The following is a 57671-nucleotide window of genomic DNA, read 5'->3' on the forward strand; positions in this document are numbered from 1 at the left end:
AATGGGCACTAAGCTTGAAAATACTCGTGGCAAGAACCTCTATGAGTTTTGGGGCACAGTGATCGCTGAAAAAATCAATGAGGCGTTAGCGGCTGAAGGTACGACGCAATTAGTGAACCTTGCTTCAAACGAGTATTTTAAAGCTGTTAATAAAAAAGCGCTTAAAGCAGATATCATCACCCCTGTATTTAAAGACTGCAAAAATGGTCAATATAAGGTGATCAGCTTCTATGCGAAGAAAGCCCGCGGCATGATGGCGCGCTACATTATGGAAAACCAAGTGACATCGCTTGAAGCGTTAAAAGCATTTGACGTTGCGGGTTACTATTTTAGTGCAGAAGCAACTCAAAAAGAAAATGAGCCGGTTTTCTTACGCGCTGAACAAAACTAACTTAAAACTCATAATGCACTGAGCTGTGCGGGCTTCACGCTGCTCGCACTATTATCCTTTTTTACAGACCCACCTTTTACACAATGTAGAGCAATAATGAATAGAAACGTCCTTTTCTTGGCTATTTGTCAGGGCTTAATGACCACAGGTAATATCTTATTAGTGACGATTTCTGCGCTTGTGGGTCAAGCATTAAGCCCATCGAGTGCACTCACAACTTTACCGGTCGCAACACAAATGCTGGGATTATTACTGACAACGGTTCCTGCCTCATTACTCATGGAGAAAATAGGCCGTAAAAAAGGCTTTAGTTTGGGAAACCTAATCGGTATCAGCGGTACAGTTTTAGGGTTTTATTCATTATTGAATAGTCAGTTTTGGCTATTTTCATTCGCCACTTTCTTAATCGGCGTTGGTATTGGCTTCGCAACTCTGTATCGTTTTGCTGCCATTGAAGCGAGTGACAACCCTGCCACTGCGATTTCAGCGGTAATGGCAAGTGGTGTCGTGGCGGCTGTATTAGGCCCCAATTTAGCGGTTTGGGTGAATAACCATTACCCTGAAATTAATTATGCCAATGCTTTTGTTGCCTTGATGGTGCTTTATATTTTGGCTTTGTGTTTACTACAGCTTGTGAAGTTTAATGAACTCAGCCAAGCAAGCTCAGATAAACCACAACGGCCTTTATCTGAGATTATGACCCAGCCTAAGTTTTTGCTTGCCGTGCTGATTGCGATGATCAGCTACACCACAATGAACTTGCTGATGACCGCCACACCTTTGGCGATGCATCGCCATGGTTATGATCTTGCTGAGTCAGCGCTTGTGATTGAATGGCATGTTTTGGGAATGTTTGTACCTTCATTTTTTACTGGCAAGCTGATTAATCGCTTTGGTCAGAGCAACATCATGCAAGCAGGTGTAGTTATTGTATTGCTATGTTGTTTGGTGAATTTAATGGGCCTGAGTCACTGGCACTTCTTAGTCGCCTTGTGTTTATTAGGGATTGGTTGGAACTTTATGTTTATTGCCGCTACACAAATGGTGAGCGAGAGCTATTTGCCCCATGAGCGGGCTAAGTCACAAGCCAGTAATGAATTCCTCGTTTTTAGTATGGTGACGGTTTCTTCATTGGGCGCAGGCTGGCTTGAAGCTGAAATAGGCTGGCAGTTATTAAATATGCTGACTATCCCTGTGATGCTTTTGGCTGCGGGTATTATCTGGCGACTAAAGCCCAAACTTATAACAACACAAAGCGCAGTATAAACTTTATAGCGAAATTGCATCTGGCAATTTAAAAAATCCAGTCACAATGCTATCGCGTTGCTGTAAGTCTTTCGCTTTAATATTATATTGCTCTATAAACTGCTCTGGCGACCCTGTTTTTTGTAATAGCGGTTCAGTGTCGCATACCGCCAAGGCACGCCATTTATTTATGACATGCTCGGGGCATGAAGGCAGTACAGACAGTATATGTTTACTCTCATTAAATTCACTATTCATAGTAAGCTCCAACATTTCATTGGTTGCAGCCCCAAACCAGCAACTGTTATTTTCGGCAATACATACAATCGGGAAGTAAGGCGCAAGCGCTGGAAAAACATCATTTCTGTAGAGTGTCACTTGCCAATACCTTTTCGCAATAGTACAGAACTGTTCGAAGCTGGTGATGGCAGAGAAGCCTGAATTAGCAACTGGTGTTATCTCAACCCTAGGTTTATTAGGGTTAACGGTATCGTTAGCAACATCAATATATAGATCATCGACTATCATGGCGTTTTGAAAGTATTCGTCTCTTAGGGAGCCCCACACTTGTTTAATTTCATGACCAGCTTGTAGCTTTGTAATTAGCGGTGATAAAGCTTGATGTGGATTTGAGGCCAGTTTTTCTTTTAAAAGCTCAAATACGGCATTACGAATTTCTTTACAGCGCCCAAGTGGGTAAGGTTTGCCTGAAAAGTGTGGATAATCTTTTATCAGATCAATGTCGGCCTTAATGCGAAGGTGTGCTAAATACTCTGTTAACTCAGTATGTTGTTGTTCAGTTAAGGTCATAACAATATCCTTATTAGAAATTAAAAAGGGTCCATTTTTGGACCCTTTTACTATAAGCTAATTATGACGTTACTTCTTCTTTTTAACTTTGGCTTTTGCCTTTTTCTTGGCTTTTATTTTTGCCGGATCTTTTTTCTTCTTAGGCAACTTCGCTGGTTTGTTCTTCGGCTCTAATCCTTTAATAACACGTGATTTTAGTTGTTGTTCGGTATAGCGCTGAACCTTGCCCAAAATTGCCATATCATGGGCTTCAACTAAAGAGATTGCCGTGCCTTTTTTACCTGCGCGACCTGTACGGCCGATACGGTGTACGTAAATGTCTGCTGTGCGCGGCATATCGAAGTTAAATACATGGGTTATGTCTTGAACATCAATACCACGCGCGGCAACGTCAGTCGCTACTAGAATACGTGTACGGCCCGCTTGGAAGTTGGCCATGGCTGTCATACGCTTGTCTTGCGGCATTTCACCACGTAACCAAGTGGTTTTAATATCGTGAGAGTAAAGCTCACCAACTAGCTTTTCTAGTCGTTCACGCGTTTTGACGAAGACAATCGCTTTTTGCACTTCTTCTTCGTTCTTAAGTAATTCAACAAGTAGTTTTAGCTTGTGATTATAGTCATCAGCTAGGTGCACCCATTGATGAATTTTGCCTTTCTCTTTGCGTGATGGCTCTGCTTCAAGTAATGCTGGATCATTAAGAATGCGATCTGCGAATAACTCAACACTGTCACCTTCAAGGGTGGCTGAGAATAAGAAACACTGACGGCGATTTTTTGCTTCATCACAAATACGTAGCATTTCTTTTTTGAAACCCATGTCTAGCATGCGGTCGGCTTCATCAAGAATAAGCAGCTCAACGTTTTCGGCGTGGAAGTTTTCAGTTTCAAGATATTCCATCAAACGACCCGGTGTCGCGATTAAGATATCGTTGTTCTTTTCGAAAATTTCTTTGTGGCTGCCGTAGTTAATCCCGCCGGTTACCACACCAATTTTAAGGTGGGTATTTGCCGCCAGTAACTGACATTGCTCGTGTACTTGGTAAGCAAGCTCACGGGTAGGCGTCATAATTAATACACGCGCAAAGCCTGGATCGCGACGTGGGAAGTCTAACAAGTATTGGATTGCAGGAATTAAAAACGCAGCTGTTTTACCCGTGCCTGTTGGTGCTGAGGCAAGAATATCTCGACCCATCAGACCTTCAGGAATAGAAAGTTGTTGAATGCTGGTGGCGGTTTTGAATCCCATTTTATCAATAGCTGAGAGGACTTTACCGTCTAGATCAAATTCAGAAAATTGCATAGTGCATCATAAATAAAGGACAATGTGCTCAATTATACGCGTGATAGTGAATTTGGAAAAGCGAGATTATGGCAGGCTTTGCGTTTAAGCAGTTTTGTATTGAGCAAGAGAACACCGCAATGAAGGTCTCAACCGATGGAATTTTGCTGGGTGCTTGGGTGAATTTGTCAGGAGTAAGCAGTCTTTTAGATATTGGTGCAGGCACGGGGCTGTTGTCTTTGATGTGCAAGCAACGTGCTGAATGTTTAGCTGTGACAGCCGTTGAGATTGAATCTGGTGCGTTTCAAGATGCTCGTTTGAATATTCAAAACAGCCCTTGGCAGGATGGCATTAGTTTACATCAATCTTCTATTCAAGATTTTCAAACTGAAACTAAATTCGATTTGGTGATCAGTAATCCACCTTATTTTAACGATAGTTTAAAAGGTCCATCGGCAGCTCGAAATTTAGCTCGACATACGGACTCATTGAGCTTCAGTGCGTTACTAAATGAATTTAAGCGTTTATCTCACCCTAGAAGTCGCCTAGCGGTAGTACTACCTTATAAAGAAGGATTAGAGTTTATTGCGCTAGCGCAACAACAAGATTTGCATCTTGTGCGTAAATGCGAGGTGAAAACGACAGAGCGCAAGGCAGCCAGCCGTTTATTGCTCGAGTTTGAGTATGTTACAAATAGTGGTCTGATTGAGCCAGAGAATACGGTGTTATGTATTCATGAAAATGGGCAATACAGCGAAGATTTTATTGCACTTTGTCGTGACTTTTACCTAAAAATGTAAAAGCGTTCCTTAATTGGGTAGTTTGCGCATTTTTAATTTATATGCGCTAGAATACAAGGTTATATCTAGCTGTTTATATGTGCTGGATACCTTTTCTTTTTATAAATATTTCACGGGGTTTGTATGTCAGATAAGTGCTATATCACAGCACAGCAGTTGCTTGAGGATTCTTTTCGTTTAGCCGCGCAAGTTTATGATGATGGTTTCCGTCCTGACTTCATCATTGGTATTTGGCGAGGTGGTGCGCCTATTGGTATCGCTGTGCAAGAGTATTACGATTACAAAGGCATAGAGACTGATCATATTGCTGTGCGTACATCTTCTTACTATGGTATCGGCAAACAATCAAAAGAAATCAAAGTACACGGTCTTCATTACATCATCGAAAATGCCAATGCAGATGACTCGTTACTCATTGTGGACGATGTATTTGATTCAGGCCGCAGTATTTTCGCATTAAAAGAAAAGCTTTCTGAGCTAATGCGATTAAACTTGCCTAAAGACATTCGTACAGCGTGCCCTTACTACAAGCCAAAGAATACCAAAGTACCTATGAAGCCTGATTATTTCATTCATGAATCAGATGAGTGGTTAGTGTTCCCGCATGAGTTATCAGGTTTAACGCCAGATGAAATTGCAGAGGGCAAATCAGATTTAAGTAATATCAGCGAGTTATTTACTAAATAATCTTGCAGAGAAAAATAAAAAACCGCATTGTGAAATGCGGTTTTTTATTTTCAATATTTATTAAGTTGAACTAAGCCCAACCGTCATAGCGCTTTCTGCGCGATAAAAATAGTGTGAGTACGACACCTATTAATAAACCACCCACACCAACACCACCGCCGTAGGTAAGCATTAAATGCTGTTCTGCTTGTTCAGAAGAAAGTGCTTTTTGCTTTTCATCCGTGACCGCTTTTTCCAATCGCTGAATTGTCTGCTGTAAGTTTTGATTCTCAGCTTGTAAATCTTGATTGAGTTGTTGCAAGCGAGGTAAATCTGTTTGTGCATCGTTGAGTGCTTGCTGTGTTTGTTGTAATTGTTGACCTAGTTCATCTAATTGGTGCGCAAGTCCAGGTTCGCTTGAGACAAACTGAGTTTCAATCCACACTTCACGACCTTTATCATCTGTGATTTGCTGAAAACCATTTTCATTACCCGCCATAATTGCTACTTGGCTACCAGCATCTACAGAGCCAACAATACGGTAGTTTTTACCCGGTCCAGAATGTACATAAACGAATAAATTATCTGAGATATAGGCCGTATTTTCGCTGCTATTACTATTTTCTGTTGTTTGAACATCTTCAGCGAGAGAATAGTGTGAGAAAAGTGCGAAAATTGTTGGCACTAAGATACGTTTTAACATCCATGACCCTTATAGAGAGTTGTTTCTTGAGATAGTATGAATTTCAACGAGTAATATCAAGTGAAGCACTAAACTTCCTTGAACTTGCTGCAAAAAGATTGCAAATACACGCTGCTTTGTATATTTTTACCGTTCTACAATTATATAGGTAATCACTTGCCCTAATGGACACTGAAATAGAACTGAAGTTTTTACTTTCAGATAATGAAGTTCCTCTTATTCCAGGACTCATCATGCAGTTTGCAAAAACTGTAAAAAATAAACCCGCCAAGAATCTAAAAAACGCCTACTTTGATACCCCGAATCGAGAGTTAAGAGCATTAGATATAGGTCTAAGAACACGTTGTTGTGATGAGCAATGTGAACAGACCATTAAATTGGCAGGGCAAGTCGTTGGTGGTCTTCATCAACGTCCTGAATATAATTTACCGATAGATACACCTCGTCCAAATATTTTGGCATTTAAGCAAGACATTTGGCCGCATGGCATGCAGATCACAGCCATTAGTGACAACCTATTTCCAATTTTCAGCACTAACTTTATTCGCCGCACTTGGCTCATTGAAACTGAGCAAGGTTCTAAAATTGAAGTGGTGCTTGATAAAGGTGAAATTGTTGCACAGGGTCAGGTTGAAGCTATTTCTGAGTTAGAGATTGAACTCGTTGAAGGTCAACGTAGCGATCTATTTTTACTTGCCGAGCATTTAATTAGCTTAGGCGGTTTGCGTTTAGGCTTATATTCAAAAGCAGCAAGAGGTTATCGCCTTGCTGATGATAAGCCACTTAAACCCAATAAATATATCGGTGTTGTGAAGTTAAATCGTCATGCAACACAAGAGCATGCACTGGTACAGTGTGTGAACTATGGTATTGAGTTCGTGCAAAAGCATGAGCAGTGCTATTTTAATAAACCAAGTTTAAAGACCCTTAAACGTGTTATTGATGGTATTAATCTGATTAAACATGCGTTTAAGTTATTCGAGCCTATTGTTGAAGGCAATGCGACTGAGCGCTTGCTTAGTGAAATGAATTGGTTATTGAGTGAGTTAGATTGGGTTGAAGATGCGATCCATTTGAAAACATACACTTCAAAGCGCCATGCTTATTATAAAAAAATCAACAATGCGGAAAAATTAGCTGCACTTATTGATGACTTAAAAGCAGAGCAGCCTAGCATCACTGATATAGAAGACTTATTTCACAGTCCTCGCTATAACAAACTGTTGTTAGCTTTAACGCGTTGGTTGGTTGACAAAGGCTGGCGTCAGGAGTGGAGTCAGCATGCGGTATCAGCGGCTGAGTTACCTATCAAAGAGGTGGCGACTGCAGCTTTTGAAAAAGACTGGCAAAAGTTACAATCTGATTTACCTGAGGGCAAAGATTTATGCACGCAAGATTACCTTGCGCTTCGCTCTTTGTTAGATTGTGCTTTGCTGAGTGGTAACTGCTTGGGCTCTTTATATGATAAAGAAACGCGACAATCATTCCGAACGCCTTGGATTGACATTGCTTATGGGATCTATGAGCTAGAAACGCTGGCTTATTTAAAAACCCTATGTGAGCAGCAAAACCTGCCAGAGCTTGAAGAAATAGAATTATGGCTTTCTAAAAAAGCAGACTTTCTAGTTCAAGCGATGGAGCAAAGCCGCAGAGCCTCGCTCAATAGCATGCCATATTGGCGTTAATCATGAAAAAGCTCTATAAATATCTTTTATGGAGCTTGCTCGTATTATCTTCTTCACAAACCTATGCCAATTGGCAAAGTTGGTATAGCGAAGACAATCTATCTATTAGTTATCAAAAACAGGCATCTGGATTAATCGAAATTAAAGCGCAAGCCAGTTTTGATAATGTAAATCGTCAAGCCTTCTTAAACCTCTTAAATGACACACAAAGTGCATCTGAGTGGCTCAGTAACGTCAGAAGCGTCAAATCTCTGCCTTGGCATACTATAGGTGAAAATATTGTTGTTACTGTTCTAAATGCGCCTTGGCCTGTGAAAGACAGAGTGATGCTCACACATTCATGTCATAGGCTTGTTTCTGAGGTCACATCTAGGTTGTTGGTCAAATCTATCGATGAATCAAAAAGAGCGGAATTTTTGCCACTTGAGCAATTTAAGAAGTATATCTTCGTTGCACCCATAGAGGGCAGTTGGTTACTTGAAGAAAATTCAAAGACCTTGCTCATAACCCATCAAATTTATGCCGATCCTCAAGGTAAGATCCCCACTTGGTTGAGCAACAAAACCGCACTTAAAGGGGTAAAGAAGACCTTCCAAAATATGGCTAAGCAAATCTATAAAAAAGAGTATCAGGCTGACAATAACTTTATCACTTCTTCTTGTTCGACTTTTGAGTAATCACTTTTCCTCTACTACACTCAGCTAACCAAAAGTGAAAAAGTATCCGGCCTATGATCGACATTGATGACAAGGTGTTGGCAGATCTGAAATCTGGTTTTAGTTTGCCTTCAAAGCCTGAAGTACTACAAAACTTACAAAATGAATTGAACAGTGATGAGCCAGAGCTTGGGAATATTGCAGAAATCATCAGTGAAGATGTGGGCACCGCGGCTGCGGTCTTAAAAGTCATTAACTCTCCAGCATATGGTATGTCTCGAACCATTACAGATATTCGTCAGGCCGTGATGTTTTTAGGTGTAAATTGCATCACACAATTAGTGACGGGTCACTTGCTTAAAAATGCCTTTAAACAAGAAGATTGCTGTATTTCGTTGCAGCGGTTTTGGGACAATGCCACCGATATGTCGCAATTAGCAATGGCGATAGGTAAGCAAATAAAAACCACTGTCCCATTAGAAAACCTACAATTACTAGGGTTATTCCATGACTCAGGGATACCCGCAATGGCGATGCGCTTTGATAATTATAATGACTTGATGACCCGAGCCTATCAGAGAGGTGAGCAGAGCCTGCTTTATTATGAAGAGCAGATATATCCTGTAAATCATACCATTGTTGGTTATTACTTGGCGTCTTCTTGGCATTTACCTAAGCCTATTTGTCAGATGATTTTACGCCATCATGATGAAACCTATTTAAAAGAAGAAACCGATCAAACACTAAAAGCGACTTTTGCAACTATGAAACTGGCAGAGAATTTAGCCTTTGAAGCAAAACACTTTAGACCCTGTGGCGATTGGCATGCATTTAAAGATTTGGTGATGGTTGCACTTGAGCTAAGTGATGACGATTATGTTGATTTAAAAGAAGACGTAGAAGAGTATTTTATTCATTAACTACAGACATTAAAAAAGGCGCTCCTTTTCAGGTAAGCGCCTTTTTAACAGATGACTTAAAATTATAAGCCAGCAGCTGCTCTTAGTGCGTCTGCTTTGTCTGTTTTTTCCCAGCTGAATGCTGTGAATGTGTCATCACCAACCGTCATTTCGAACGGCTCACGACCGAAGTGACCGTACGCTGCAGTCATTTGGTACATTGGGTGAAGTAGGTCTAGCATCTTAGTGATACCGTAAGGACGTAGGTCGAAGTGCTCACGAACTAGCTCAACTAGTTTCTCTTCAGAAACTTTACCAGTACCGAAAGTATCGATAGTGATTGATGTAGGCTCTGCAACACCGATAGCGTAAGAAACTTGGATTTCACACTTATCAGCAAGACCAGCTGCAACAATGTTCTTAGCAACATAACGACCAGCATAAGCTGCGCTACGGTCAACCTTTGATGGATCTTTACCAGAGAAAGCACCACCACCGTGACGTGCCATACCGCCGTATGTGTCTACGATGATTTTACGGCCCGTAAGACCACAGTCACCTACTGGCCCACCGATAACGAAACGACCAGTTGGGTTGATGAAGTATTTAGTATCTTCAGTTAATAACTCTGCAGGTAGCGTGTGCTTGATGATGTTTTCCATAACAGCATCAACCAGTGCATCTTGCTCGATATCTGGGTTGTGCTGAGTTGAAAGTACAACAGCATCGATAGCAACAGGTTTACCATCTTCATATACGAAAGTTACCTGAGACTTAGCATCTGGGCGTAACCAAGGTAGGATACCTGATTTACGTGCTTCAGCTTGACGCTCTACTAGCAAATGAGAGTAGTATAGTGGCGCAGGCATAAGCGTTGGTGTTTCGTTCGTTGCATAACCAAACATTAGACCTTGGTCACCAGCGCCTTGCTCTTCAGGCTTAGTGCGGTCTACACCTTGAGCGATTTCAGGAGACTGTTGACCGATTAGGTTCATGATGCCACATGTGTCGCCGTCAAAACCTACATCAGAAGACGTGTAACCGATATCAGTGATTACTTTACGCGTAATTGACTCTAGGTCTACCCAAGCATCTGTTGAAATTTCACCAGAGATGATCGCAACGCCTGTTTTAACCATAGTTTCACAAGCAACACGTGCGTGTTTGTCTTGCGTAATGATTGCATCTAGTACCGCGTCAGAGATCTGATCAGCGATTTTATCCGGATGACCTTCAGAAACAGACTCAGAAGTAAATAAGTGTTTTGCCATTGTATCTATGCTCACAAATATTGCGCTTCACGAACATCGGGGATAGCGCGAAAAAATAAGGGGCGTATTCTATCTAAAACAAATTAACTTGCCTAGTTTTTTTACGCCTAGACGTCTGAATTAGATTTTTTCAATTGCAGATCCCGAAATATGCAGGTTTAGCCCTCGTTTTCTCAGGTATTTACGTTGCAGTAAGTACCATAAATGAGTCAGAATGAAGGCACTGACATTTCAGCGCAACACAATTAAAGGTAGGAGAATTCATGCCGTCACGCAAAGAACTTGCAAATGCCATTCGCGTTCTGTCTATGGACGCAGTACAAAAAGCTAAGTCTGGTCACCCGGGAGCACCTATGGGTATGGCTGATATCGCAGAAGTACTATGGCGCGATTATTTAAAGCACAACCCAAGCAACCCAGAGTGGGCTGACAGAGACCGCTTTATTCTGTCAAACGGCCACGGCTCTATGCTTATTTATTCTTTGTTGCACCTGAGCGGTTATGATCTTTCTATTGATGATCTGAAAAACTTCCGTCAAATGCATTCTAAAACACCGGGCCACCCAGAGTACGGCTATGCACCAGGTGTAGAAACAACAACTGGCCCACTTGGTCAGGGTATTACTAATGCGGTAGGTATGGCGATTGCTGAAAAAGCACTTGCAGCGCAATTCAACCGTGACGAATTTGATATTGTAAACCACTATACTTATACCTTCTTAGGCGATGGCTGTTTAATGGAAGGTATTTCACATGAAGCTTGTTCATTAGCAGGTACGCTAGGTCTTGGTAAGCTTATCGCATTCTGGGATGACAACGGCATTTCAATCGATGGTGAAGTAGAAGGCTGGTTTAGCGATGATACACCTAAGCGTTTTGAATCTTACGGCTGGCATGTAATTGCTGACGTAGACGGTCACGATAGCGATGCAATTAAAGCAGCAATCGAAGCGGCACGTGCAGAAACTGACAAGCCAACGCTTATTTGTTGTAAGACAGTCATTGGTTACGGTTCACCAAACAAATCAGGTAGCCATGATTGTCACGGCGCACCATTAGGTGATGAAGAAATTAAAGCAGCACGTGAATTCCTAGGCTGGGATCATGATGCGTTTGAAATCCCTGAAGACATTTACGCGAAGTGGGATGCCTCTTCTCGTGGTCAGCAAGCACAAAGCCACTGGTTAGTGAAATTCACAGAGTACCAAATGGCGTATCCAGAGCTTGCGGCTGAGTTTGAGCGTCGTATGAAAGGCGAGTTACCTGCAAACTGGCAAGCTGAAACTGAAAAGTACATTGCAGAACTACAAGCAAACCCAGCGAATCCTGCGACACGTAAAGCGTCACAAAATGCACTGAATGCATTTGGTCCAATTCTTCCTGAATTTATGGGTGGCTCAGCTGACCTTGCAGGTTCTAACCTGACTCTGTGGGAAGGCTCAAAGGGCTTAACGGCTGATGATGCATCAGGTAACTACATCTTCTACGGTGTACGTGAATTTGGTATGTCTGCAATTATGAATGGTATTGCACTACACAAAGGCTTCGTACCTTACGGCGCAACTTTCTTAATGTTCATGGAGTACGCGCGTAACGCGGTACGTATGGCGGCATTAATGAAGCAGCCAAGCATCTTTGTTTATACTCACGATTCAATTGGTCTGGGTGAAGATGGTCCTACGCACCAACCGGTTGAGCAAATTGCCAGCATGCGTTTAACACCTAACCTAGTAAACTGGCGTCCATGTGACCAAGTTGAGTCAGCCGTTGCTTGGCAGCAAGCGATTGAACGTAAAGATGGTCCAACGTCACTTATCTTTACTCGTCAAGGTTTAGAGCAACAAGCACGTGATGAAGCACAAGTTGCTGCAATCAAACAAGGTGGTTATGTACTTAGCTGTGACGGTAACCCTGAGCTTATCTTCATTGCTACGGGTTCTGAAGTACAACTAGCCGTTGATGCAGCAAAAGCGCTTCGTTTGCAAGGCAAAAAGGTACGTGTTGTGTCTATGCCTTCTACTGATGTATTTGATGCACAGTCAGCTGAATATAAAGAAAGCGTTTTACCTGCAGCAGTAACACGTCGTGTTGCCGTTGAAGCGGGTATTGCTGACTACTGGTTCAAGTATGTTGGCTTAAACGGTGCTGTCGTGGGTATGTCAACATTTGGTGAGTCAGCACCAGCAGGTGAGCTATTTGAGCACTTCGGCTTCACTGTTGATAATGTGGTAGCGCAAGCTAACCGTTTATTTGCTTAGTCTATAAAGCATATTAAGTAATTTAAAACCCGCACTTGTTGCGGGTTTTTTATTTAGGAAAAATGATGTCACAGCTGAATATAAAGTTGTCTGCTACTCATGAAGCGCATTTAGATGATTTGGTGGCGTGGGAGCAGCAGTCTGACGTGGGTGAATTTATCCTAGCCAACACCAAACAACAGCACTTGGTTAGTATGCAAGATCCTGCAATTCAATACCTGTCAGTTTTTCAAAGTGAACAGTTGGTTGGCTTTATTATTCTCGCTTTAGAGCCCAATAACACTGTTGAGTTTAGGCGCATAGTCATTGGTCATCGAGGTGCTGGAATAGGACAGTTGGCTATTCGAGCGATGGAGCTATATTGCCTTGAGCACTTCGTTTGTCAGCGTATTTGGTTAGATGTGTTTGACTTCAATGAACGAGGGCAACACATCTACCGTAAACTTGGTTATCAAGAATTTAAACGCTGTCAGCATGGTGATCATCAGTTGCTATTCTTCGAAAAATACCTTTAATTCGCTTTGGCATAATCACTCGGTGAGATGCCAAAGTAGCGAGTAAATTCGCGACTAAACTGAGTGGCGCTTTCATAACCTACTTGCGCAGCAGCTTGTTTTACTTTGATCCCTTGATCTTGCAACAAGTCTTTGGCTTTAGATAATCTCAGCTTCTTTACGTATTGAATAGGGGAGGATGCGGTTATTTGTTTAAAATTACGGTGAAACGTCGAGGCGCTCATATTTGCCATACTCGCGAGTTGTTCAACATCAAGTTTATCGTCATAGTGATTATGCAGGTGTTTAAGCGTACGCTCCATTTTAGACATATGCGTATTATGTGAAACTAAATCAAATAAAGGCGACGCTTGTGGGCCTTGTAATACGTGATAAAAAACCTCTCGAACCAAGCCTTTACCAATAATGTCCGATTGTAACTTTGAGCCTAAACAGTCGACTAATCGAGTGAGCGTGCAAGATAAAGCATCTGTATTTTCACTGACAAATAGGCCTTTTGCATTACTCATTTTATCGCTGCTATTTAGCTTACCATGTTCATCAAATACCCTTACTAACTCCCCTAGTACAGACATGTCAAAGTCGATGATTAATGACAATAAAGGATTGTTGTTTGTAAGCTGTGTTTCACATTCTGCAGGTAAAGGCACGGTGAGTACCAAATAATTATCTGGGTTATAGGTATAAATTCGCTCATCGAAAAAGACCCGTTTTTGCCCCTGTAGAACGAAAATAATACCTTGGCTGTAACACAGTGGCGTTCTTTGTGCGCTTTCACTGCTTTTATAGATACCAACGCCGTTAATGAATGTCTGGTTGTAGCCTTCAGAGGGCGCTAATAGTTCGAGTTGTTTAATGAGTGATTGCATCGTTTGTCACCAAATTATGTCATGGAGTAAGTATATCAAGGGTAAAAGCGTTTTTGAGTTGTTTTCTTATTGATGAGAGTTTTAGGCATGAAATTGATGGTTTAAGTCATTTTAATAAAGCTATGAGTTGCTATTCTGTACTTAACAAAACACATAGGGGCACATTATGCAAAACTTTGATTTTTACAATCCGACTCGAATCGTATTTGGTCAAGATAGACTGGGTGAACTAGATAAACTTATCCCTGCATCGGCAAAAGTACTGGTTTTATATGGTGGCGGTAGCGTTAAGCGCTTTGGTACCCTAGAAAAAGTGGTTAGTAACTTAGGTGATCGTGAAGTAATAGAGTTTGGTGGAATTGAGCCAAACCCGCAATTTGAAACCTTAATGAAAGCCGTAAATGTGGTCAAAGAGAACAACATCGACTTTTTACTTGCTGTTGGTGGTGGCTCAGTGATGGATGGTACAAAATTCATCGCCTTGGCTGCGAATGCTGATAAAGATCATCATACTTTATTGTTCCATGGCTTCAATCCTGTACCAGTTGAAAAAGCAGTGCCACTTGGTTGTATAGCGACGTTGCCAGCTACTGGTTCTGAAATGAATGCATTTTCTGTGGTGACCTACAATGAGCAAAAATACCCAATTACGTCGCCACTAGTGTATCCACAGTTTTCAGTGCTAGATCCAGACTTTACTTTCTCTTTACCAAAAGAGCAGGTGGCGAATGGCGTAGCAGATGCGTTTGTGCACGTAGTTGAGCAATACCTGACTCAGCCTGTCGGTGCAAAAGTGCAAGATAGATTCTCTGAGGGGATTCTAAAAACCTTAATTGAAGATGGTCCGGTTACTTATCAAAGTGATGATTTAGCGGCTCGTAAGAACTTTATGTGGTCAGCTACATCTGCTCTAAATGGCATTATCGGTGTTGGTGTACCACAAGATTGGTCAACTCACATGATTGGCCATGAGCTGACTGCGATGTTCGGTATTGCGCACGGTCGTACACTTGCCATTGTTCTCCCTAGCTTATTAAGAGCACGTAAAGCGCAAAAACATGACAAGCTAGTACAATTTGCTGAGCGTGTTTGGGACATTACAGACGGCACTGAAGACGAGAAAATTAATCAGGCGATAGATAAGACAGAAGCGTTCTTCAACTCGTTAGATATTGTGACTGCACTGTCTCACTATGGTATCGATGATGAAGGTATTGATACGGTAGTAGCTAATATGGAAAAAATGGGATTAACTCAATTAAGTGAAACCGGTGACCTAACGTTAGATATCGTTAAAGAGATATTGTTAGCAGCGAAGTAAACTTATTTAATTTAACCTGAGCTTTGGTTAATTTATCTTATAAAAAAGGAGCCGTTTGGCTCCTTTCTCGTTTAAGTATTCACTCTGTACTTTGAATAAAAGACTATGCTAAATCTTCTTTATCGCCTAACCCTTCAGTGAGTTCTTCAAGTAGCTCTTTAATTTCTTCTGTGATTAAGATGAAATCAGCATCTAACTTAATGGCCATATCTTCTTTTGGAATATCGGCATTTTGCTCTTTTAGCGCATCGGCATAGCTTAAGCGTTTTAATGTACCGTCATTTTGTAAAATGAACTTAACACGTTCACGCCAATCGAGTGCAAGTTTAGTAACACGCTTACCATTTTCTAAGTGCGTTTTAATTTCATCGCTGGCTAGATCATGCTGCTTTAATTTAACTTGCGCACCGTTGTCGTCAGGCTCTTGCAGTTCTGCATCTGAGCCAATCGCGAAGCCATCAGGGGCATTAAAGTGAGTTAGCCAGTCAGTTAAGAACACATCTAAATCATAGTTAGCAAATGCAGGTACCACAGGCAGGGTGCCTAATGACTTTCTAAGTAGTGCGAGTAACTCTTCGGCTTTATTAAAGCTTGCACTGTTCACAATAACCCAGCCATTTACTTGATCAATAAAAGCAAATTGTAGGCTCGATTTTTTGAATGCTTGAGGAAGCAATGTGCTTAAGATGTTCTCTTTGAGCTCATCTTTTTCTTTTTTCTTTACTGGGCGGTTTTCTTCACGCTCAATTAATTCAATTTTTTCTGCCAGCATGTCATTGATAACTGAAGCTGGAAGTACCTTTTCTTCACGTTTTGCACACACTAAAATGCTTTTTTCAGAGAAGTGCGATAAAGTTTGCCCGTGTTTACCAAATGCTTTTGTCCAGCCAAAGGTATTCATCTCTTGACTACCACAAGGGCGGAATACGTCTTGCTCTAAGGCTTTTTCAAAGTCTTCTTGATTATATGAAACGTCTTGTTTGAATCTGTAACAGATCAGGTTGCTGAACCACATATTGTTATTATCCACTGATTTTAATGTTGGCTATGATAGCAATATTTATTTTGCTTGGGGGATAAAATTAAGCCCCGAATAATCAGGGCTTAACTTAGTTAAATAAAGCTGTATTTTAATCGAACATATTGGTTGGTTGTTGCAGTGTTTTCGGGAATCTGATCATATAGCTCAAGCCTTTACCTTCTTCGCTGCTTACTTCAATTTCACCATTTAAGGTTTGTTTCACCAAGTTCAATGTGATGTGTGTGCCTAAGCCACTGCCGCCTTGATCGCGTTTAGTGGTAAAGAAAGGGTCGAATAACTTCTCAAGTTGAGTCTGGCTCACGCCTCGACCATTGTCTTTGTAATGAATGACCACATCGTCGTTATCATTTTTAATTTCAATATTAATTTCGCCCTGATCAATACCGTCAAAACCGTGAATAAGCGAATTCATGATCAGGTTAGTAAAAATCTGACTAATTGCACCGGCAGGTAAATTTAATTGTAGATCTTCAGGGCACTCAACATTAATCGCATGCTTGGTTTTCTTTAATTTAGGGTGTAAAGAGCGAATAACCTCAGCAAGATATTGTTTCAGATTGATATTACGCACAGCCTCACTCGCTTGGTCCACGGCAATCTGCTTGAAGCTAGCAACCAGCTCAGAAGCTCTATCTAAATTGGTAGTCAGTAAGCTGGTACTTTGCTTAGCGTCGTTAATAAACTCTTCTAGTGCTTTTGGAGAAAGCGTTTTGTCTTTATAAGCGGCTTCAATTTGTTCTAAACGTTCTTGCAAAAATGAGGTTGCTGTAACACCAATACCAACAGGTGTGTTGATATCGTGCGTTATACCCGCAACTAAACCACCTAAGGCTGCCATTTTTTCAGACCCAACAAGACGTTCTTGGGCCATGTTTAATTCATCTAAATAACGCTCAAGTTCTTTTTGTTTGGTTAGCAACTCTTGTTCAGTTTGACGACGAAGATCTATTTCTTCAGTGAGCGTGAGTTTTTGTTTTTCTAGCTCGTATTTTTGCTGCTGTAAATCCATCATAGCTTGGCTAAGGTTTGATGTTTTTCGAGCAACTTCTTGTTCGAGTTGCAAATTATGTTGATCTAACTTTTCATTACTAATTAAAAGTTCTTTTTGCGTGTCATCAAGTTGATTTCGATAGTCACTGACTTTGTCTATTAATTTATTGAATGCTTCTTCCATGACTTTTAACTCATTGCGCTCCGTTGTACCAATGTCAATGCGCTGGCCATCAAGGTCATCGTTTAATTCAAATGCTTCAATCTGTTCGGTTAAGTCAGTAAGTGGCTCGGTCAGTAATTTTCTAAACGCAATTAAGAATAAAATAATTAAGAAGGTGGTTTTAACGACTGCATTACCAAGTAAGAAGTAAATCGATAACATAATGCGACTAAGCACAACTTCTCGGCTTGAAAAGAGTGTGACATCACCAACTTGTGTGGCTCGTCCAGAAAATTCAAAAATTAATGGAAAAGTATAACCAAACAATCCTGAAGGGGTGTCTTCAATGATGGCTTCTTCTTGAACGAGTTGTTGGCTATATAACTCATGGATATCTAGAGAGCGACCCAGTTGAGAGATAATCTCACCACTGTCATCGCGTACGATAATGCCTTCAATCATAGGGATTGCTAACAGGCCTTCTGCGGTGGTAACAGTTTGCTTGGTGTTTAATTCCCAAATAGCACGCGTTAAACTACGGCTAAAGGTCTTTTGCAACATGGTTAGCTCATTCTGAATATAGTTTTTAGTATTTATATACTCAGTAACAACCTGACCACATGTGACAAGGAAAGTTAACAAAAAGTAAACCGATAGCACATTCGTAAGTAGCTTTTTTGATAGGCTTTTTTGCAGCATGAATGAAGCTAGGCTCCCTGATTTTGTTTAAAGCGATACGTCTGTAGTTAAACTTAGCTAATAAAGGCGTAAAAATAAATATTTATCTGGCATTATTGTTTACAATGCCTTTGTTTGGTTAGATATTATATCGAACTTATTTAGTGCTTTAAGATGAATATGTTATAAGACATCTTAAATAGAGTGCTAGTAGTAGGTTAATTTCGAGTGAATGAGTTTAAAATATGAGCTTTACTATTTTGGTTTGTGATGATTCTGTGGTTGCCCGAAAACAAGTGGTTCGTTGCTTGTCATCAGCGTTTGATGCAACAATCTTGCAAGCGAAAAATGGGGTTGAAGCGTTAGAGGTTTTAAATAATCATCAAATTGATTTACTTTGCCTTGATTTAACCATGCCAGAATTAGATGGTGTAGGTGTATTACAAGCCGTGAAATCTCAAGTTATCGAAACTTTTGTTGTAGTCATATCAGCGGATATTCAACCAGAAATGAAAGCGCGGGTACAGCAACTCGGTGCAATCTCGTTTATTGAAAAGCCCGTTAAGTCTGATGTTTTATTAGGTCTTTTGCATACTTATGGCCTCAGATAACTCGGTTTTTTAGGCTAGCCTTTTTACTTCCTCTTTTTCTCTATTTAACTTCTAATTGTTATACCAAGGTCTAATTTTTCCTTTCTTTAAATCAAACTTGAGTTTTTTGCATAATAATTTCATAAAAAGACGGTTGCATGGTGTCTGATTTTCGGGCAGTCTAATAATTATGAAAACAATGAATTTAATTACGACCATTATTACAACCACCATCCTAACTGGATAGTGGCATAGGTCGTTGCGCATTAGAAAAAGGCCTGTGTTCACTACGAACACAGGCCTTTTTTCGTTTTTGGAATGAGGAAAAATTATGCGAGTTTTAAAATTTGGCGGCTCTTCGCTTGCCGACTTTGATTGTCTCAAACGGGTCAAGCAATTGATCGAGTCTCAAGCAGGCGAGCAAGCTTTGGTTGTTCTTTCAGCCCCAGGAGGCATGACAGACCAACTTGTTGAGTTAGCCAAGCTTGCTGAGCAAGGTGTTAATTACAGTGTTCAGTGGCAGGCTTTGCTAAATCGCGCAGACAGTTTGAAGTGTGAAGTCGAGCAGTTAGGTTCTGTTGTCGCTCATTGGCCAAGCTTTGCCGAACTAAGTGATAAGCTTGCTGGAGTTAAATTACTTAAGCACTGCCCTGAGCAAGTTAATGCTTATGTGATCAGCTTTGGTGAACGAGTGAGTGTTGCGCTTATGGTGGCCATGCTAGGTCAAAGGGCTGCTTATCTCGAGGCGACGCAATGTATTGAGACTCAAGGCGGGTATCTTGATGCAGAGGTCAACTTAGTCGCGAGTGAGCAGCGTTTTGCTGAAGTTTTAAAATCGCAACCAGCCGACTTTTATATTATGCCGGGGTTTACTGGGGTTAATAACCAAGGCGAACTAACTACCCTTGGTCGCAACGGCTCAGATTATTCTGCTGCAGTAGCTGCGGCTTGTTTAAAAGTCGAAGTCTGTCAAATTTGGACAGATGTAGATGGCGTTTATAATGCCGATCCGCGCTTTATCAAAAAAGCCAGCAAGGTAGACAGCCTATCTTATAAAGAGGCGATGGAGCTTTCATACTTTGGCGCTAAAGTTCTTCATCCAAAAACGATTTTGCCGTGTGCGAAAGTTGGCGTGCCATGTGAAATTAAAAATACCCACAATCCCGATGTGCCAGGTTCTGTGATCTCAAATGAATGCCAGAGCGACGAAACTGTCAAGGCTATTTCTTCATTAGAAAACTTAGCCATGCTGACGGTGTCAGGCCCCGGCATGAAAGGCAAAGTCGGTATGGCTGCGCGCGTTTTTAGTGCGCTTGCCAACGACAATGTGTCAATTGTGTTGATCACGCAGTCATCGTGTGAATTCAGTATTAGTTTTTGTGTGCATGAAGAAGATTTAAATTTAGCTTTAAGTGCCCTAGAGCAAGCGTTTGAACTAGAGTCGCAAGCTGGGTTGATTGAACCTGTACAAGTGCAGCGTGAACTTGCCATCGTGACTTTGGTAGGCGATAACATGAAAGCACATAAAGGTCTTGCGGCTAAGTTCTTTGATTCACTGGCACAAGCGCAAGTTAATATCGTGGCTATTGCTCAAGACTCTACTGAAAGTGCGATTTCTGCGGTGGTAGATGGTGCACTGTGCAATGACGCAGTGAAAGTCTGTCACGAAAATTTCTTCACTCATGTGCCTTCAATTGATGTGTTTTTATTAGGCTGTGGTTTAGTCGGTCAAGAGCTGGTTAAGCAACTTGAAAAACAACAAGATTGGCTAGCAAAGCGCAATGTAAAGCTTAACCTTTATGGTGTGGCTAACTCAAGAAAGCTTTTACTTGATGCAAACGGCATCGCATTTGATGCATGGCAAGCTCAATTGGAGCAACAAACTTCAGGTTTTGAGCTGGCTAAAGTAGAGCAGTTTGTTAGAGAGAATCACCTTATTAACCCTGTGCTGGTGGATTGCAGCTCGTCACAACAACTAGCAGATCAATACTATGACTTTTTAGATGCGGGCTTCCATGTGGTTGCTGCAAATAAAAAAGCCAATACAGGTAGTTTTAAATACTATCAGTCTCTAAAAAGTGCAGCGCAAAAACGTCAGCGCAAATTCTTATATGAAACAAATGTAGGTGCAGGTCTGCCGGTACTAGACAACTTGCAGCTACTTTTTGGTGCCGGAGACGAGTTATTGTCATTTAACGGTATTCTTTCTGGTTCACTCTCATACATGTTTGGTGTACTTGAAGATGGCTTAAGTTTGTCAGAAGCGACAGCAAAGGCGAAAGCGAATGGCTTTACAGAACCCGATCCGCGAGATGATTTATCAGGAACAGATGTTGCGCGTAAGCTTTTGATCATCGCGCGTGAATCAGGTCTTGAATTAGAGTTATCTGATATTGAAGTTGAAGCGGTTGTTCCTGAGTCATTTGCGCCAGGTACAAGTGTTGATGAGTTTATGGCTAAGCTACCTGAACTTGATGCGCCATTTGCTGACAAAATTCAAAGTGCCGCGAGTGAAGGCAAGGTGTTGCGCTATGTCGGCAGCATCGAAAACGGTAAATGTAAAGTGGGTATAGAAGCAGTTGATAAACAACATGCACTTTATGATATCCGTGATGGCGAAAATGCTTTGGCAATTTTGAGTCAATACTATCAACCACGCCCATTTGTTATTCGCGGATATGGCGCGGGTGCTGAGGTGACGTCAGCGGGTGTATTTGCAGATATCTTAAAAACACAGTCGCGGTAAGGAGTTGTTATGATTAGTTTTTATGCACCAGCGTCTATCGGCAACTTTTGTGTTGGCTTTGATTCTTTAGGGGCTGCGCTGGCGCCAATAAACGGTGAGCTACTGGGTGATGTGGTAAATGTTAAAGCCGCAGAGCAAGACACGTTTGTTTGTTCAGGCCCTTATGCCGATAAATTACCGGGAGAGGCCCATGAAAACTTGGCCTATCAGTGCTTAGTCCACTTTCGTGAACATGTCGCACCAAGTATGCCGTCGGTCTATCTCGAGCTTGAAAAGCGATTACCAATCGGCTCAGGTTTGGGTTCGAGTGCATGCTCTGTGGTGGCCACTTTTGCTGCTTTGAATGAGTTTGCAAAAACGAATCTTAGTCAAATTGAGCTGATTGAATTAATGGCCGATTTTGAAGCGAAAGTCAGTGGCGCTCGCCATTATGACAACATCACGCCTTGTTATTTAGGTGGTTTGCAATTGACCGCTGATCTTGTGCCTAACAAAGCTTTGTCTGTGCCTGTTGATTCTGATTGGTACTATGTCGCAGCTTACCCAGGTTTTGCATTGAATACGGCAAAAGCACGTGCAGTATTGCCAGAACAAAGAAGCAGCTCAGAAGCCATTGAATTTGCGCAGCGTTTATCGAGCTTTTGCCTTCTAATGAAAACTGAGCAATTCGATTTAGCGCTCTCTCTCATGAAAGATGATATGGCAGAGCCGTATCGATGCTCTTTAATAGCTGGGTTTGAACAAGCTAAAAAAGCGTTACTTGAACTTGGCGCTGAGCTTGTGAGTATTTCAGGTGCTGGTCCTACACTCTTTACGATTTGTAAAACCAAACAAGCGGCAGAGCAGTGCCAAGCTTGGTTAAACGAACACTATATTAATGAACACGGTTTTAGTCATATTTGTAAGCTAGACCAACAAGGCACGCGTGCCATTTCACAAGGAGAATAATCAATGCAACTTGTAAACTTAAAAGATGCCACGCAGCAAGTGTCTTTCACTACGGCTGTTAAAACAGGTCTTGGTCGTAACCAAGGGGTATTTTTTCCAGAGCAATTAAGTAAATTAGAAAATATCGATGCTTTACTTGAAAAGCCATTTGTAGAAAGAAGTGCCGAAGTATTGAGCCACTTAATTGGTGATGAGCTACCAAAAGATACGTTAGCAGAGATGGTTGAACGTGCTTTTAATTTTCCGGCGCCGCTTAAGCAAATTGGTGACAAGCAATATTGCTTAGAATTATTCCATGGGCCAACGTTGGCGTTTAAAGATTTTGGCGGCCGTTTTATGGCCGAGTGTATTGGTTTATTTAACCAAGGTGAGCGCGTCACAATTTTAACTGCGACCAGTGGAGACACAGGTGCAGCGGTAGCACATGCTTTCTATAACAAGCCAAATGTTGATGTAGTTATACTTTATCCAGAAGGCAAGATCTCGCTCGCTCAACAAAAGCTCTTCACGACGTTAGGTGGAAATATTCATTGTTATGCGGTTGCAGGCAGCTTTGATGATTGCCAAGCATTGGTTAAGCAGGCGTTCTTAGATGATGAAATGAAAGAAAAGCTGGGTTTAAACTCCGCCAACTCTATCAATATCAGCCGTCTAGTTGCACAAGTGTGTTATTACTTTGAAGCCGTTGCGCAATTACCTGTAGAGCAAAGAGGTAAAGTGCATGTTTCTGTACCAAGTGGTAACTTCGGTAATGTGTGTGCAGCTATGATAGCAGCAGCGCTAGGTTTACCTATTGCAAACCTGTCTGCAACCACCAATCAAAATGACACTGTACCACGTTACATGACATCAGGTGAGTGGTCGCCAAATGCCACATTAGAGTCGTTATCTAATGCAATGGATGTGAGTAAACCTAATAACTGGCCTCGCGTTGAGACAATGCTGGAACGTGGTGATTTCGATAAACATGAGTTTTATTCAAGAAGTGTCTCAGAAAGTCGCACGCAAGCGGTAATGAAAGAGATTGCTGCAACGGGTTACGTGATGGAGCCGCATACCGCCATTGCACTTGAAGGTCTGACTTTAGATAAAGCTGAAGATGCTGTGGGGATCTGTTTGGCTACGGCGCACCCTGCAAAGTTTAAATCTTCAGTAGAAGAGGTGCTTGAGCAAGAGATTGCAATGCCTAGCGTGCTGCAAGATGCCTTAGATAAAAAGTGTTTAGCGGAGCCAATGAAGGCTGATTACACACAATTGAAAGCTTCTGTTTTTGCTAAATTACTGTAATTATTAATCGCCAAGGGTGAGCCTTTGCAGACTTAAAAAGTTTACCAAACTCACCCTATATAAATATCTCTTATTTATTCCCTTCTTATTTATTTGTTTTTTTAATGTTTAAATAAAAAAATATCATTACATAAACACTGTGAAATAAATTCAATCCCTGTTTAAATATGCTCAAGCCGAAATTATAGGCATCGGACGCATAACTGCGTACAATACAGCTTTTACTACCCTAAACGTGTACCTAGGAGACCCCATGTTAGAACGTAACATGAACATTGCAGATTTTGACCCTGAATTAGCAAATGCGATTGCACTTGAAACGACTCGTCAAGAAGAGCACATCGAGCTTATCGCTTCTGAAAACTACTGTAGCCCACGTGTTTTAGAAGCTCAGGGTTCTCAATTAACTAACAAGTATGCTGAAGGTTACCCAGGCAAGCGTTACTACGGTGGTTGTGAGCACGTTGATGTTGTTGAGCAACTGGCTATTGACCGTGCTAACGAGCTTTTCGGTTCTACGTATGCAAACGTACAACCTCATGCTGGTTCACAAGCAAACGCGGCAGTATTCCAAGCGCTTCTTCAGCCACATGACACTGTATTAGGTATGAGCCTTGCACACGGTGGTCACTTAACACACGGTTCTCACGTAAACTTCTCTGGTAAAACGTACAACGCTATCCAGTACGGTCTAAACGAAGAAACGGGTGAGATCGATTACGCACAGGTTGAAGCGTTAGCACTTGAGCACAAGCCAAAAATGATCATCGGTGGTTTCTCAGCATATTCAGGTATCGTTGACTGGGCTAAATTCCGTGAAATCGCTGACAAAGTAGGTGCTTACCTATTAGTTGATATGGCACACGTTGCAGGTCTTGTTGCTGCAGGTGTTTACCCAAGCCCAGTACCTCACGCACACGTTGTAACTACGACGACGCACAAAACACTAGCAGGTCCTCGTGGTGGTCTTATCATCTCTGCTTGTGATGACGAAGACATCTACAAGAAGCTAAACAGCGCAGTATTCCCTGGTGGTCAAGGTGGTCCTCTATGTCACGTTATCGCTGGTAAAGCGGTAGCCTTTAAAGAAGCACTACAGCCAGAGTTCAAAACTTACCAAGAGCAAGTTGTTAAGAATGCACAGGCAATGGTTGCTGTTCTTCAAGAGCGTGGTTATAAAGTTGTTTCTGGTAAAACAGACAACCACTTATTCCTACTAGACCTAATCGACAAAGACATTACAGGTAAAGATGCTGATGCGGCACTTGGTCGTGCTAACATCACTGTGAACAAAAACTCAGTACCAAACGACCCACGTTCACCGTTTGTAACGTCTGGTCTTCGTATTGGTTCTCCAGCTATCACGCGTCGTGGCTTCAAAGAAGCTGAGTCAGCAGAGCTTGCGGGTTGGATCTGTGACGTACTAGACAACATCAACGATGAGTCAGTACAAGCAGAAGTTAAAGAGAAAGTAAAAGCTATCTGCGCTAAATTACCAGTTTACGCGTAATTTCGCTCACAAAATCAAAGAATTTTGTTATGATTAAGGCCGCATTTGCGGCCTTTTTTATATTTTTTCACAAGTGATTATCTATGCATTGTCCATTTTGCACCGCTAAAGAAACAAAAGTCATTGATTCCCGTTTAGTCGGCTCAGGTCATCAAGTCCGTCGCCGTAGAGAATGTGTGTTATGTCATGAGCGCTTTACGACGTTTGAAGGTGCCGAATTAGTCATGCCTCGGGTAATTAAACAAGATGGCTCTCGAGAGCCGTTTAATGAAGACAAACTATTAAATGGTCTGCACCGCGCGTTAGAGAAACGCCCTGTGAGCACTGAGCAAATTGAAGAAGTTGTGCATCAAATTAAATCGCAAATTCGCGCTACGGGTGAACGTGAAGTGTCTAGCCATATGATAGGCGAATGCATTATGGAAGCGCTGAAAAAGCTCGATAAAGTGGCCTATGTCCGCTTTGCTTCCGTATATCGCTCATTTGAAGATATTAGAGAGTTTGGCGAGGAAATCGCGAGGCTTGGGGATTGATGTTTAGCGAACAAGATAAAGAATTTATGCAGCAGGCCATCGAGCTTGCTGCAAAGGGCCGTTTTACCACCTCTCCTAACCCTAATGTGGGCTGTGTCATCGTAAAAGACGGCGATATAGTTGGTCAGGGTTATCACCAAAAAGCGGGTGAAGGTCATGCCGAAGTACACGCATTAAAGATGGCTGGAGACAAGGCAAGAGGCGCAACGGCTTACGTTACCTTGGAGCCATGCAGCCATTATGGTAGAACACCGCCTTGTGCTAAAGGCTTAATCGACGCTGGTGTTAGCCGCGTTGTTGCAGCCATGGTCGATCCTAACCCAGAAGTCGCAGGTCGCGGCTTACGTATGCTAGAAGAGGCAGGCATTGAAACCGCAGCAGGTTTATTTGAGCAAGCTGCAAGAGCACTGAATCCGGGTTTTCTAACTCGCATGGAGACAGGCTCACCTCATATAAGTTGTAAATTGGCTGCGAGCCTAGATGGCAAAACAGCATTAAAAAATGGTGAAAGTAAGTGGATCACCTCAAGCGCAGCTCGTCAAGATGTGCAGTTTTTACGTGCTGAACACTGCGCCGTGTTATCGGGTGCTGATACTGTGCTGTTTGATGATGCTAAATTGAATGTACGACTTTCAGCAGAGCAGCTTGAGCTTGCTGAAGGGTTATCGGTTCGCCAGCCTATTCGAGTGATCATCGATTCTCAAAACCGTTTGTTTCCTGATTTAGCATTATTCTCAATCAATAGTCCTATTATAATTTTAAGAACAAAAGCAGATACAACACACCAGTGGCCTGAACATGTTAAAGAGCTGGTGGTTGACTCTATGAATGGTAAGGTTGATATCAAAAAAGCGTTAAAGCAATTAACTGCGCATGGTATCAACAGTGTATTCGTTGAAGCAGGCGCGACGCTTGCGGGTAAGTTTCACGAATTAAATCTTATCGATAATTATATTCTTTATTTAGCACCTAAAATTATGGGTCAAGACGCGCGAGGTTTATTTAACGTGCCAGAGTTGACGCAGATGGCAGATGTACAGAGCCTACAATGGCACGATATTAAGCAAGTTGGCGATGATATTCGTTTAACAGCATGCAAAGTAGCGCAAAAAGGTTAAGTTTTATGTTTACAGGTATCATTGAAGCAACTGGCAAGTTGACTGAGTTGACACAAAATCAAGGCGACCTAACGGTTCGTGTAAGTAGCCCAAATTTAGACATGGGCGACGTACAGTTAGGCGATAGCATTGCAACAAATGGTGTGTGTTTAACGGTTGTTGAAAAATTTTCTGATGGTTTTCGTGCCGATGTTTCAAATGAGACCTTGAAATTGACGCAATTTGCTCAATATAAGCTAGGGCAAACCGTTAATTTAGAAAAAGCATTACAGCCTATTTCACGATTAGGCGGCCATTTAGTCTCAGGTCACATTGATGGCATTGCGACAGTCGTGGCGATTTCACCTAATGCCCGCGCAACCGAATATTGGTTAGAAGCGTCCAGTGAGCTGATGAAATATATTCCATATAAAGGCTCAGTAGCCATTGATGGGATCAGCTTAACTGTAAATGAAATTAAAGATTGTCAGTTTAAGCTGACAATTGTGCCGCACACAGCACAAGAGACAACCATTGCTGAATTTAAAGTGGGCAGTAAAATTAACTTAGAAGTGGATCAAATAGCACGTTATTTGGAACGCTTAGTACTTGGAGCTCAAGAGCCTGCACAAAGCTCTACTCTCACAATGAACTTATTGGCAAACGCAGGCTTTATTAAGTAGCTAATTAATTAAACAGGTAAATTATGAACTTGAACAGCGCACAAGAGATCATCGAAGACATTAAAGCCGGTAAAATGGTTATCTTGATGGATGATGAAGACCGAGAAAATGAAGGTGACTTAATCATCGCAGCCGAGCATATTTCAGCGGATGCCATAAACTTCATGGCAACCCACGGTCGTGGTTTAATTTGTTTGACTATGACTCAAGAGCGTTGTCAGCAGCTTGATTTACCATTAATGGTGAGAAACAACGGCGCGCAATTCTCAACGAATTTCACGATGTCTATCGAGGCAGCAAAAGGCGTCACTACAGGTATTTCTGCCGCTGATCGTGCGCGTACAGTTCAGGCTGCAGTGGCCAAAGGTGCAGTGCCGACTGACATCGTACAACCGGGCCATATTTTCCCTATTATGGCACAACCTGGCGGGGTATTAACTCGAGCTGGTCATACAGAAGCAGGGTGTGACTTAGCGCGCTTAGCAGGCTTAGAACCATCATCGGTGATTGTTGAGATCTTAAACCCAGACGGCACTATGGCGCGTCGTCCTCAGTTAGAAGTGTTTGCAAAAGAACATGGATTAAAAATTGGTACTATCGCCGATTTAATTGAATACCGTAACTTAAACGAGACAACTATCGAAAAAGTTGCACAGTGTAAATTGCCAACTGAATATGGTGAATTCGATCTAGTTACTTATAAAGACACCATTGATAACCAGCTTCATTATGCTTTACTCAAAGGTGAAGTTTCAGAAAGCGATGCAACGCTAGTGCGTGTTCACTTACAAAGCACTTTTAATGATGTATTGCTATCAGACAGAGGCGCTGATAGAAGCTGGAGTTTACACGGTGCGATGCAGCACATCAGCGAAAATAACGGTGTGCTGGTTATTCTGGGTAAACAAGAACAAACTGAAGACATCGAGCACATGGTAAAAGCATTTGCTGCGCAAGATGCGGGCGAAACTGTAAATCAGCGTAAATTCCAAGGTACGTCTCGTACCGTTGGTGTTGGCTCGCAGATCTTAGCTGACTTAGGTATTCAAAAAATGCGCCTAATGAGTATGCCGAAAAAATATCATGCACTTTCAGGTTTCCACCTAGAAGTCGTTGAATACGTAGAGCCTAAATAATTGAATAAAAAAGCCCGTTGATGACAACGGGTTTTGTTATTTGGGGTTAACCAAAACTGTGCTATTATGCGCGCCAATTTGGCAATTGCTTATTGCGTACTCGGCGCACTTTGATTGCAAAGTACGAAACATTAAGAAGATTAGGACCATCTAATGAAGATTATTGAAGGTAACAAATACGCTCCTGGCAAAAAATTTGCCATTGTTATTTCACGTTTTAATGATTTTATCGGTAGCAGCTTACTTGACGGTGCTGTTGACGAGCTAAAGCGTGTTGGTGGTGTTAAAGAAGAAGACATCACTGTGGTATATGTACCAGGTGCCGTTGAGTTACCATTAGCAGCTAAGCGTTTAGCGATGAAAAAAGAGCACGATGCAATTATTGCATTAGGCGTTATCATCCGTGGTGGTACACCACATTTCGACCTAGTTGCTAACGAGTCAAACAAAGGACTTGCAAGCGTTTCATTAGACTATGATATTCCGGTAGCATTTGGTGTATTAACCACGGAAAGCATTGAGCAAGCCATTGAACGTGCGGGCACTAAGATGGGCAACAAAGGCGGCGAAGCAGCCCTTGGTGCACTAGAAATGGTGAACGTGCTAGAGCAAATTTAAGAGGATCCTCAGTGAAACCAGCAGCAAGACGTAAAGCACGTATATTAGCGCTTCAAGCCGTATACTCTTGGCAATTAAGTGGCAATCCGATTGCCGATATTGAGCAACAAATGTTGATCGAGAATGATGTATCTAAAGTAGACGTAGAATACTTTAAAGATCTTGCTCGCGGTGTTGCAGTAAACGTAAAACAATTAGATGAGCTTGTTAAGCCGCATCTTTCTCGCCCATTTGACGACTTAGATGAAGTTGAGCGTGCAGTATTACGTTTAAGTGCATACGAACTTAAGTTCCGTGAAGATGTACCTTACAAAGTAGCAATCAATGAAGGCATTGAGCTTGCGAAAATCTTTGGTGCAGAAGACAGCCATAAGTTTGTGAACGGTGTTTTAGACAAAGCAGTTAAAGCAGTTCGCAAATAAAGGCAAACAATTTGGAGAGCCGGCTTAGGCCGGCTTTTTTATGAATGAAGGAATTTGAGTTAATCAATCGATTTTTCACCGGCCGTGGCATTACTCGACGTGATGTAGACTTAGGCATAGGTGATGATTGCGCCCTAGTTACTATCCCTGAAGGCTGTCAATTAGCGGTCACCACAGATACGCTGGTAGAAGGCGTTCATTTCTTTTCTGATATTTCTCCTAAAGCCCTAGGGCACCGAATTTTAGCGGTAAACTTAAGTGATTTAGCTGCAATGGGGGCAGAGCCTGCTTGGATATCAATAGGCTTGACGCTACCTAATGTTGACGATACTTGGCTGGAACAGTTCACCGAAGGTATGCACGATATTGCAGAGTACTATAATGTGCAACTGATCGGTGGTGACACCACACAAGGCCCATTAACGATTACCGTGTGTGCTAAAGGTATCGTACCAAAAGGCAAAGCATTGACTCGAAGTGGCGCTAAAGTGGGTGATTGGTTATATGTGACTGGTGACCTCGGAGATGCCGCTTTGGCAATCGAAGCACGTAAACAAGGGTGGGAGCTCAGCGATGAAGATCGCAGTTATGTTCAGAAAAAGTTTGATTATCCCGCACCCCAAGTTGCAGCAGGTCAGGTTTTACGTGGCTTAGCGAATTCAGCCATAGATATTTCTGACGGTTTACTGGCCGATTTAAATCATATTCTGACCCACTCAGGTGTTGGTGCGACTATCCATGCTGATAAAGTGCCGCTTTCAACTGCGCTGAAAAATTTACCAGATGAAGAAGTACGTTTAATGTTGGCAATGGCCTATGGCGATGATTATCAGTTGTTGTTTACCGTGCCTGATAGTAATAGAGTAGCAGTAGAAAAGCGCTTGGCAGAATATGGGGTGAAACCAACCTGCATTGGGCAAATTAACGCAAATGCTGGCGATGTATCGCTACTTTATAAAGATAAACCTTGGCCATTTCCCGCAACTGGCTTTGAACATTTTAGTTAGGAGTCAGTTTGGCTAAGCAGTACAAATTTGATATTCGTAAACCCCACCAATTTTTTGGTTTAGGTTTTGGTTTAGGACTTGCCCCATTTGCTCCGGGCACATTTGGCACTTTAGGTGCCTTACCACTTATTTTCATTACAGCTAGTTATCCATTATGGCTGCAGTGTGTTTTTGCAGTTGTGATCAGTGTATTTGGTATTTGGGTTTGCGGACAAACGGCAAAAGACGTCCAAGTTCATGATCATCCGGCAATTGTGTGGGATGAAGTAGCTGGCTTTTATATTACCATGATAGGCGCAGCGTTATCTTGGAAAGCGCTCCTAGTTGGCTTTTTATTATTCCGATTTTTCGATATTGCCAAACCAGGTCCAATCAGAATGTTAGACAAAAAGCTGCATGGTGGCTTTGGGATCATGGCGGATGACATTTTAGCGGGTATTTTTTCGTTGATTTGTGTACAAGCTTTGTTTAAAACTGGTTTCTTAGTAGCTTAATCAATAAAAGATTGTGAGTGTATGATCAAAAAAACCTTGCTAGTGTCTTGGCTGTTTATACTGATGAGTTTTTCAGTATCTGCTGCCATCAATGACTATATTGTGAAGCAATGGAATGTACAAAATGGCTTACCCTCACAATCAATTAAAAGTTTGGTGCAAGACCAGCAGGGCTATGTATGGCTTGGCACTCAATTTGGCCTCAGTCGGTTTGATGGCTATCAATTTCGAAATTTTACAACACAAAACACGCAATTCTTACAAACTAACGCCATTCTTAAATTACTGTTAGATAGGCATGGTAAGTTATGGATAGGCACCAAGCGGGGTCTTCATCGCTTAAACACCCACACGCTTGATGTTCAGTCATTTAATATCAAAGGACCTATCCTCGATATTGTTGAGGACAAGCAAGGTGACATCTGGGTTGCAGGTAATGGCTTATTTTACATTGGCAATGACCAACAAGCACAACGTGCATTTGATTCAGCAGAAGACAATAAAAAGTTTCCTGTTAACCGCATTAATCAGATTGTAGGCAGTGTGTCTAAAATCGCCCAAGGCACCGATGGTCTATGGTTGGTGAATGAGCGTAATCTGTTAAAAATTACCAAATCAGCCACCAATCGTAGGGACGTATTTCGTCTAGAGCTTGGGTTTAGGTTAGCGCTACCTGAACAATTAGCACAAACTATCGTGCATGATTTGGCATGGATTGAAGGGCGCTTGTATCTGGCCTCTGAACTCGGTGCTTACTTCTTAGATATAGACCAAGTGCTGAGACGTTATACCGAACTTGGCAATGGTGCTGTATATAAGTTTATGTACGACTCAGATACAGGGTTATGGGCGTCTACTTCAACTCGTTTGATGTTCAGAGAGGGGATCTCTGATTGGCGTTATGTCGAACCAATTCATGCTGATCAGTCGATTTGGTTTTCAGACATGTTTAAAGACGCAGAAGGAAACATTTGGTTAGCCAGTCTGAACGAAGGGCTTTGGTTTGCGCATACAGGTAATATTGCGCGACACATGATTGATGGTAACAGTCAGCAAGGTATAACGGCAACGACCAAAGATAACCAAGGTCGAACTTGGATGGCATCAAGAAGTGGTGTCGGTTACTTGAATAATGATGAATCATTGCAAGTGGTTATTACCCCTAAAGAGCTAAAAAACAGCACAGTATACGAGCTTGAATTTAGTGGCAATAGCTTGTTCATAGGAACTGAGCGAGGTGCCATGATTTATGAGCAAGGGGTGCTACAGCTATTACCGTTTCGAGAGTTGCGACAAACGCCAGTCTTAGCCATAACACCGTCGCAGCGTGGCGGAATATGGATAGGTACAGGTAGTGGTATGTATCGTCTTGAGTACTCGGGTTTAACACCGTTTGCTTACAATGCATTTTTAGGTAGTCAGTTTGTCACGTATATCAATGATCAGCCAAATGTCGGGTTTATAGGCACCAACAAAGGGGCCTATCAATTTAATCAAAAAGGCATTGAAAAGCTCGGTGGTCAAACGTCTCTAGAGTCTGCTTATGTTACCAGTATTTTATACATCCAAGGTGTGGCTACTTTGGTTGGCTCTTGGAATGATGGGTTATTCTATCGAACCGCGAAAGGTGATTGGTACCAATTAGATGCCTCAAATGGCTTACCACATGGTTCAATTTCCTCGCTCTATTATGATCAGCAACAGGCGCTTATTTGGGTCAGTACTCGAAAAGGTGTGTATCGTTTGCCCGCAGCGCAATTTACGCATCCGATAAACAATTTAAAAGTTGAGCAGGTTATTAGCCAGTTTGACCGCCAGCTCGATGGCAAAATAGGCCGTTGCTGTTCGGGGTTTGGTGGTGATGCAGTATTAGAAAAGCAAGGCGCGATTTGGTATCCAAGCTCTCAAGGGGCAGTTGAAATTCCCAAGAATGTTGAACTATTTGGCTCTAAAGACTTATCACCAAAACTGGAAGAGGTGATCACGCAAGAGCGAGCGATAGTCGCAAGTAAATTTGCAGAGCTACTTAAACTTGATACCAGTGAACGAGATATCACGATTAACTACACCGCCATAGACTTTTATGCGCCAGCGAGTATCGAGTTTAGATATCGTTTAACTGGCAAAGAAAACACTGAATGGCGAGAAGTATTTAACCGTCGAGAAGCGATATATACGAACTTAGAGCCGGGTGTATATAACTTTGAATTACAAGTTAAGCGTAAAGGTGAAGGTTGGCAACAAGCTCGAAGCATTACACAGCGTATTGAGATCCCTAGACGCTTTGATGAAACTGTGTACTTTAGACTGTTAATTACACTAGGGTTTGTTCTATTGTTTTACGTATTTTTTTGGATCTTTAGAGCCCAAGAGCGACGTAAGCAGCAGGCGCTTGAATCTTTAGTGGCAGAGCGTACCATGGCACTGCGTCAAGCGAACGACAAGCTTAACCAAGTGAATACTCAGATGAAACTAGTTAGCCATACAGATGAGCTCACAGGCCTTAAAAGCCGTCGTTTCTTATTCGATCAACTCCCTAAAGATGTCGAACACTACCAGCGTAACTCAAAGTCATTACAGCAACAGAATAAACGCCTGGTACTTCTTATTATCAATGTCGATAATTTTAGTAAAGTGAATGATGCCTATGGTCCGATTGGTGGTGATAGTTGTTTACAGCAACTTGCAACTTTATTGAACACCAGAACGCAAGGCTCTGATTATGTGGCTCGTTGGAGTGGTGATGAGTTCTTATTGTTGCTTCGCGACTTTAAGCGTGACGCAATTGAAACTTACATAAAAGAACTTTGCCGCGGTATTGCTGAATGTGACTTCCAATTACCGAACGGTAAGTCGATTAATATGACAGTGTCTATGGGCTGGTCATTTTACCCGCTACCTCTTCTAGGTGGGCAGGTGATAAGCTGGGAGGCCTCAGTGAATTTGGCGGATGTCGCACTTCATCAAGTTAAGCAACGTGGTGGTGATGGCGCTGCAACCATCACATTTGATGACCAGTTGGATGCGTTTGAATTTGAGCAAACAAGTAATGTTGAGTCACAATTACAAACCTTACAAGCAAATGGGCTTGCAGATGTGAAAATTTGGATGCGTTAATTAAGTGGATTGATATAACTCATCAAAAACTTGAAGCATAAAAAAAGGAGCCTTAGCTCCTTTTTTTATGCTTCAGTGCTTATTAGAGTAGCGCTTTGATCCGCTGCTCGATTGAATCAGCACATAAGCCCATTTCTGCATGCATTTCGTCTTGTGTGCCATGCTTGATAAATTCATCAGGTATACCAAATAATGACACAGGTGTGTGAATACCTTGTGCGCCAAGGAACTCCATTACAGCACTGCCAGCACCACCGGCAATGGCGTTATCTTCAAGACAAACAAAGCGATCATGGGTTTTGCTCAGCTCAACAAGTAAAGCTTCATCAAGCGGCTTAACAAATCGCATATCAACGAGAGTTGTATTTAAGTTTTCAGCGGCTTGTTTAGCATTATGAAGTAGTGTGCCGAAACTTAAGATGGCCACTTTCTCACCTTCACGGATCACATTGCCTTTACCAATCTCAAAAGCTTGCATCTGCGTTTGTACATCACTGTCACCGGCACTACCACGAGGGTAACGTACCGCTACAGGTTGGTTACACTGGTAACCTGTGTAAAGCATCTGACGGCATTCGTTGGTATCACTTGGTGCCATGATGATCATATTTGGAATACAGCGCATAAAGCTTAAGTCATATGCACCTTGGTGAGTTTCACCATCAGCGCCAACAATACCTGCACGGTCAATTGCAAACAGTACTGGTAAGTTTTGTAGCGCGACATCGTGAATAAGTTGGTCATAAGCACGTTGTAAGAAGCTTGAGTAGATAGCAACTACAGGCTTAAGGCCTTCACATGCGAAACCTGCACCTAGAGTAACAGCGTGTTGCTCAGCGATGGCAACATCAAAATATTGCTCAGGAAACTCTTTCGAGAAACGCACCATACCTGACCCTTCACGCATCGCTGGCGTAATCGCCATAAGCTTAGGATCTTGTGCTGCCATATCGCATAACCAATCACCAAATACTTTTGAAAAAGTAGGGGCGCTAGGTTTAGATTTTGGCAAGCTATGGATGCTTGGGTCGAATTTTGGTACGCCGTGGTAACCAATAGGGTCGGCTTCAGCTGGTTTGTAACCTTTACCTTTTTGCGTCTTGATGTGCAGGATCTGAGGGCCTTTCAGGTTACGCATATTTCTTAGCGTATCAACCAGCATATTGACGTCATGACCATCAATTGGACCAATGTAATTTAAACCAAGCTCTTCGAAGAAAGTGCCAGGAATAACCATGCCCTTTAGATGCTCTTCCATACGGCTGGCAAGCTCTTTCACAGTCGGTACACCAGAAAGAATTTTCTTGCTGCCTTCGCGTATATTAGTATAAAAGCTACCAGAAAGAATGCGTGCAAAGTGGTTGTTAAGTGCGCCTACATTTTCAGAGATAGACATCTCGTTATCATTTAAGATAATCAGCATGTCGGATTTAATGTCTCCGGCGTGGTTCATGGCTTCGAACGCCATACCAGCCGTGATCGCACCATCACCTATCACTGCAACGGTTTTACGGCCTTTACCTTCTTTCTGTGCAGCGATAGACATACCTAATGCAGCTGAAATCGAGGTACTTGAATGACCTACGCTGAAAGTGTCGTATTCACTTTCTTCACGATAAGGGAAAGGGTGTAACCCATCTTTTTGACGGATCGTATGCATAGCATCACGACGTCCCGTTAAGATTTTATGGGGGTAAGCTTGATGGCCCACATCCCAAATTAATCTATCTTCAGGTGTGTCATAGACGTAATGTAAAGCCACAGTCAATTCAACGGTGCCTAAACCTGAAGCCAAGTGACCACTGCTCTGCGAAACCGAATTAAGTAAGTAATCTCTTAATTCGTCGCTCAGCTTACCCAGTTGGGGCTGTGGTAATTGACGTAATTGCGCCGGTTCATCAACCAAGGCGAGTAATGGGTACTTGCTACTGTCCAGTTTCATTCTTTCAACATGTGTCCTACGCAAACCTTGTCCGATTATATACAAAGGTTTACTTAATTTTTATAAATTTTGTTCTATTCGTCATCAATACGTCATGATTGAGTATTAGTGATCACGCTCAATTATATATTTCGCAAGCTCTGCCAATACATCGGTATTATGAGGTATTGTATCAAGTGCAGACAGAGCATTTCCGACCAATAGATGTGCTTTTTGTTTTGCACCATCTAGTCCAAGCAAAGCCGGATAAGTTGACTTGTGATTATCTAAGTCTGAGCCTTGCGGCTTTCCTAATACGGCGGTATCACCTTCGATATCTAAAATATCATCTTGTACCTGAAAAGCGAGGCCAAGATTTTTACCATATATATCAAGGGCTGTAATTATTTCTGGTTTGACATTCGTAGCGCACAACGCGCCTAATTTAATTGCACAATTTAACAATGCGCCGGTTTTAAGTCGATGAATACGTTCAAGCTCTGCAAGGGTAACTGACTTTTCTGTCGCTGAAATATCAAGAGCTTGTCCGCCCACCATGCCCTGCAAGCCAGATGCAACAGCAAGGGTATTAACCATCTTGATTTGTTGCTTTGCGGGTATCGAAAATTCATGTTCACTTAAAAATTCAAACGCTAAGGTTTGTAGCGCATCGCCTGCTAAAATGGCCAATGCTTCATCATAAGCAATATGACAAGTCGGTTTACCTCGACGTAAGTCATCATCGTCCATAGCCGGTAAGTCATCATGGACTAATGAGTAGCTATGAATACATTCAATCGCAGCTGCGGCGACATCAAGGTCAGCTTCTTTGGCACCTAACAGTTTGCCTACAGTGTAAACCAAAAAGGGCCTTAATCTTTTACCGCCATTATTTATGCTGTAAAAAGTTGCTGATTTTACGGTTTCATCGGTATCTAATGGCAAAGAGAAGTAGTTACTAATGTAACTGTCTAAACGGTTTTGTGCCGTATTTATATGCTCGAATAAATTCACTGCGGGGTCTTAATCTAATTGATTTGGCATTGGTGTTACAGGTGTCTCAGGGTCATTGCCCATCAGGATTGAGACTTTTTGCTCAGCACTGCTTAACTTTTCATTAGAGGCATTGGCTAATTGAACACCACGTTCAAATTGCTTTAGAGATTGTTCTAAAGTCAGACTACCTTGTTCCATAGCCTGTACAATGCCTTCTAGTTCGGCCATTGCTTCTTCAAAACTTAGATTTTCAGGTTTTTTTGCAGCCATAGTACATCTTGCCCAGCAATTTATTTTAAAGGTAGCAATTTTAGGAGGATTAGCGACTCAGGTCAAAGCTTGTTGCTGGTAATCGTGACGAATCAGTTTGTTTTTTGCCCTATGTGGGCTTTAATCGAATTTTAACAACGTAATTGAGTTAAGATATTCAAGATGTTGCCGATAAAAGTCTTACTGAAAATTAGGCTTTTCACTGTAACATAGGCACAAGGTTTGCAAATATTCTAATTAAGCATGATATTTGTAGTAGCCACTCAAAAAATTGACTTAGAGTGTCATAATAAAAAAGTAATGATTAGTATTCTCTGGAGGGGATAGTGGATTTAGCAACCGTTATCGGAATAGTAGGTGCAATAGGTTTGGTCATCATGGCGATGTTCATGAGTAGTAATGGTGACTTGGCCATGTTTGGTGATGGCCCATCTACCGTCATTGTATTCGGTGGCTCTATTTTCATCGTACTCTCGAACTTCACCATGAGCCAGTTCTTAGGCATTGGTAAAGTTGTTGGCAAAGCCTTTATGTTCAAGATTGAATCTCCAGAAGAGCTCATTGAGAAAGCAGTTGAGTTGGCTGACTCGGCTCGTAAAGGTGGCTTTTTGGCTTTGGAAGAAGCAGAAATACCCAATGCCTTTATGCGTAAGGGCGTGGATATGCTAGTAGATGGTCATGATGCTGACGTTGTACGTGCCACTTTATTAAAAGACATTTCACTCACTACCTCTCGACACGAATTAGGCGCTAACTTATTTAAATCTTTGGCAGACATCGCCCCTGCGATGGGTATGATCGGAACGCTAATTGGTCTAGTTGCCATGTTATCAAACATGGATGACCCAAAAGCGATTGGTCCTGCAATGGCGGTAGCATTACTTACGACGTTATATGGTGCGTTCCTTGCGAACGTAGTTGCTATTCCTATTCAGGCGAAACTTGAGTTGCGTAAAGATGAAGAAGAACAAAATCAACGCCTAATCTTGGATGCAATTTTGGGTATTCAAGATGGTCAAAACCCGAAAGTAATCGAAGGTATTCTGAAGAACTACCTACCTGAGTCGAAACGCGGCAGCGACAAGGAGGAGTAGTATGTCAGACGAACAAGAATGTAAATGTCCCCCCCCCGGGCTGCCCGCTTGGATGGGAACATTTGCTGATCTAATGTCACTCTTGATGTGTTTCTTCGTTCTGCTGTTGGCTTTCTCCGAAATGGATGTTTTAAAGTTTAAACAAATTGCAGGTTCGATGAAATTTGCTTTTGGTGTGCAAAATAAAATCGAAGTAAAAGACATTCCCAAGGGGACCAGTGTAATCGCGATGGAGTTTACACCAGGTAAACCTGAGCCGACTCCCATCGAAACTATCCAACAGCAGACGGTAGAGATGACGCAACAAATGTTGGAGTTCCAAGCTGGTGATGAAGCTTCTGCAGGTGGTCGCCAAGAGCAACGCGGTAATAAGCGCGGTGGTGAATCGCAAAGTACTTCACAAGAGCAATCTATGGAGCAGGCTATTTCAGCTGCCGATCAAGAGCAGGTTAACGAGCTGGTGAAGAAAATTGCCCAGCAAATGGAAAAGCAAATTATGGATGGTGCAATAGAGCTTGAGTCTCTTGGGCAGCAGATCATTATTCGCATCCAAGAGAATGGTGCCTTTCCGTCCGGTAGTGCATTTTTACAGCCGAAATTTAAGCCAATAATTCGTGAGATTGCTGAGCTGTTAAAAGATGTGCCTGGAGAAATTACAGTGTCAGGTCATACTGATGATTTTCAGGTGACTAATGAGCTTTATTCTAATAATTGGGATTTATCTGCAACCCGTGCGGTTGCCGTGGCAAGTGAAATGGTGAAAGCCCCTGGTTTTGACAAAAATAGAATGGTTGTTGTTGGTCATGCTGATACTCGCCCGCTAGTGCCGAATGAGAATGACACAGATAGACGCCGTAATCGCCGTGTTGAAATCTCAATTCTTCAAGGTAAAGCGAAAGAATCTGATCCTATCGAATTGCGTGGTAATTAATTTTTTCATTCTTTAGTATTGTATTCTTGATAGATGGTTGGAATTCAGCTAATTTGAAGGTGAATCATCTATCAAGGAGAAAATACGATGTCTATTCTAAGTAAATACGCTTACATGCCAGGTAATAATGGCGATGGTGCTGATGATAATGATGAGCCACCAAAGTCTGAAGAAAAATCGTTAGATTAATCATTTCAAGATTAACCTTTCAATATGTCATTCGATTTAAACAGCACTTACTTTAATCAATTTTTGTTATTAGTAAGAGATCATGCAACTTTACTGACGTTTATTTCGGTTGCTCTGTTTGCATTATTAAGAGATGACAAAGCCTTTAGATATGCGGCACTGTGTGCCGCATTTTATGTGATTGGCTATTTCTCTTTCCCTTTGATCAAGCAAGTTGATGCCGATCTATATGTCATTCGTTACATTTATTGGACGTTGAGTGACATCGTTTTTATGGCTATCTTGGCTGTCTGGGCATTGAAAGACAAAGTGTATTTGTGGCAAAGCGTATTGGCACAACTCATCGTGCTTCCTGCACCTATCATGCAGTTATTTAGATTGGTAGATAGGCATTATCTTGATTTAAGTTACTCGACCTACCTTTATAAAAGTATCTTACCTTTAGTGAATATTCTTACCGTCATCCTGTGTTTTCTGCCCGTGATGTATCTATTAAAAAACCGAGTAAACCAACTGCAAGTAAAGGGATAGTGTTTCACCATTTTAAGCGCCTAGCTAACCCTCCAAACTGGTTAAGATAATTACTATCCCTAATTTAGCTTAATTTATATCAATATCAGTGATTGCAACATTAATTCCCGTATCTGAACCTGCAGAGGTTTGAGCTGCTAACTTAACAAATGTTTTATTTCCTTGGGCGTTTGGAATAACAATATCTGTCATAGCAAACTCACAGTTTTGAATTAACCTTTCTTGAGGCAAGTTGGCACTTAAACACATTATTTTTGTAATGTTATTACTGCGTATCTCTTCGCAATAGGCCGGGTTTAAACTGCTGCTTAACTGTTCATCAACCTCAATTAAAGAAAGTAAAATAGTAAAGTCAGTATCGTTGCATGCTAATGGCACGACTCTTTGATTATTTGATAAGTTGCCTTGCAAAAACCTCTGCTCATCTGAATTTTGGTACCAGACGGTCAGTGTACTTTGCAATAGGTTTGTGGACATTGAGTTGGGACTGCCTTTAGCACGCCAATCATTTAAAGATTTCACTTCAGGCAGTGCAAATGAGACGCTAAGTTCTGGTATATATTTGAATTGTTGGCCAGATTTGATTGTATTATTCTCAGCGCCTTGCCATGTATCTGTAACGTCTGCACCAAAAATATTCGCTACTTGCTCACACAGTGGTTCAGAGCCTTTGTATGATGTTTCTGCTAGGCTACTTGAGCGGTTTGTAAAGAAAGTTACCTGAGGCTTGGTTTGGAGCGTATCCCCCTCTATTTGCCAATAAGCAATGTTTGTTTCTTGCTTATTGAAATGCCTTTGCGCTGAGAAATCACTGCTACATTGTGCGCTCTCATTGACGGGAGGTGCAGTATTATCCTTTGATAGTGGTTCGCTGCCTCCGCCACCGCACGCAGTTAAAAAAGAAAAGGAAAGCAAGATTAGGGGGTATTTCATGAGACTTCCTTGAATTTGGGTTATCAGGCTTGCACGATAACCCAAACTTTTTACCGTTAACCTAGCGCAGGAATAACGCCAAACATTTGCAAGCCTTGTGCTGCTATTATGACAACCCCACAACAAGCTGCAAGGCTTAATCCAAATCGACCGCCTCTAACCTGATAGCCTTGTTCATTAGTTTGTTGTGCTCTTTGAACCCAAACCATCGCAACAGGTAAAAATATCGCTAAAACAACCAGTGCAATTGCGGCGTATCCTAGGGCGGTAATAAACCCTTGTGGGTAGAATAAAGCGAAGCCAAGCGGGGGCACAAAGGTAATTAATGCCGTCTTCAATCGGGCGCTTTTGTTATCACCTTGTTTGAAAGCATCAGCAAAGAAATCAAATAGTCCAAGGCTTACACCTAAGAAAGAAGTCGCCAATGCTAGATCTGCAAAAATCGTGATCGACGTACTGACTTGTGAGCTGTTCACTAAACTAGAGACGCTGCCAATGAATCCTTGCAGGCCTTCAGATTGTAAAAGTTGTGACTGGCTCATCATACCTTGGCTAATTAATTGCCAGAAGACATAAATAACTAAAGGGACGGAGGCACCGAAAATCATAACCTTTCTGAGAGAACGAATATCAACACCGACGTATTTTACGATTGATGGAATTGAGCCATGAAAACCAAATGAGGTGAAAATAACAGGTATGGCTGAAATAAGAAGTCCTTGCTCTAGCGGCATTTCGAGTAAGTGTTGGCCTTGAACATAAGGTGTCAGAACGAAAAATAGACTGCCCAGCACGATTACTTTAATGGCAAATAAAACACGGTTTAGTTTATCAACCGTTGAGGTACCCATGGTGACAATAGCAGCGACCAGTACAGCCACGAGTACAGAGCCGACTTGCGGGGCCACATTGACATCAAGCGCTGCATTTATTTTTGACTGTAATTGCGCGCCTCCACCTGCGATATATGCTGCACATAACGCATAAAACAAAAAGACCATTGCAAAATTAGCGATATACTGCCCACGTTTGCCCAATAATGTCTTGGCGAGCGTATTGAGTGTAGCATCTGAGCTGGCGAATTGATGAAGCTCTAGCATTAATAACGCGGTATAGGTCATTAATATCCATGTTAATAAAATCAAGATTAAAGATGCACTAAAGCCAATACCTGCAGAAGCGATAGGCAGTGCTAACATGCCCGCTCCTATGGTTGTGCCTGCGACAATTAGCATACTGCCGAGGGTTTTATTCTTTATCACATTATGCCCCTTTAAGTGTGAGAGAGCAGGCAAGATATAACGCAGAGCAAAAAATTGAAACTCCTTTGTTATAAATCAAGATACGTGTTTGTAATATATGTTTTACATTTTGATGCACAGTATTGAGATTTAGACATAAAAAAACGCGATGACACTGCATCGCGTTTTTTTGAAAAGCAGTGATTACTTCACTTCTTTACCAGCAGCTTGTTGGTCTGCATGATAACTAGAGCGAACAAACGGGCCACACGCTGCGTGGGTGAAACCAATTTCGTCAGCGTAATCTTTTAATGCATCAAACTCTGCTGGCGGCACATAGCGTTTAACCGGTAAGTGGTGCTTTGAAGGTTGTAAATATTGACCTACAGTTAGCATGTCAACATTGTGCTCACGAAGGTCACGTAATACCTCTTCGATTTCAGACATTTCTTCGCCTAAACCCACCATTAAGCCTGACTTAGTTTTAACATTCGGGTGTGCTTCTTTGAAACGGCGAAGTAGTTCTAAAGACCACTTATAATCCGCACCAGGGCGAGCCAGCTTATACAGGCGAGGCGCAGTCTCTAAATTGTGGTTGAATACGTCAGGTGGTGTTTCAGTTAAGATCTCTAATGCTTTTTCCATACGACCACGGAAATCTGGTACTAAGATTTCAATGGTGATCTCAGGATTGTGCTTACGGATCGCTTTAATACAGTCAGCAAAATGTTGTGCACCACCATCACGTAAGTCATCACGGTCTACAGACGTGATAACCACATACTTAAGCTTCATGTCTTTAATGGTTAAAGCCAGTTTTTCAGGCTCTTGTGCATCTGGTTTTAACGGGCGACCGTGCGCTACATCACAGAAAGGGCAACGACGAGTACAAATAGCACCTAATATCATGAATGTCGCTGTGCCGTGGTTAAAGCACTCAGATAGGTTAGGGCATGATGCCTCTTCACATACAGAGTGTAACCCGTGGTTTCGCATTGCTTGCTTGATGCCTTCAATACGCTCACTCGATTTCGGTAAACGGATTTTAAGCCATTCAGGTTTTCTCAGCATTTCATCGCGTTCAGTTGGCATTACCTTAACTGGGATCAATGCCATTTTCTCAGCATCGCGAAGCTTTACCCCTGGCTCCATTTTTACTGGTTTACTCATTCGTTCTCGAACCCTTCTTTGTGTTCAACATGCTCAGCGTTAAGACGTTTGAGCATATGTTTAACAAGACCTTGCGCAACTTCATCAAGTTGCGACGGGCCATTTAATTCACTTGTTTGCACCATGTTCATACCGGCATAGCCACATGGGTTTATGCGCATAAACGGGCTCATATCCATGTTTACATTTAGTGCTAGACCATGAAACGAACAGCCGCGACGAACGCGCAGGCCCAAAGATGCAATTTTACTGTCGTTAACGTAGACACCGGGTGCATCCGGTTTCGCATATGCATTAATGTCGTATTCTTTTAACATATCGACAATGCATTCTTCTAACCAAGTAACTAGCTCTCTCACGCCGATTTTAAGACGACGGAGATTAAACAGTACGTACATCATTTGCTGACCAGGACCGTGATAAGTCACTTGACCACCGCGGTCAACTTGAATAACAGGAATGTCGCCCGGAGCTAAAACATGCTCTGCTTTACCTGCTTGCCCCTGAGTAAAGACAGGCTCATGTTCAACAAACCAGATCTCATCGGGACTGTTATCGTCTCGGGTATCAGTGAAGTCTTGCATTTTTTGCCAAATAGGCTGGTAACTTTGTAAGCCTAACTGGCGAACTATCACGGTACTTTGAGTCATGGTTAGCCCTACAGTACGTAACGTACGTCTTCGATATTGCCAATTTCGGTATAGATTTGCTCAATATGCTCTTTTGAAGTGACGGTCGCGACCAGTGTCACCGACTCGTAAGTGCCTTTGCTACTCGGTTTTACTTTAGGCGCATAGTCACCTGGTGCAATTGTTTGCAACTTTGCAAGGATCTGATCAGTCAGATTTACATTTGCTAGGCCCATAATTTTAAACGTGAATGGGCAAGGGAACTCTAAGTATTCGTCAAACTTAGTATTTTTAACTGGTTGAACCATGAAGGTGTCCTCATCGCAAATGGTGTGGTGTGTTTTTATTTCACACACGCTCAATATTGGCGGGCATTCTATCATTTTTGCGGCAAAAAAAAACGCCTCACTCAGGAGGCGTTGATGACTAATAAATCAATTATTACATGATCTGTAAACGTAAATAGTCATAGATCTTGCTGAAGAAGCTACCTTCTTCAATTTCTTCCAGTGTAACTAATGGATACTGAGAGATTTCTTCGCCATCTAGCTCTAGGAATAGCGTACCTACTTTAGTGCCTTTGGCTAATGGCGCTTCTAAAGTTTTATCTAATTCAAAGTTCGCTTTCAAATTCTTGCGTTGGCCACGAGGGATGGTAATGGGTGTGTCTTCTAGAATACCTAAAGAAACCGTCTCTTTATTACCCATCCAAATACGCTGATCTGCAAAGCTATCGCCCGCTTTATATGGTGTGATTGTTTCGAAGAAACGGAAGCCATAGTTAAGTAGTTTTTTACTTTCGACTTTACGAGCACGCTCACTGTCTGTACCCATCACAACTGCAATTAAGCGCATGTCGTCTTTAGTTGCTGATGTCACTAGGCTGTAGCCAGCCTCTGATGTGTGACCTGTTTTAATGCCATCAACGTCAAGGCTTGCATCCCAAAGCAGTGAGTTACGGTTATACTGTTTAATACCATTGAAGGTAAAAGACTTTTCTTTGTAAAGCGCATACTCTTCTGGTACGTCACGAATAAGCGCGGCACCTAGCGTCGCCATATCACGAGGTGTTGTGTAATGCTCGTCTGTATCAAGGCCATGACTATTAATGAAATGCGTGTTAGCCATGCCCAGTTTTTCAGCGTGTGCATTCATGAGATCAGCAAATGCACTTTCACTGCCAGCAATGTGCTCAGCCATCGCAACACACGCATCATTACCTGATTGAATAATGATGCCATGGTTAAGGTCATCGACACTGACTTGCTTGCCAACTTCAATGAACATGACCGATGAGCCAGGGAAGTTCTTCGCCCATGCTTTTTCACTGATGGTAACCATATCAGTTGGTGAGATATTACCAGCTTCAATTTCGACACCAATTACGTAACTGGTCATCATTTTGGTTAGGCTTGCAGGTGCCAGCTTAGTATCAGCTTCGCCTTCAGCAATGACTTTGCCAGTTGTGTAATCGACCAAGAAATAACCTTTCGCATTGATCTGAGGTGCAGAAGGTAGGATCTGTGCGGAAGCTGAAAAAATGGTTGCTGAGCATACCAGCCCGCAAATTTTGGTAAGTAGTTTGGTTTTTAGTAAAGTCATTATGTTCTTTTATCGATAAAATTAAAAATTAGTCAGCTTTTTCTATTCTAAAGTCGTTGTTCACTGTAAAGCAAGAAAGCCTGGCGAAATTCACCTGCTTGTAAATTTTCTAGCAGGGATTGAGCATGAGTATCATCTTCTAGCGGCCCTAAGCGAAGTTTATGTAAACCGCCTTCTTCTGCAATGTTGGTATCAATTGCAAATTGACCTGCGAGTTTATTTGCCAAGTGCTCAATATTGGTTTTATTACTACTCGCAGCGACTTGAATATAGGTTAATCTTGGCGCAATGCGATCGAGTGTAATCGCTTCAATCTGAACCTTTGCTGTACCTTTGTTATGGTAGCCTAGCTTATAGGCCGCGGCATAAGATAAATCGATGATCCTATCATCGTGGAATGGTCCGCGATCATTGACTCTAACAATGGCCGATTTGCCATTTTCTAAATTGGTTACTTTAACAAAACTCGGAAGTGGTAGAGTTTTGTGGGCTGCAGTCATGTCATACATGTTAAAGATCTCACCATTAGAGGTGTAGTACCCGTGGAACTTCTGCCCATACCATGAAGCGGTCCCCTGCGCTTTATAACCTTTTTCATCTGACATAGGGTGATATTGCTTACCGAGCACCACATAGGAGCGTCCGGCGCTGACACTTTTTGGCTCAACTTTTACTTTCGCATCACGCATTTCATACTCAGTTGGAATGCGCATAGGTGCAGTGTCTTGGCGTGTATGATAGCGAGAGCTACACCCACTCACAAAAATGACAACAAGGGCTAGCAAGCAAGCCTTATACAACTTAGTCATGATTTAAGTAACATCCTCTTGTCTGTCGCAATTGACATAATGATGCCGAACCCAGCCATTAGCGTAACCATGGATGTACCGCCATAGCTAATAAGTGGAAGGGGGACACCTACAACCGGTAATAGACCTGATACCATGCCAATATTTACAAATACATATACAAAGAAAGTCAGTGTTAAGGCACCAGCTAATAGTTTACTAAAGGCATCTTGAGCACGAACTGCAATCAATAAGCCTCTACCTATGATAAATAAATAGACACTGAGTAATAACACCACACCCATTAAACCAAATTCTTCGCTCAATACCGAGAAGATAAAATCTGTGTGTCGCTCAGGTAAAAACTCTAACTGCGATTGCGTGCCATGCAGCCAACCTTTACCCTCGACACCGCCAGAACCTATGGCGATTTTCGATTGAATTATGTGGTAGCCCGCGCCTAAAGGGTCACTCTCTGGATCAAGTAATGTCATAACGCGCTGTTTTTGGTAAGCGCGCATACCGTAATGCCAAAAAGCGAATACAGCGGGAACCATTAATAACAGCGCACCACCAATGAGGCGCCAGCTTAACCCTGCTAGAAATAAAACGAAAATGCCAGAACTGGCAATAAGCAGTGAGGTGCCTAAATCCGGTTGTTCTTTAATTAAGAAGGTGGGCACACACAATAATATAAAACCGACAAACAAATTAATAAACTTTGGGGGCATGCGGTGTTGAGATATATACCAAGCAACCATCATAGGTACAGCCAGTTTCATGACTTCTGACGGTTGAAAGTTAGTAACGCCGAGGTTTAACCAGCGTTTTGCACCATTGATAGTAATACCAAAGAAAAACACAGCAACCAGCATAGCCAAACCCACTAAATAAAGTGGAATCACTAAGCGTTTTAGAGTAATAGGAGGAATTTGAGCAAACACCAATAATGCGATGACCGCGCCGCCCATGCGCACACCGTGTCTTAACATCATATCCATGTTTTGACCGCTGGCACTATACACAATCGCCAAGCTGCCAAACATCATACATACAAGTGCTAATAGTAAAGGCACATCTAAATGTATTTTCTGCCATAGCGTGCGTTTATGACCGAGCACCATTAATTAGCTCCTTGCTTAAGTGGGTTTGCAGTAAAGTAATAATCCATTAATTGACGTGCGATAGGGGCTGCGATTTTACTACCGCCACCTTGGTTCTCAACCACCACAGTCACAACAACACGCGGGTCATTATAGGGGGCAAAGCCTGTGTAAATAGCATTGTCTCGATGACGCTCGTCTAACTTTTCAGCATCGTATCGCTCACCTTGAGCAATACTGACAATTTGTGCTGTGCCAGTCTTGCCTGCAGGGTCATAATCCGCCCCTTTAAAAGCTTTATGCGCAGTACCAGTTACCTTAGTTACAGTGTTATGCATGGCTTCAAGGGCGACGCGCCAATGGTCATGATTTTTGAGCACAATAGGCGGGCGCTCTTCGGTATACATAGGCGTGATTTCATCAAACTGCTTTTTTACTTGTACAAGGTGCGGTTGGTAATGCTCACCTTTATTAACCATAATGGTTACAGCGTTGGCTATTTGCATTGGCGTCGCAGTCCAATAACCTTGTCCAATCCCGACTGAAATGGTGTCACCTGGCCACCAGTTTTCTTTAAAACGGTCTTTTTTCCAAGCTACGGTTGGTAAAATAGCGGTTGTCTCTTCATGAATATCAATGCCTGATAAATCACCAAAGCCAAACTTATTCATAAAATTACTGATTTTGGTAATACCAGACTTATAGGCAATCTCGTAATAAAAGGTATCACAAGACTCTTCAATGGCTTTGTAAACATCAACATGGCCATGTCCCCAGCGTTGCCAATCACGCCATCGGTGATCAACATTCGGAATTTGAAAAAAGCCCGGGTCCCACATGCGAGTTTGCTCAGTGATAATGCCTTCTTCTAAACCAAGAATAGCTAAGTGCGGTTTGACCGTGGAGGCCGGTGCATAGCGACCTTGAGTCGTTCTATTGATTAAAGGTCGATCTGGATTTAGCAAGGCACGATAATCTTTACCACTGATCCCATGTACGAATAAGTTTGGGTCGTAACTTGGGTTTGAATAAAGCGCGAGAATACCGCCGTCTTTAGGATCCATAACAACGATCGCGCCACGCATGCCTTCAAGGGCTTTTTTCGCCACTTGCTGTAAGCCTATATCTAACGTAAGAACTAAATCTTGCCCTGGTGTGGGCGCATCGACGCTTAAAGTACGGATCACTCTGCCTCGGTTATTCACTTCAACACGTTGTGAGCCAACGATGCCGTGCAGTTCTTTCTCGTAGAACTTCTCTATGCCAAGCTTACCAATGTCATGGGTTGCACGGTAATTTTTGGCTTCACCAGCAAGCTCTAAAGCAGTGAGCTCTTTTTTATTTAATTTGGCAACATAACCAAGCGCATGGGTGAGTGTTTCACCGTAGGGGTAATATCTGGCAAGGCGAGCTTCAATATTAAAGCCGGGAAATTTATGTTGATTCACTGAAAATAAGGCAACTTCATGCTCATTTAAACGCGCTTTGATAACACGGCTTTTAAAGCGCTGCTTGCGGCGAATATTTTTTAAAAAGCGTTCTTGGTCTTCTACAGAAATATTTAATAAAGCGCCAACTTCAGCAAGTTGCTTAGTGATATCATCTACTTGCTCAGGGATCACTTCTAAATTATAAACAGGGCGGTTCTCTGCCAATAACACCCCATTTCGGTCGTAGATTAAGCCTCGGTTTGGTGCGACGGGGATTACTTTAATACGATTATCATTAGAGCGTGTTTTATGGGTGTCGTGCTCTGTGACTTGAAGCTTATAGGCGTTACTGAGTAGCAAGCCTATAAGGAGAGTAACAAACACAAAACCAACAAATGCGCGACGAGCAAACAAATTTGCTTCAGCTGAATGGTCACGAATTGTTGGTCTTTTGTTTATCATCTGAGTTGTATTATTCTCTGTGGTAAGGGTGGTTGTTATTTAAGCTCCACCCGCGATACAAGCTTTCAGCGACAATAATGCGCACAAGTGGATGCGGTAATGTCAAAGCCGATAGCGACCACTTTTGCTCAGAAGCGGCAATACACTCAGGCGCAAGGCCTTCAGGGCCGCCAATTAATAAGCTGACATCTCGACCATCAAGTTGCCACTTTTGCATATGATTTGCCAACTGGTGCGTATCCCAAGGCTTACCTGTTACTTCTAGCGTCACAATTCGGTTGCCTTTTGGAATAGCGGCTAAGGTTTTTTCACCTTCCAACTGTAAAATACGCTTGATATCGGCATTCTTACCACGCTTTCCAGCTGGGATCTCAACAAGTTCTAACGCCATATCTTTTGGAAAACGACGCTGATACTCTTTAAAGCCAGTCTCAACCCAAGCAGGCATCTTTGTGCCGACAGCAACCAATTGAATTTTCAAAATTAGCCCCAGAGTTTCTCTAAGTCATATAAGTCACGAGTTTGGTCTTGCATAACGTGCACAACCACATCGCCTAAATCAACCAGTACCCACTCACCTACATCTTGTCCTTCAATGCCTAATAGGTCTTCACCAGCATGACGCGTTTCTTTAGCAACGTGTTCAGCAATAGACTGTACGTGACGTTTTGAGTTACCTGAGCAAATGACCAAATAATCCGTTACAGAGCTCACTTCTTTTACATCTAACTTAACAATGTCACGGGCTTTCATGTCGTCAACTTTGTCTAATGCAAAGTCTAATAATTGTTCAGAATTCAAATCTTGTATCTCTATGCTCAAAAAATAAGGCGCGTATAGTAGCACAGCACATTGCTTTATTCAGCATAGAGCTGATGAGTACGAATGTAATCTATGACCGAAGACGCGAGAAATTGTTCCATAGGTTTTTGATTATTTATTAGTTTTCTTATATCGCTCGATGCGGCATCAAAACTAGGACCAGTTAAAAAATGACAATGACCGGCTTTTTTCGTGAGTAACAGCTCGCTTGTCTCAACTTTAGCTTGTTCCGCGTAGTTGGCAAGCGCTGGGTTTGGTGCATAAATTTCGCCAGGGCGCTGATAAACAACGATGTGGCAAAGCTGTGTAATGGCTTGCCATTCATACCAATACGTTAAACTATTGAATGAGTCCATACCCATCAAAAAAATGATGGATGAATTAGGCTGCTCGCTTCGGTATTCCTGCAGCGTTAACAGTGAATATGAAGGCCCTTGTCGCTCAAGCTCTCTTTTATCAATAGTGAATGCTCTATTACCTTGTGTAGCTAACTGGAGCATGTTGAGACGGTGAGTGTCAGTGATCTTAGGTTGTGCTTTGTGCACAGGTATTGCGCAGGGTAAGAATCGTAATTCAGACAACCCAAGCTCAGCAACGCATTGCTCGGCCATGTTTAAATGTCCTAAGTGGACGGGGTCAAAAGTACCACCAAAAAGTGCAATCATATTGTTTAATCAGTGTGGTTGATGGGCAGACCAATTGGGATGTGATAGCAAAAACTCAGTGCACAATGCAGTAAGGCTTGATAAGGCGCAGTGAGTTCTCCGCGTTTATAGCCACTGTCTATTTGTGCCAACAACAGACCGATTTGCTCGAGCTGATGCAGAGGCAATCTATCAAGTGCTTGCTGAGTCAAAGGCTGCTGGTTTTTCCAAATATTATGCTGTTTATAGAGCGCAGTAATATTTTGACCTTGCTGTAAGCCTTGCTTAATTGATACTAAGGTTTGCTGTTGCTTATTCAGCGCCCAAACCAGCGTATTCGGCTCAGTGTTATCTTCAGCTAATTTAACCATCACTTTGGTGATTTTTTTTGCCTGACCGGCAAGCGTTGCATTAGTCAGGTCAAAAATATCAAATTTACTTTGATTAAGCAGGCCCGCTAAGATTTGCTCATCATTGACGGTTTGCGAAGGGTAAAGCAGCGCCAGTTTTTCTAGCTCTTGATGTGTTGCGAGTAAGTTACCTTCTGTGGCCAGCAAAAGTTGCTTCTTAGCGTCTTGTGTTAGAGCAACTTTTAACTGCTTGGCTTGCGAATCAAGCCAGCGCTGCAAGTGTTGACCAGTCAATTCATAACAAGGCACATATACGCCTTGCTTTTCCAAGCCTTTAAACCAAGCTCCGCGTTGGATCTCTTGGCTGGCTTTTTGACCTTTCACAATTAACACGACATCAGGATTCGGTTGAGCAGTCAGTTGTTTAAACGCATCGCTCCCGGCTGTACCGGGTTTTTGCTGGTTCAAATCAAATTCAATGAGTGTACGTGCGCTAAATAGCGACATACTATTGTATTGAGCAAGTAATTCTTGCCAATCAAAGCCTGGCAACAAACTAAATTTAATGACTTCGTCGAAGCCTTGTTGTTTTGCCGCTTGCTTTATTTGCTGCACACATTGTGCTTCTTGAAAAGGTTCTTCACCTAAAACCAAATAGAATGGGGCTAGGCCTTTTCGTAAAATATCGGGAAGTTGGTTAGCGTAACAGCGCATTAGAGTTGTGACAGCTCTCGAACAATACGTTTACTTGCCTGCTTGCGCAGCTCGTTAAGAATAATATCAAGCTCTTTGGCTTTAGCTAGTGCGTTGTCAGGGTCATCTTGATAATTACGGTAAATCTCAAACCCTTTATCTACAGGCTCAAGACCCGGACGTGTCACTCTGTATGAGACAGAATAAGCCAGTTCGTATTGCGCAACCTGACCGTTTCTAAACAAGCTTAACGTTTGGCGTGTTAGAGAGTCACGATAAAGATGTAGCTCAGGAACTTGTTTGCTTCTGTTGTCACTCATGGTGACTTGAGATGCGACGAGATCTTTGCGAAGTAATGAAAACAGCTCAGACTTGCTATCATCACCCGACAGGTGGAGCGTTTGTAATTCTTTTGGTAAATATGAGGCTTGCTTTAAATGAAAGCCACAACCAGATAACAAAACACAGGCTAGCAAAAATGCTAGCCCATGCTTAATTGAATGCGATAAACGCATCTTAGTTTGCAACCACATTAAGTAGTTTACCTGGTACGTAAATGACTTTACGGATTTCTTTGCCTTCGATGAATTTAGATACATTCTCTTCGGCAAATGCCAGCGCTTCAACTTGTTCTTTCGTTGAGTCGGCAGCAACCGTCAGCTTAGCACGCAGCTTACCATTCACTTGTACCACGATAAGTTTCTCATCTTCAACAAGCGCAGTTTGGTCAACCACAGGCCATGTAGCATCTAACACGTCACCTTCGTGACCTAAGTCTTGCCATAACTGGTGACACATGTGTGGTGCAATTGGTGCAAGCATAATCACGATGGCATTAAGTGCTTCATTTGCTAATGCAATATCTTGTGTATCTTTAAGCGGCGCTTTTGCAAGCTTGTTAGATAGCTCCATGATAGCAGCAATCGCAGTATTAAACGTTTGGCGACGCTCAACATCATCTGTTACTTTTGCAATGGTTTTGTGGATTTCACGACGTAGCACTTTCTGGTTGCTGTTTAGCGCATTTACATCAAGCTCAGCGGTACCTGCAGCATTGACGTCTACTGCGTATTTCCAAACACGTTTAAGGAAGCGAAGTGAACCTTCAACGCCCGAGTCAGACCATTCTAGAGTTTGCTCTGGTGGCGCTGTGAACATCATGAATAAACGAACTGTATCTGCACCGTACTGCTTGATAACAGTTTGTGGATCAATACCGTTGTTCTTTGATTTAGACATTTTAGACATACCAGCAGACTCTACTGGTTGACCATCGTCTTTGTGCCACGCTTTAGTGATACGACCTTTATCGTCTGTTTCTGTTTCAACGTCAGTTGGTGAAATCCAAACATCACCGCCTTTTTCGTCTTTACGGAAATAAGTTTCAGCTAATACCATGCCTTGACATAGTAGACGCTCGAACGGTTCATCTGAGTTTACTAAACCACAGTCACGTAATAGTTTGTGGAAGAAACGCGAGTAAAGTAGGTGAAGGATCGCGTGCTCGATACCACCAATATATTGGTTTACTGGTAGCCAGTAATTCGCTGCACCTGGTTCTAACATGCCTTCGTCATAACGTGGACTACAGTAACGCGCGTAGTACCAAGAAGATTCCATGAAAGTATCGAACGTATCTGTTTCGTGGAATGCAGGTTCACCGTTCACAGTGGTTTTAGCCCACTCAGGATCTGCTTTAATTGGTGAAGTCACACCGTTCATTACCACGTCTTCTGGTAAGCGAACTGGTAGCATGTCTTCAGTCGCAGCAAGCTCAGAACCATCTTCTTTATTTAGCATTGGGATTGGTGAACCCCAGTAACGCTGACGGCTAACACCCCAGTCACGTAGACGGAAGTTAACTTTACGCTTACCTGCACCTATGCTTTCAAGTTTGTCAGCAATGGCGTTGAATGCTGCTTTAAATTCAAGACCGTCAAATTCGCCAGAATTAATCAGCGTGCCTTTTTCAGTGAACGCTTCTTTTGACAGGTCAGCTACAAGCTCAGAACCTTCAGCAGGCGCAATAACTTGCTTGATCTCAAGACCGTAAGCAGTAGCAAATTCATAGTCACGTTGGTCGTGACCTGGTACTGCCATAACCGCACCTGAACCATAGTCCATTAGTACAAAGTTTGCAGCCCATACAGGTACTTCTTCACCAGTTAATGGGTGAATGGCTTTAAAGCCTGTGTCGATGCCTTTTTTGTCCATGGTTGCCATATCAGCTTCAGCAACTTTGGTGTTCTTACATTCTTCAACAAATGCAGCAACGTCTGGGTTATTCTTAGCAGCTTCTAACGCAATCGGGTGACCAGCAGCAACACCAACATAAGTCACACCCATGAAGGTATCTGGACGAGTAGTGTAAACAGTGAAAGTTTCGCCATTATCAGCACGTTTGAAGTCAATCTCTAAACCTTCAGAGCGACCAATCCAGTTACGCTGCATGGTTTTAACTTGCTCAGGCCAGTGCTCAAGCTTGTCTAAATCATCTAGTAGCTCTTGAGCGTAATCAGTAATCTTGATGAACCACTGAGGAATTTCTTTTTGCTCTACAAGCGCGCCTGAACGCCAACCGCGACCGTCAATCACCTGCTCGTTAGCCAGAACTGTTTGGTCAACTGGATCCCAGTTTACAGTAGACATTTTCTTGTAAACTAAGCCTTTCTCGTAAAGCTTAGTGAAGAACCATTGTTCCCACTTGTAATATTCTGGGTGACATGTTGCGATTTCACGATCCCAGTCATAACCAAAACCAAGCTGTTTTAGCTGACCACGCATGTAATCAATATTTTCGTAAGTCCACTTAGCAGGCGCTGTGTTGTTTTTGATAGCCGCGTTTTCTGCAGGTAGACCAAATGCATCCCAACCCATAGGCTGCATCACGTTTTTGCCTTGTAAGCGCTGGAAACGAGATACCACATCACCAATGGTGTAGTTACGCACGTGACCCATATGCAGTCGACCACTTGGGTAAGGGAACATAGAGAGACAGTAATACTTCTCTTTGTTCTCGTCTTCTACGACTTTAAACGTCTTGTTTTCTTCCCAATATTGTTGGACTTTTGACTCAATGTCTTGCGGGTTATATTGCTCTTGCATCTATGTTTCCAGACTTCTTGCAAATTAATAAAAAATTGTTCGATAGCATAACCGAATTTGCAGTCTAATCACAGCATCTAGACTGCAAATATTTGCGCTGTTTAGGCTCTTATCTACCTTAGCTTTTGCCATAAAAAGAACAGTTAGAACTTCTCAGTTATATAAATGATATTTTTACTGATATTAATTATCATTTGCGTTGATCTAAATGGGATTTGCAATTAACATGCGCAGCGAAGTTAATAATTCCAAAAATATCAAGGATATCCATGTTTAGAAGTTCGCTTACCTTAATTGCGATGGCTGTTAGTTGCGCATCAATGGCTAATGAAGCTAATCAGTCTGAGTCGAAAATTGATGATATTGAACAGATCATCGTATCTGGAAGCCGTGTTTTTGAAAGTATTGATGAAGTACCGGCATCAATTACTGTGATCACACAAAAGCAAATTGAAGACCACCTCAAGGTAAACCCAGAGCTTCAAAGCTTACTGGCGCAAATAGTGCCAGGCTTAGCGCCTGATACAGGCAGCTCTAGTAACACAGGTCAAGGGCTTCGCGGTCGAGCGCCATTGGTTATGATTGATGGCGTGCCACAGTCAACACCACTGCGTAATGGCTCGCTTGGGATCAGAACATTAGATGCAAGCGCTATTGCACGTATTGAAGTGATTAAAGGTGCAACATCTATCTATGGTAATGGTGCGTCTGGCGGGATTATTAACTACATCACAAAACAAGCTCAAGCAGATGGACAAGTAGAGGGGGAAGTGAGTCTCTCTAGTCGTTTTAGTGCGGTTAAACTGGCTGAAAGTGGCGGTGCTCGTATATCTGCGGCAATTAATGGTCGTGCCGAAAAATTTAGCTACCTTGCGACTATAGGTTACGAAGAAAATGGCGTACAACGTGATGCTGAAGGCGATATCCTTGGGCTACAATATGGTTTGTCAGATGCCGTAACAGAAAATTACTTTACTAAACTTGGCTATGATTTTGATGAAGATAAACAACTGCAGTTTAGTTATAACTATTACAGCTCACAGCAAAAAACTGATCTAGGTGATGTGTTTGGTAATATCAATAGTGGCGAAAAGTCATATGCCCAACACGTTGCACCTGAGCTACAAAAAAAAGGTAAGCCTCAAGGCCCAGCGGGCAACGAAAATATCACGTTAAAATACACTGATTATGCGGTCTTTACGAACACCCAACTTACGCTCGATGCATATATGCAAGACATTGAGAATATATTCTTCTTTTCTCCAAACTTAGCTAACCCAGAGGCCGGCTTTACTGGAGGCCAATCAGTCATCGTTTCTGAGAAACAAGGTGCCCGAGCGACATTTAATACAGCTTTAGACTTTGACAATGTAGCGGCAACACTAATTTACGGTATTGACGCGTTAAATGACGTGACCTCACAGCCGATGGTTGATGGTCGTGTTTGGGTACCAGAAATGGATATGCAAAGCTTGGCGGGTTATCTTCAAACCAAGTGGGTAATTGCTGATGACTTAGTGTTAAAAGCGGGTGTGAGACAAGAGAGTATTGTTATTGAAGTAGAAGATTACACTACATTAAAGTTATGCCGAAGTGCAGATCAATGTTCGGTACCAATGTCGGTGAAAGGCGATACCATTAATTATGATGCAGCTACTTTCAACTTCGCTATTAAATACAATGGCTACGAACAGTTTAGTCCATTTGCGAGTTACTCTCAGGGCTCTGATGTGTCTGATATTGGTAGGTTACTTCGAACAGCTACTGTAAAAGACATCGGCCTGATCCAAACCGATGCTTCAATTACTGATAATTATGAAGTCGGTTTTAACTCGCAATTAGAAAATCTGCGTTTTGAATTTGCTTTATTTAAGAGCACCTCAGAGCTTGGTACAAGCAGTGTTTTCAATGAAACAACTGGCGTCTATGAGCCGGTTCGTGCACCACAAAGAATCTGGGGCTATGAGGCTTTAGTTGATTACAAGCTGTCTAAGACTCTCGATTTAAGAGCCACGTATAGCTTTGTGGAAGGCAAAAATACCGCTAACAATACTTATTTAGGCGGAAGACAAATCGCGCCACCGAAATTTACAGCATCATTAAACTGGCAAGCCAATGATGCACTCTCGATGGCGTTAAATTGGTTATATGTTGGCGATAGAAAACGCTTTGAAATGAACGATAAAGGTCAATATGTTGCCGATCAAGGACCGATTGATAGCTATAATGTGTTAAGCACATCTGCTAGCTATCAGTTGTCAGATAGTTTCAATGCGTACATGGGTATAGAAAACTTATTAAATAACGACTATTACCCAGCAAGGGCGCAGGCCTAC

General features: G+C 42.2%; 53 protein-coding genes (2 of these 53 cut by a window edge). 28 read left to right on the forward strand and 25 right to left on the reverse strand.

Annotation, left to right across the window (positions count from 1 at the left end; translation table 11 throughout):
- Positions 1-391, forward strand: partial view of a peroxide stress protein YaaA gene (yaaA, locus tag AC1HJP_RS14850; RefSeq protein WP_480362495.1) — the 3' portion only. It extends 389 nt beyond the left edge of the window; the window shows 391 of its 780 coding nt (coding positions 390-780); its start codon lies off the left edge, out of view; the stop codon is at positions 389-391.
- 96 nt (positions 392-487) lie between these two features.
- Positions 488-1657, forward strand: coding sequence for an MFS transporter (locus AC1HJP_RS14855; RefSeq protein ID WP_480362496.1), 1170 nt, complete (start codon positions 488-490; stop codon positions 1655-1657).
- 3 nt (positions 1658-1660) lie between these two features.
- Here AC1HJP_RS14855 and AC1HJP_RS14860 read toward each other — a convergent pair whose 3' ends face one another.
- Both AC1HJP_RS14860 and srmB read right to left on the reverse strand, forming a co-directional pair.
- Positions 1661-2446: a hypothetical protein gene (locus tag AC1HJP_RS14860; RefSeq protein WP_138480239.1), complete on the reverse strand. Its 786-nt coding sequence runs from the start codon at positions 2444-2446 to the stop codon at positions 1661-1663.
- Between the two features lie 69 nt (positions 2447-2515).
- The gene (gene srmB, locus AC1HJP_RS14865) at positions 2516-3748 is read right to left on the reverse strand and encodes an ATP-dependent RNA helicase SrmB (RefSeq protein ID WP_058030869.1); all 1233 of its coding nucleotides are present in this window, start codon (positions 3746-3748) and stop codon (positions 2516-2518) included.
- Between the two features lie 68 nt (positions 3749-3816).
- On the opposite strand from srmB, the gene AC1HJP_RS14870 reads away from it, so the two are divergent.
- On the forward strand, positions 3817-4527 hold the full coding sequence (locus tag AC1HJP_RS14870) for a tRNA1(Val) (adenine(37)-N6)-methyltransferase (RefSeq protein ID WP_480362497.1): 711 nt from the start codon (positions 3817-3819) through the stop codon (positions 4525-4527).
- A 123-nt stretch (positions 4528-4650) separates the two neighbouring features.
- The gene (locus AC1HJP_RS14875; RefSeq protein WP_058030867.1) at positions 4651-5214 is read left to right on the forward strand and encodes a phosphoribosyltransferase; all 564 of its coding nucleotides are present in this window, start codon (positions 4651-4653) and stop codon (positions 5212-5214) included.
- 70 nt (positions 5215-5284) lie between these two features.
- Here AC1HJP_RS14875 and AC1HJP_RS14880 read toward each other — a convergent pair whose 3' ends face one another.
- On the reverse strand, positions 5285-5896 hold the full coding sequence (locus tag AC1HJP_RS14880; RefSeq protein WP_480362498.1) for a TIGR04211 family SH3 domain-containing protein: 612 nt from the start codon (positions 5894-5896) through the stop codon (positions 5285-5287).
- Between the two features lie 164 nt (positions 5897-6060).
- Between AC1HJP_RS14880 and AC1HJP_RS14885 the strand changes: the two genes are divergently transcribed.
- Genes AC1HJP_RS14885 through AC1HJP_RS14895 form a run of 3 tightly spaced genes read left to right on the forward strand, consistent with a single transcriptional unit; the run spans position 6061 to position 9157 of the window.
- Positions 6061-7581 carry a CYTH and CHAD domain-containing protein gene (locus AC1HJP_RS14885; RefSeq protein WP_480362499.1) on the forward strand — a complete coding sequence of 507 codons (1521 nt, stop codon included), beginning with the start codon at positions 6061-6063 and terminating at the stop codon, positions 7579-7581.
- Positions 7582-7583: 2 nt separating this feature from the next.
- The gene (locus AC1HJP_RS14890) at positions 7584-8258 is read left to right on the forward strand and encodes an SRPBCC family protein (protein ID WP_480362500.1); all 675 of its coding nucleotides are present in this window, start codon (positions 7584-7586) and stop codon (positions 8256-8258) included.
- 53 nt (positions 8259-8311) lie between these two features.
- Complete coding sequence (locus AC1HJP_RS14895) at positions 8312-9157, forward strand: HDOD domain-containing protein (RefSeq protein WP_480362501.1); 846 nt, start codon at positions 8312-8314, stop codon at positions 9155-9157.
- 62 nt (positions 9158-9219) lie between these two features.
- Here the strand turns inward: AC1HJP_RS14895 and metK are convergent, their stop codons facing one another.
- A complete protein-coding gene (metK, locus tag AC1HJP_RS14900; protein ID WP_480362502.1) occupies positions 9220-10407 on the reverse strand; it encodes a methionine adenosyltransferase in 1188 nt (395 codons plus the stop codon).
- A gap of 263 nt (positions 10408-10670) precedes the next feature.
- Here metK and tkt point away from each other — a divergent pair, with 263 nt between their 5' ends.
- Both tkt and AC1HJP_RS14910 read left to right on the forward strand, forming a co-directional pair.
- Entirely contained in the window at positions 10671-12665 is a 1995-nt protein-coding gene (tkt, locus tag AC1HJP_RS14905) for a transketolase (protein WP_480362503.1), read from the forward strand.
- Positions 12666-12727: 62 nt separating this feature from the next.
- Positions 12728-13180, forward strand: coding sequence for a GNAT family N-acetyltransferase (locus AC1HJP_RS14910; RefSeq protein ID WP_480362504.1), 453 nt, complete (start codon positions 12728-12730; stop codon positions 13178-13180).
- On the opposite strand, the gene AC1HJP_RS14915 is transcribed toward AC1HJP_RS14910, so the two are convergent.
- Positions 13177-14049 carry an AraC family transcriptional regulator gene (locus AC1HJP_RS14915; protein ID WP_480362505.1) on the reverse strand — a complete coding sequence of 291 codons (873 nt, stop codon included), beginning with the start codon at positions 14047-14049 and terminating at the stop codon, positions 13177-13179. The two genes, AC1HJP_RS14910 and AC1HJP_RS14915, sit on opposite strands and share 4 nt — an antisense overlap.
- Positions 14050-14215: 166 nt before the next feature.
- On the opposite strand from AC1HJP_RS14915, the gene AC1HJP_RS14920 reads away from it, so the two are divergent.
- Complete coding sequence (locus AC1HJP_RS14920) at positions 14216-15370, forward strand: iron-containing alcohol dehydrogenase (protein WP_480362506.1); 1155 nt, start codon at positions 14216-14218, stop codon at positions 15368-15370.
- 103 nt (positions 15371-15473) lie between these two features.
- Here AC1HJP_RS14920 and rdgC read toward each other — a convergent pair whose 3' ends face one another.
- Together rdgC and AC1HJP_RS14930 are read right to left on the reverse strand one after the other, a co-directional pair.
- The gene (rdgC, locus tag AC1HJP_RS14925; RefSeq protein WP_480362507.1) at positions 15474-16385 is read right to left on the reverse strand and encodes a recombination-associated protein RdgC; all 912 of its coding nucleotides are present in this window, start codon (positions 16383-16385) and stop codon (positions 15474-15476) included.
- Positions 16386-16500: 115 nt separating this feature from the next.
- Positions 16501-18264 carry a sensor histidine kinase gene (locus AC1HJP_RS14930; RefSeq protein WP_480362508.1) on the reverse strand — a complete coding sequence of 588 codons (1764 nt, stop codon included), beginning with the start codon at positions 18262-18264 and terminating at the stop codon, positions 16501-16503.
- Positions 18265-18488: 224 nt separating this feature from the next.
- Here AC1HJP_RS14930 and AC1HJP_RS14935 point away from each other — a divergent pair, with 224 nt between their 5' ends.
- The 14 genes from AC1HJP_RS14935 (at position 18489) to AC1HJP_RS15000 (ending at position 34431) form a co-directional block, all read left to right on the forward strand.
- Positions 18489-18854, forward strand: coding sequence for a response regulator (locus AC1HJP_RS14935; protein WP_480362509.1), 366 nt, complete (start codon positions 18489-18491; stop codon positions 18852-18854).
- Between the two features lie 310 nt (positions 18855-19164).
- Positions 19165-21579 (forward strand): bifunctional aspartate kinase/homoserine dehydrogenase I, encoded by a 2415-nt coding sequence (gene thrA, locus AC1HJP_RS14940; RefSeq protein ID WP_480362510.1) that lies wholly within the window; start codon positions 19165-19167, stop codon positions 21577-21579.
- 9 nt (positions 21580-21588) lie between these two features.
- Positions 21589-22527: a homoserine kinase gene (gene thrB / locus AC1HJP_RS14945; RefSeq protein WP_480362511.1), complete on the forward strand. Its 939-nt coding sequence runs from the start codon at positions 21589-21591 to the stop codon at positions 22525-22527.
- Positions 22528-22530: 3 nt separating this feature from the next.
- Positions 22531-23814 (forward strand): threonine synthase, encoded by a 1284-nt coding sequence (gene thrC / locus AC1HJP_RS14950; protein WP_480362512.1) that lies wholly within the window; start codon positions 22531-22533, stop codon positions 23812-23814.
- 253 nt (positions 23815-24067) lie between these two features.
- On the forward strand, positions 24068-25324 hold the full coding sequence (glyA, locus tag AC1HJP_RS14955; RefSeq protein ID WP_058030851.1) for a serine hydroxymethyltransferase: 1257 nt from the start codon (positions 24068-24070) through the stop codon (positions 25322-25324).
- An 83-nt stretch (positions 25325-25407) separates the two neighbouring features.
- Positions 25408-25857, forward strand: a complete 450-nt coding sequence (nrdR, locus tag AC1HJP_RS14960; RefSeq protein WP_390441977.1) for a transcriptional regulator NrdR — start codon at positions 25408-25410, stop codon at positions 25855-25857.
- A complete protein-coding gene (gene ribD / locus AC1HJP_RS14965) occupies positions 25857-26975 on the forward strand; it encodes a bifunctional diaminohydroxyphosphoribosylaminopyrimidine deaminase/5-amino-6-(5-phosphoribosylamino)uracil reductase RibD (RefSeq protein WP_480362513.1) in 1119 nt (372 codons plus the stop codon). Before nrdR ends, ribD begins: the two co-directional genes overlap by 1 nt.
- A gap of 5 nt (positions 26976-26980) precedes the next feature.
- On the forward strand, positions 26981-27637 hold the full coding sequence (locus tag AC1HJP_RS14970; RefSeq protein WP_480362514.1) for a riboflavin synthase: 657 nt from the start codon (positions 26981-26983) through the stop codon (positions 27635-27637).
- 23 nt (positions 27638-27660) lie between these two features.
- Positions 27661-28773, forward strand: a complete 1113-nt coding sequence (ribBA, locus tag AC1HJP_RS14975; protein ID WP_480362515.1) for a bifunctional 3,4-dihydroxy-2-butanone-4-phosphate synthase/GTP cyclohydrolase II — start codon at positions 27661-27663, stop codon at positions 28771-28773.
- 153 nt (positions 28774-28926) lie between these two features.
- Positions 28927-29391: a 6,7-dimethyl-8-ribityllumazine synthase gene (ribH, locus tag AC1HJP_RS14980; protein ID WP_058030846.1), complete on the forward strand. Its 465-nt coding sequence runs from the start codon at positions 28927-28929 to the stop codon at positions 29389-29391.
- A gap of 11 nt (positions 29392-29402) precedes the next feature.
- Positions 29403-29813 (forward strand): transcription antitermination factor NusB, encoded by a 411-nt coding sequence (gene nusB / locus AC1HJP_RS14985; protein ID WP_480362516.1) that lies wholly within the window; start codon positions 29403-29405, stop codon positions 29811-29813.
- Positions 29814-29857: 44 nt separating this feature from the next.
- Complete coding sequence (gene thiL / locus AC1HJP_RS14990) at positions 29858-30820, forward strand: thiamine-phosphate kinase (RefSeq protein ID WP_480362517.1); 963 nt, start codon at positions 29858-29860, stop codon at positions 30818-30820.
- Between the two features lie 8 nt (positions 30821-30828).
- The gene (locus AC1HJP_RS14995) at positions 30829-31314 is read left to right on the forward strand and encodes a phosphatidylglycerophosphatase A family protein (RefSeq protein WP_058030843.1); all 486 of its coding nucleotides are present in this window, start codon (positions 30829-30831) and stop codon (positions 31312-31314) included.
- A gap of 24 nt (positions 31315-31338) precedes the next feature.
- Complete coding sequence (locus tag AC1HJP_RS15000; protein WP_480362540.1) at positions 31339-34431, forward strand: ligand-binding sensor domain-containing diguanylate cyclase; 3093 nt, start codon at positions 31339-31341, stop codon at positions 34429-34431.
- Between the two features lie 82 nt (positions 34432-34513).
- Here the strand turns inward: AC1HJP_RS15000 and dxs are convergent, their stop codons facing one another.
- The 3 genes from dxs to AC1HJP_RS15015 form a co-directional block, all read right to left on the reverse strand.
- Entirely contained in the window at positions 34514-36373 is a 1860-nt protein-coding gene (gene dxs / locus AC1HJP_RS15005) for a 1-deoxy-D-xylulose-5-phosphate synthase (protein ID WP_480362518.1), read from the reverse strand.
- 105 nt (positions 36374-36478) lie between these two features.
- Positions 36479-37366 (reverse strand): (2E,6E)-farnesyl diphosphate synthase, encoded by an 888-nt coding sequence (ispA, locus tag AC1HJP_RS15010; protein ID WP_480362519.1) that lies wholly within the window; start codon positions 37364-37366, stop codon positions 36479-36481.
- A gap of 9 nt (positions 37367-37375) precedes the next feature.
- The gene (locus AC1HJP_RS15015) at positions 37376-37618 is read right to left on the reverse strand and encodes an exodeoxyribonuclease VII small subunit (RefSeq protein WP_138480290.1); all 243 of its coding nucleotides are present in this window, start codon (positions 37616-37618) and stop codon (positions 37376-37378) included.
- Between the two features lie 326 nt (positions 37619-37944).
- Between AC1HJP_RS15015 and pomA the strand changes: the two genes are divergently transcribed.
- The 3 genes from pomA (at position 37945) to AC1HJP_RS15030 (ending at position 40363) form a co-directional block, all read left to right on the forward strand.
- Positions 37945-38712: a flagellar motor protein PomA gene (gene pomA, locus AC1HJP_RS15020; protein WP_058030839.1), complete on the forward strand. Its 768-nt coding sequence runs from the start codon at positions 37945-37947 to the stop codon at positions 38710-38712.
- A 1-nt stretch (position 38713) separates the two neighbouring features.
- Positions 38714-39643, forward strand: coding sequence for a flagellar motor protein MotB (locus AC1HJP_RS15025; RefSeq protein WP_138480292.1), 930 nt, complete (start codon positions 38714-38716; stop codon positions 39641-39643).
- Positions 39644-39856: 213 nt separating this feature from the next.
- Positions 39857-40363 carry a hypothetical protein gene (locus AC1HJP_RS15030; RefSeq protein WP_480362520.1) on the forward strand — a complete coding sequence of 169 codons (507 nt, stop codon included), beginning with the start codon at positions 39857-39859 and terminating at the stop codon, positions 40361-40363.
- A gap of 69 nt (positions 40364-40432) precedes the next feature.
- On the opposite strand, the gene AC1HJP_RS15035 is transcribed toward AC1HJP_RS15030, so the two are convergent.
- From AC1HJP_RS15035 to leuS, 15 genes are all read right to left on the reverse strand, one after another.
- Positions 40433-41296 (reverse strand): hypothetical protein, encoded by an 864-nt coding sequence (locus AC1HJP_RS15035; RefSeq protein ID WP_480362521.1) that lies wholly within the window; start codon positions 41294-41296, stop codon positions 40433-40435.
- Between the two features lie 56 nt (positions 41297-41352).
- A complete protein-coding gene (locus AC1HJP_RS15040; protein WP_480362522.1) occupies positions 41353-42558 on the reverse strand; it encodes an aromatic amino acid transport family protein in 1206 nt (401 codons plus the stop codon).
- A 183-nt stretch (positions 42559-42741) separates the two neighbouring features.
- Positions 42742-43707, reverse strand: coding sequence for a lipoyl synthase (gene lipA, locus AC1HJP_RS15045; RefSeq protein WP_058030834.1), 966 nt, complete (start codon positions 43705-43707; stop codon positions 42742-42744).
- The gene (gene lipB, locus AC1HJP_RS15050; protein WP_058030833.1) at positions 43704-44357 is read right to left on the reverse strand and encodes a lipoyl(octanoyl) transferase LipB; all 654 of its coding nucleotides are present in this window, start codon (positions 44355-44357) and stop codon (positions 43704-43706) included. The genes lipA and lipB overlap by 4 nt, the downstream gene beginning before the upstream one ends.
- An 8-nt stretch (positions 44358-44365) precedes the next feature.
- On the reverse strand, positions 44366-44644 hold the full coding sequence (ybeD, locus tag AC1HJP_RS15055; protein ID WP_058030832.1) for a DUF493 family protein YbeD: 279 nt from the start codon (positions 44642-44644) through the stop codon (positions 44366-44368).
- A 133-nt stretch (positions 44645-44777) separates the two neighbouring features.
- Positions 44778-45938 (reverse strand): serine hydrolase, encoded by a 1161-nt coding sequence (locus AC1HJP_RS15060; RefSeq protein WP_390441952.1) that lies wholly within the window; start codon positions 45936-45938, stop codon positions 44778-44780.
- 47 nt (positions 45939-45985) lie between these two features.
- A complete protein-coding gene (locus tag AC1HJP_RS15065) occupies positions 45986-46747 on the reverse strand; it encodes a septal ring lytic transglycosylase RlpA family protein (protein WP_480362523.1) in 762 nt (253 codons plus the stop codon).
- Entirely contained in the window at positions 46744-47850 is a 1107-nt protein-coding gene (rodA, locus tag AC1HJP_RS15070) for a rod shape-determining protein RodA (protein WP_480362524.1), read from the reverse strand. The genes AC1HJP_RS15065 and rodA overlap by 4 nt, the downstream gene beginning before the upstream one ends.
- On the reverse strand, positions 47850-49721 hold the full coding sequence (mrdA, locus tag AC1HJP_RS15075; RefSeq protein ID WP_480362525.1) for a penicillin-binding protein 2: 1872 nt from the start codon (positions 49719-49721) through the stop codon (positions 47850-47852). Before mrdA ends, rodA begins: the two co-directional genes overlap by 1 nt.
- A gap of 10 nt (positions 49722-49731) precedes the next feature.
- The gene (rlmH, locus tag AC1HJP_RS15080; RefSeq protein ID WP_058030827.1) at positions 49732-50202 is read right to left on the reverse strand and encodes a 23S rRNA (pseudouridine(1915)-N(3))-methyltransferase RlmH; all 471 of its coding nucleotides are present in this window, start codon (positions 50200-50202) and stop codon (positions 49732-49734) included.
- A 2-nt stretch (positions 50203-50204) separates the two neighbouring features.
- A complete protein-coding gene (gene rsfS, locus AC1HJP_RS15085; RefSeq protein ID WP_058031648.1) occupies positions 50205-50522 on the reverse strand; it encodes a ribosome silencing factor in 318 nt (105 codons plus the stop codon).
- A 56-nt stretch (positions 50523-50578) separates the two neighbouring features.
- Complete coding sequence (nadD, locus tag AC1HJP_RS15090; protein WP_480362526.1) at positions 50579-51208, reverse strand: nicotinate-nucleotide adenylyltransferase; 630 nt, start codon at positions 51206-51208, stop codon at positions 50579-50581.
- 5 nt (positions 51209-51213) lie between these two features.
- Positions 51214-52251 (reverse strand): DNA polymerase III subunit delta, encoded by a 1038-nt coding sequence (holA, locus tag AC1HJP_RS15095; protein ID WP_480362527.1) that lies wholly within the window; start codon positions 52249-52251, stop codon positions 51214-51216.
- Positions 52251-52745: an LPS-assembly lipoprotein LptE gene (locus AC1HJP_RS15100; protein ID WP_480362528.1), complete on the reverse strand. Its 495-nt coding sequence runs from the start codon at positions 52743-52745 to the stop codon at positions 52251-52253. The genes holA and AC1HJP_RS15100 overlap by 1 nt, the downstream gene beginning before the upstream one ends.
- Before the next feature lies 1 nt (position 52746).
- Positions 52747-55335 (reverse strand): leucine--tRNA ligase, encoded by a 2589-nt coding sequence (gene leuS, locus AC1HJP_RS15105; RefSeq protein WP_480362529.1) that lies wholly within the window; start codon positions 55333-55335, stop codon positions 52747-52749.
- Positions 55336-55604: 269 nt separating this feature from the next.
- On the opposite strand from leuS, the gene AC1HJP_RS15110 reads away from it, so the two are divergent.
- Positions 55605-57671 carry the 5' portion of a TonB-dependent receptor gene (locus AC1HJP_RS15110; RefSeq protein WP_480362530.1) on the forward strand. It continues 69 nt past the right edge of the window, so 2067 of the gene's 2136 nt are visible here — the first part of the coding sequence; it begins with the start codon at positions 55605-55607; the stop codon falls past the right edge of the window.

The sequence above is a fragment of the Pseudoalteromonas sp. NFXS53 genome (assembly GCF_056629255.1).

What these genes read in the sequence shown, in the direction of transcription:
- AC1HJP_RS14855 (WP_480362496.1), top strand. Translation starts at nt 488, where the DNA reads ATGAATAGAAACGTCCTTTTCTTGGCTATTTGTCAGGGCTTAATGACC.
- AC1HJP_RS14860 (WP_138480239.1), bottom strand. Translation starts at nt 2,446, where the DNA reads ATGACCTTAACTGAACAACAACATACTGAGTTAACAGAGTATTTAGCA.
- srmB (WP_058030869.1), bottom strand. Translation starts at nt 3,748, where the DNA reads ATGCAATTTTCTGAATTTGATCTAGACGGTAAAGTCCTCTCAGCTATT.
- AC1HJP_RS14870 (WP_480362497.1), top strand. Translation starts at nt 3,817, where the DNA reads ATGGCAGGCTTTGCGTTTAAGCAGTTTTGTATTGAGCAAGAGAACACC.
- AC1HJP_RS14875 (WP_058030867.1), top strand. Translation starts at nt 4,651, where the DNA reads ATGTCAGATAAGTGCTATATCACAGCACAGCAGTTGCTTGAGGATTCT.
- AC1HJP_RS14880 (WP_480362498.1), bottom strand. Translation starts at nt 5,896, where the DNA reads ATGTTAAAACGTATCTTAGTGCCAACAATTTTCGCACTTTTCTCACAC.
- AC1HJP_RS14885 (WP_480362499.1), top strand. Translation starts at nt 6,061, where the DNA reads ATGGACACTGAAATAGAACTGAAGTTTTTACTTTCAGATAATGAAGTT.
- AC1HJP_RS14890 (WP_480362500.1), top strand. Translation starts at nt 7,584, where the DNA reads ATGAAAAAGCTCTATAAATATCTTTTATGGAGCTTGCTCGTATTATCT.
- AC1HJP_RS14895 (WP_480362501.1), top strand. Translation starts at nt 8,312, where the DNA reads ATGATCGACATTGATGACAAGGTGTTGGCAGATCTGAAATCTGGTTTT.
- metK (WP_480362502.1), bottom strand. Translation starts at nt 10,407, where the DNA reads ATGGCAAAACACTTATTTACTTCTGAGTCTGTTTCTGAAGGTCATCCG.
- tkt (WP_480362503.1), top strand. Translation starts at nt 10,671, where the DNA reads ATGCCGTCACGCAAAGAACTTGCAAATGCCATTCGCGTTCTGTCTATG.
- AC1HJP_RS14910 (WP_480362504.1), top strand. Translation starts at nt 12,728, where the DNA reads ATGATGTCACAGCTGAATATAAAGTTGTCTGCTACTCATGAAGCGCAT.
- AC1HJP_RS14915 (WP_480362505.1), bottom strand. Translation starts at nt 14,049, where the DNA reads ATGCAATCACTCATTAAACAACTCGAACTATTAGCGCCCTCTGAAGGC.
- AC1HJP_RS14920 (WP_480362506.1), top strand. Translation starts at nt 14,216, where the DNA reads ATGCAAAACTTTGATTTTTACAATCCGACTCGAATCGTATTTGGTCAA.
- rdgC (WP_480362507.1), bottom strand. Translation starts at nt 16,385, where the DNA reads ATGTGGTTCAGCAACCTGATCTGTTACAGATTCAAACAAGACGTTTCA.
- AC1HJP_RS14930 (WP_480362508.1), bottom strand. Translation starts at nt 18,264, where the DNA reads ATGCTGCAAAAAAGCCTATCAAAAAAGCTACTTACGAATGTGCTATCG.
- AC1HJP_RS14935 (WP_480362509.1), top strand. Translation starts at nt 18,489, where the DNA reads ATGAGCTTTACTATTTTGGTTTGTGATGATTCTGTGGTTGCCCGAAAA.
- thrA (WP_480362510.1), top strand. Translation starts at nt 19,165, where the DNA reads ATGCGAGTTTTAAAATTTGGCGGCTCTTCGCTTGCCGACTTTGATTGT.
- thrB (WP_480362511.1), top strand. Translation starts at nt 21,589, where the DNA reads ATGATTAGTTTTTATGCACCAGCGTCTATCGGCAACTTTTGTGTTGGC.
- thrC (WP_480362512.1), top strand. Translation starts at nt 22,531, where the DNA reads ATGCAACTTGTAAACTTAAAAGATGCCACGCAGCAAGTGTCTTTCACT.
- glyA (WP_058030851.1), top strand. Translation starts at nt 24,068, where the DNA reads ATGTTAGAACGTAACATGAACATTGCAGATTTTGACCCTGAATTAGCA.
- nrdR (WP_390441977.1), top strand. Translation starts at nt 25,408, where the DNA reads ATGCATTGTCCATTTTGCACCGCTAAAGAAACAAAAGTCATTGATTCC.
- ribD (WP_480362513.1), top strand. Translation starts at nt 25,857, where the DNA reads ATGTTTAGCGAACAAGATAAAGAATTTATGCAGCAGGCCATCGAGCTT.
- AC1HJP_RS14970 (WP_480362514.1), top strand. Translation starts at nt 26,981, where the DNA reads ATGTTTACAGGTATCATTGAAGCAACTGGCAAGTTGACTGAGTTGACA.
- ribBA (WP_480362515.1), top strand. Translation starts at nt 27,661, where the DNA reads ATGAACTTGAACAGCGCACAAGAGATCATCGAAGACATTAAAGCCGGT.
- ribH (WP_058030846.1), top strand. Translation starts at nt 28,927, where the DNA reads ATGAAGATTATTGAAGGTAACAAATACGCTCCTGGCAAAAAATTTGCC.
- thiL (WP_480362517.1), top strand. Translation starts at nt 29,858, where the DNA reads ATGAAGGAATTTGAGTTAATCAATCGATTTTTCACCGGCCGTGGCATT.
- dxs (WP_480362518.1), bottom strand. Translation starts at nt 36,373, where the DNA reads ATGAAACTGGACAGTAGCAAGTACCCATTACTCGCCTTGGTTGATGAA.
- AC1HJP_RS15015 (WP_138480290.1), bottom strand. Translation starts at nt 37,618, where the DNA reads ATGGCTGCAAAAAAACCTGAAAATCTAAGTTTTGAAGAAGCAATGGCC.
- AC1HJP_RS15025 (WP_138480292.1), top strand. Translation starts at nt 38,714, where the DNA reads ATGTCAGACGAACAAGAATGTAAATGTCCCCCCCCCGGGCTGCCCGCT.
- AC1HJP_RS15030 (WP_480362520.1), top strand. Translation starts at nt 39,857, where the DNA reads ATGTCATTCGATTTAAACAGCACTTACTTTAATCAATTTTTGTTATTA.
- AC1HJP_RS15035 (WP_480362521.1), bottom strand. Translation starts at nt 41,296, where the DNA reads ATGAAATACCCCCTAATCTTGCTTTCCTTTTCTTTTTTAACTGCGTGC.
- lipA (WP_058030834.1), bottom strand. Translation starts at nt 43,707, where the DNA reads ATGAGTAAACCAGTAAAAATGGAGCCAGGGGTAAAGCTTCGCGATGCT.
- lipB (WP_058030833.1), bottom strand. Translation starts at nt 44,357, where the DNA reads ATGACTCAAAGTACCGTGATAGTTCGCCAGTTAGGCTTACAAAGTTAC.
- ybeD (WP_058030832.1), bottom strand. Translation starts at nt 44,644, where the DNA reads ATGGTTCAACCAGTTAAAAATACTAAGTTTGACGAATACTTAGAGTTC.
- AC1HJP_RS15060 (WP_390441952.1), bottom strand. Translation starts at nt 45,938, where the DNA reads ATGACTTTACTAAAAACCAAACTACTTACCAAAATTTGCGGGCTGGTA.
- AC1HJP_RS15065 (WP_480362523.1), bottom strand. Translation starts at nt 46,747, where the DNA reads ATGACTAAGTTGTATAAGGCTTGCTTGCTAGCCCTTGTTGTCATTTTT.
- rodA (WP_480362524.1), bottom strand. Translation starts at nt 47,850, where the DNA reads ATGGTGCTCGGTCATAAACGCACGCTATGGCAGAAAATACATTTAGAT.
- mrdA (WP_480362525.1), bottom strand. Translation starts at nt 49,721, where the DNA reads ATGATAAACAAAAGACCAACAATTCGTGACCATTCAGCTGAAGCAAAT.
- nadD (WP_480362526.1), bottom strand. Translation starts at nt 51,208, where the DNA reads ATGATTGCACTTTTTGGTGGTACTTTTGACCCCGTCCACTTAGGACAT.
- holA (WP_480362527.1), bottom strand. Translation starts at nt 52,251, where the DNA reads ATGCGCTGTTACGCTAACCAACTTCCCGATATTTTACGAAAAGGCCTA.
- AC1HJP_RS15100 (WP_480362528.1), bottom strand. Translation starts at nt 52,745, where the DNA reads ATGCGTTTATCGCATTCAATTAAGCATGGGCTAGCATTTTTGCTAGCC.
- leuS (WP_480362529.1), bottom strand. Translation starts at nt 55,335, where the DNA reads ATGCAAGAGCAATATAACCCGCAAGACATTGAGTCAAAAGTCCAACAA.